The sequence below is a fragment of the Nocardia sputi genome (assembly GCF_023501985.1).
The window spans coordinates 1-44,994 of record NZ_JAMFLC010000039.1; the positions used below are offsets into that span (position 1 = coordinate 1).

Sequence of the window (44,994 nt, forward strand, 5' to 3'; positions counted from 1 at the left end):
CAACGCACCGACGCACTCGGAATCTGGAACATCCACTACAACTACCATCGACCCCACACTGCCGCCGGAAACCGGCCCCCAGCCAGCCGCCTCCACACCGGCGTCACCAACGTCACGGCCTCATACAACTAGGTATCGAATGCGACGGTGCTATGTACCACTCGTCGCGAGCAGCGCGCGATCGTGACCGGTTGCGCGAGTCGGTACTGCGTGATCTGGGCTGGCGACTGCACCGCATTTGGGGTACGGATTGGTACCGCAACCGCAAGGATGCGATGGAACGTCTGCGGGTAGAAGTAGCAGCCGCGTGCGCGATAGATCCATACGCCGTAGGCCGGCCCGAACCGAAGGAAGCACGGTCGGAGCCCGCGCCCGCAGTGTCGAGCGAGGTCGAAGAAGATTCGATGTCGACAGCAGTGCAATTTGCACCGGTTGAGCATGAACCGACTAGGTGGACTCGCCCATACCAGCAAGTCGGAACCGACGAACTCATTGAGCTTCGCCGTACGTCCGCTGCCAGGCGCGGGTTGGATCTTGTCGCGCTGCAGGACCCGGAGGCTTTCGAAGTGGTGGCCGAAATTGTGCTCCGTGTAGTCGAGGTCGAAGGTCCGGTTGAGGAGGAGCTGTTATTCACACGTGTGCGAACGGCCTGGGGCGCAGGTAGGTCGGGTCCGGTCATCCAAGTGCGGATCCGGGAAGTTCTGCGTTGGCTCGATAGGAAAAAGGCAGTTGTCTGTCTCGGCGCTGCATACGATTTGCCTGCTCGTGAGCTGCAGTTTGTGCGGACAGCGGCTTCCCGCGGCGGCCGCTTGGTCCGGCAGATACCGATAATTGAGCGACAGCTTGCCATACGCAACGTCATCGCCGACTGTCTGGGAGTTCGGCGCGAAGAACTCCTGTCCGAGGTGGCCGCTGTTTTCGGCTGGACACGTGTTCGATCAGATATTCGGGCGACGTTGACCGCAGATCTCGACAATTTGATCGAGCGAGGGGTCGTCGAGGAGACCGAACTCGGTATGACGCTCGCAGGCGAGATGTAATTGGACGAAGATACGCTGGAAGAGGTCGGTTCCACCTCGGACTCGACCTCCCACGCAGTCAGCTGCCGAAGCGGGCCAGCACGGAGCTGGCTTCCTGGGACGCCGTGCCTTCCTCGGCGAGATGTGCCATCTCCGGCGCGATTTCGCGACCGTGGTGCGCCATCGCCTGGGCATACAGCCGACCCGCCCGGTAGGAGGAGCGGACCAGGGGACCGGCCATCACGCCTGCGAAGCCCATTTCCTCGGCCGCCTTCGAGTGCTCCACGAATTCCTCCGGCTTCACCCAGCGGTCGACGGGGTGGTGACGCGGGGACGGGCGCAGGTACTGGGTGATGGTGAGGATGTCGCAGCCTGCCTCGTGCAGGTCGCGCATGGCCTGGGTGACTTCCTCCGGCGTTTCGCCCATGCCGAGGATGAGGTTGGATTTGGTGACCAGACCGGCTTCGCGGGCGGCGGTCAGGACCGCGAGGGAGCGCTCGTAGCGGAAGGCCGGGCGGATGCGTTTGAAGATGCGGGGGACCGTTTCGAGGTTGTGCGCCAGCACCTCCGGGCGCGAGGAGAAGACCTCGGCGAGCTGGTCGGGGTCGGCGTTGAAGTCGGGAATCAACAACTCCACGCCGGTGTGCGGGTTCGAACGCTTGATGGCGCGGACGGTTTCGGCGTAGAGCCAGGCGCCGCCGTCGTCAAGGTCGTCGCGGGCTACGCCGGTGATGGTGGAGTAGCGCAGGCCCATGGCCTGGACGCTTTCGGCGACGCGGCGGGGCTCGTCGCGGTCCAGGGCGGCGGGCTTGCCGGTGTCGATCTGGCAGAAGTCGCAGCGGCGGGTGCACTGTTCGCCGCCGATCAGGAACGTGGCCTCGCGGTCTTCCCAGCATTCGAAGATGTTGGGGCAGCCCGCTTCCTCGCAGACGGTGTGCAGGCCCTCGCGCTTGACCAAGCCTTTGAGCTCGGAGTACTCCGGGCCCATGGTGGCGCGGGTACGGATCCACTTGGGCTTGCGCTCGATGGGGGTTTCCGCGTTGCGGGCTTCGATGCGCAGGAGCTTGCGGCCGTTCGCGGCGCGAGCGTCGGGCCCGGAGGAGGTGGCCTGCGTAGCCACGGCGGGACCCGGGAGTGCCGCAGCAGGTTCGGCTGCCGTGGCCGCGTTGTGTGGTGTCGGGGTGTCGACTGAGGTCACTCGATCGACCTTACGCCGTCGCGGCTCGAGACTGCGGAGGGGTGTCGCCAGGGGTGACGCGCGCGATATCGTGCGCGCTGACCGGCAGCTCGCCGTCGAGTGCGCGGATGATGGCGTCGGCCACCAGCGGCTTGATCTCGGCCACGGTCACCTCGCGACCGAGTTCACGGGTCAGAGTGGTGACGCCCGCATCGCGAATGCCGCACGGGACGATGGCCTGGAACCCGTCCATGGCGGCGTTGCAGTTGAACGAGACGCCGTGCAAGGCGACGCCCCGCTGCACGCGCACGCCGACCGCGGCGATCTTGCGTTCGGCGTGGAACTCGGTGGCGGGCAGCCAGACGCCGGACCGGCCCTCGACCCGCCCGCAGACGAGGCCGAGGCCGGTGCAGACGGTGATCAACGCCTCCTCGAGGCGGCGCACATAGTCGACGACGTCGATCGGCTCGGCCAGCCGCACTATCGGGTAGCCGACGAGTTGACCGGGGCCATGCCAGGTGATCTTGCCGCCGCGGTCGACCTGCACCACCGGGCTGCCGTCGATCGGCAGGTCCTCGTCCTCGGTGCGGCGGCCCGCGGTGTAGACCGAGGGGTGTTCGAGCAGCAGCAGATGATCGGATCCGCTGCCCTCGGCCCGCTGCTCGGCGATGCTGCGTTGCAGGTCCCAGGCGGCGTGGTAGTCGATGAGTCCGAGATCCTCGACGACGATCGGAGTCGTGTCGGACCGGGCGGACAGGGTGGTGCGCGTGTGGGTCACAGCATGACGGTACGCCCAGGGGTCAGCCGGTTCCAGCACCTCGATGTGGGAACAGCCACAGCGGGAGTGGGTTGCCAGGGCAGCGCTGAGAGATTGCTGCTGCGCCTGCCACGCCGTGGTCCAGCGGCCGAGGGATCCGACCGGGTGATCTCGCGTCCCGAACGTGAGTATGGCGCGAGCGTGGAGTGTCCGGCTTCCTTGCTCGAAGCGAGCTCATACCGATCGGGTAGCGCCGATTCCCGGCAGTTCTATCGGAAAGCTGCGGGCGGGTGGGGTCGAACTGCGCGTCCCGATCCGAATCCAGGCGCTCGCACAGCGCGTCGATCCGCTCGGTTCAGGGTTGGTCGAGAAGTGTCCGCGCTTCGGCCAAGTCGTGGAACAGGCCTGAACGTCACGTGTCGAATCGGGTTACACCACTTGGGGTGGACCTATGCTGAGCACGGCCGTGCCCCGCGCGATCTCGGATCGGGCGCATAGCGCCGCACGCCGCCTGATGCATCTGCGAAGTGTGAACGCGGTATGCGAGGGTCCTGCGGCTGCCGATTCAGGGCACGTCGACGGGCAGAGTCAACTGCATGAGGGTCAGGTCCATCCAGCGGCCGAACTTGTGGCCTACTTCGGGCAGGACCCCGACGGTCCGGAAGCCGAAGCGCTCGTGCAGGAGGATCGAACCGGTGTTGCCGGATTCGATGGCCGCGATCATGGCGTGCACGGCGCCCGCCCGGCGCGCACGTTCGATCAGCTCGGTGAGCAGCGCCGTGGCGATGCCGCGACGGTGGAAGCGCTCGTCGACGTAGACGGAGTTCTCGACCGTGTAGCGGTATCCCGACTTGGTGCGCCACGGCCCGTAGCTCGCGTAACCCGCCAACTCGCGGTCGAACTCGGCGACCAGCACGGGCAACCCCGCGCCGGTGCGGGCGCGGAACCAGCCGAGGCGCTCGTCCAGGCCGACCCGCTCGGTGTCCCAGATCGCGGTGGACGCGGCGATATTCGCGTTGTGGATGTCGAGAATCGCCGGAAGGTCATCGGTGGTCGCGTCGCGGATGACGGTGGCGAGCCCGGTGTCGAGTCGATCGGTCATCGAGCGTCTCCGGATCGTCCCACCGCGTCGGCCAGCGCTGCGCCGATGGTGGGGTGGTCGAACCGGTAGCCCGCCTCCTCGAGGGCAGTCGGAATCGCCCTTGGCCCGCGCAGGATCGCCTCCTGCGCCATCTCGCCGACCACCGCACGCAGCGCGAACGCGGGCACCACCAGCGGAGTGGGACGCCGCAGCGCACGACCCAGCGCGCGGCTGAACTCGGCGTTGGTGACCGGAGCGGGGCCGACCACGTTGATCGGACCGGACACCGTGTCGTGGGTGAGCGCGAAGAGCACGGCGCCGATCTCGTCGGCCATCGAGATCCACGGCACGTACTGACGGCCACTGCCCAGCCGCCCGCCCAACCCGAGCGCGTACAGCGGTTGCAGCATCCCGAGCATGCCTCCGGCACTCGACAGCACCACGGCGCTGCGCAGCAGCACCGTGCGCACACCGGCGGCGGTGGCGGGCTCGGTAGCTTTCTCCCAGTCCCGGCACAGCGTCGCCAGGAAGCCGGAACCGGCGGGGGAGGTTTCGTCCACCACTCGATCGCCGGTGTCGCCACCGTAATAGTGCACGCCGCTGGCGTTGAGCAGCACCGGCACTCCCGCGGCGGCGACCGCGCCGGCCAGCACGTCGGTCGGTGTGATCCGGCTGTCGCGCAACTCCTGTTTGAAGCTGCCGGTCCAGCGCCGCCTGCCGACGCCCGCGCCGCACAGGTTGACCACGGCGTCCGCGCCGCGCAGCGCCCGCTCGTCCAGCTGGGCGCGGGCCGGGTTCCAGGCGAATTCGTCCGGGCCCGCCGCTGTTCTGCGCACCAGCCGGGCGACGTCGTGCCCGTCGCGGCGCAGAGCCGCGACGAGCGCTGTCCCGATCAACCCCGACGAGCCGGCGATCACGACCTTCATACGTGCCGCGGAACCTTCCTCACAGCCCGAGATCGGCCTCGAACGCCGCTTCCTCGAGCCGGTGGCGGATCGTGGTCAGGAAGCGGCCCGCGTCGGCGCCGTCGATCAGGCGGTGGTCGTAGGTGAGCGGCAGGTAGCACATCGAGCGGACGCCGATGGACTCGTTACCGGTCTCGTCGGTCACCACGACCGGGCGCTTGACGATCGCACCCGTGCCGAGCATGCCCGCCTGCGGCGGAACCAGGATCGGCGTGTCGAACAGCGCGCCCTGGCTGCCGATGTTGGTGATGGTGAAGGTGCCGCCGGCCAGCTCGTCGGGCTTGAGTCCGCCGTTGCGGGCCCGGTTGGCGATGTCGGCGATGGCGCGCGCCAGTCCGGCCAGCGACAGGTCGCTGGCGTTGTGGATCACGGGGGACAGCAGACCCTGCTCGGTGTCGACGGCGATGCCGAGGTGCACCGAGGCGTGGTAGGTGATCTCCTTGCTGGACTCGTCGTAGCTGGCGTTGACGTTCGGGTGCACGCCCAGCGCCTCGACCACGGCCTTGGCGAAGAAGGGCAGGAACGTCAGGTTGACGCCCTCCCGCTCCTTGAACGCCGCCTTGGCCAGCTTGCGCAGCGCCGCGATCTTGGTGACGTCGGCCTCGTGCACCTGGGTCAGCTGCGCGGTGGTTTGCAACGACTCGCGGGTCTTGGTCGCGGTGATCTGGCGGATACGGTTGGCCTTCTGCACGGTGCCGCGCAGGTGGGCCAGCTCCGGGCTCGCCGCGACGGGCGCGGAGGGCGCTTTCGCCGGGGCGGGTGCGGTCGCGGTCGCCGTGGCAGCCGGAGCCTTCTTCGCCTCGGCGGCGGCGAGCACGTCCTGCTTGCGGATACGCCCGCCGACACCGGAACCGGTGAGCGAGGACAGGTCGACGTTGTTCTCTTCGGCCAGCTTGCGGACCAGCGGCGTGACGTAGGGGGTTGCGCCGTTGGAGGATTCGGCACCCGCGGCGGCGGGCGCGGGGGCCGGTTCGGGCTTGGGAGCTGGAGCCGGAGCCGGAGCGGGGGCCGGAGCCGGAGCCGGAGCCGGAGCGGGGGCCGGAGCGGGCGCGGCGGCAGCCGGGGCCGGTTCGGGCTTCGGGGCAGGTTCGGGAGCCGGGGCCGGTGCGGGAGCCGGGGCGGCGGCCGCCGGGGAACCGCTGCCGATCACGCCGAGCTGTCCACCGACGGCCACGACGTCGTCTTCCTGCGCGGTGATCTCCAGCAGGGTGCCCGCCACGGGCGAGGGGATCTCGGTGTCGACCTTGTCGGTGGAGACCTCGAGCAGCGGCTCGTCGACGGCGACCTCGTCACCGACCGACTTCAGCCAGCGGGTGACGGTGCCCTCGGTGACCGACTCGCCGAGCTCTGGCATCTTCACCGCGGTGCCGTCACCGGACGACGCGGGCGCGGCCTGGGCGGCGGGCGCGGACTCCTGGGCGGGAGTGGCCTGGGGTTGCGGCGCGGGCTCCTCCTGAGCAGGGGCGGGAGCCTCCTGGGCGGGCGCCGCGGCTTCCGGGGCAGGTGCGGGGGCCGACGATGCCGCCTCGCCGGGCTCGCTGATGACACCCAGTTCGCCGCCGACCTCGACCACGTCGTCTTCGTTCGCGACGATCTTCGACAGCACACCCGCCGCGGGGGACGGGATTTCGGTATCGACCTTGTCGGTGGAGACTTCGAGCAGCGGCTCGTCGACCTCGACCGTGTCTCCTTCCTGCTTCAGCCACCTGGTCACCGTTCCCTCGGTGACGCTCTCACCAAGAGCGGGCATCTGGACGGAGAAGGCCATGTCCGTTGACTCCTCTGACTGCTCGACGGGGTTCTACAACAGTTGATCTCGCTGCGGACGCCCGCCGCGGGTCGCGACGGTAGTCCGGAAGCCACCGATCATTGTGCGTGGCACCGGAGATCCGTGTGTGGTTCTTGTACCGCGGTCCATCCTTGCACTCGCTCGCCAGCCATGTAGCACAGGGCGGCCAACTGCACAGAGCTGGCAGTATGGGAAGACCGGCGGTGAACATTCTCCGGTGCAGGAAAGGAGGTCGGCGTCGGTGGGTTTGCTAGATCGTTTCCGCCGCGGCGCTACTCGGGGTGGCCGCGCTCTACGTGGGGGTTCGGTGGCCGGGGAGGATGCCCGGTATCTGGCCGACTGGGTGCGCACGCATGTGGGCGTCGAGGGCTATATCGAACCCAAGACCACGGTGACAGATGTCACAGTCGTCCTTGTTGCCGCTGATGGTGAATGGACGCGCCGGATCGTCGGCGAGCGCGGGGCGCGACGACTTGCCAAGGATTTGCACATCCCCGTCTACGACGTCCACAAGACCGGCTATCCGCAGCGGATGCGCGACTACGACGCCCGCAAGCGGGTGGAGCGGCAGCGCGAACTGGAGCGAGATCTGTACGACCTCTGAGGCGTCGGATCGTCCGTTCCGCCCGGTTTCCGCGGGCGTGTCCGAAGGCTCCCGGGTGCGCTCGAGTGCGTCGCCCGGGACGCCCCGGACGACGCACTCCGACTTCACTCCGCGGCGATGTCCTGGAGCACGGCGATCAGCGTGCGGACCGGGACGCCGGTGCCGCCTTTGCCGATGTAGCCGAACGGGCCGCCGGTGTTGTAGGCCGGACCGGCGACATCGAGGTGGGCCCACTGCACGTTCTCCGGGACGAACTCCTTGAGAAACAGTCCGGCCGAGAGCATGCCGCCCCAGCGGTGCGGTGCGACATTGGCCAGGTCGGCGATCTTGGAGTTCAGGTCGGCGCGCAGTTCGGCGGGAAGCGGCATCGACCAGCCGTTCTCGCCGACCGCGCGGGAGATGCGAGCCACCCGGTCGCGGAAGTCGTCGGTGCCCATCACGCCGGGCGTGCGGGTGCCGAGCGCGACCATCTGCGCTCCGGTCAGGGTGGCCACGTCGATCAGGTACTCCGGCTCGTCCTCGCTCGCGCGCACGATCGCGTCGGCGAGGATCAGACGGCCCTCGGCATCGGTGTTGAGCACCTCGACGGTGGTGCCGCCGTACTGGGTGAGCACGTCGCCGGGGCGCTGGGCGGTGGCCGACGGCATGTTCTCCGCCATCGGCACCGTGGCCGTGACGGTGATCGGCAGGCTCAGCCGCGCGGCGAGCAGCGTCGTGGCGATCACGGCCGCCGCGCCCGCCATATCGGAGGTCATGTTCTCCATGTTCTGCGCGGGCTTGATGGAGATGCCGCCGGTGTCGAAGGTGATGCCCTTGCCGACCAGCGCCACCTTCTTCGGGCCACCCGCGTATGTGATCCGGATCAGGCGCGGCGGTCGCGAGGAACCCTTGCCCACGCCGAGCACGCCGCCGTAACCGCCTGCTTCCAGCGCCTTCTCGTCGAGCACCTCCACGGTGAGGCCCGCGGCCTCGGCGAGTTCACGCGCACGGGAGGCGAACTCGGCGGGGAACAGGTGGCTGGGCGGGGTGTTCACGAAATCCCGTGCGGTGGCGACCGCCTCGGCGGTGAGCTGCGCCCGGAACAGCGCCTCTTCGCCGAATCCCGGCTCGGGGACCAGCAGCTCGACCCGGGCGACGGGCCGCTCGTCCGGCTTGGGCGCGGACTTGTCCGATCGGAACGGCGTGAACGAGTAGGCGCCCAGGTAGAAGCCTTCCGCCGCGGCGGCGATGTCGAGCCCGGACAGCGTGGTCACCACCAGTTCGGTGCCGGAGAGCGCGCGGGCGGCGACACCGGCCGAGCGGCGGATCTGCTCGGCGTCGAGTTTGTCGGCGGACCCGAGGCCGACGGCGAGGACGCTGGACACACCGTCCAGCCCGGCCGGCGCCGGGATGCGGGTCAGCTCCTCGGCCTTGCCCTTCGCTCCCACCACACCGAGCTGATCGAGTAACTCGCCGCGCACCTCGGCGGTGAGCACGTCGCCGAACAGGTCCTCGGGCACGATGACGGGGCCGTCCTCCGAGGAGGTCAACCCGATGACGAGCACATCGGTGTCCGCGCCGATGGTCTCGGTGCGTGCCAGTTCCGGTCCGAGCGAGCGATCTGCAACAGCGGTCATTGGCACAGGTTATTCGGTGCGTTCCCGATGTCGCACCGCGACGCCGTCGAGCAGGAGTTCCACCGCGGTGGCGAGCAGGTCGTCGAAGTCCATCTCGAAATCGGCGTCCAGCTCGGTGAGCACGCGGTGCAGCACGGGGCGGATCGCCGGGTCGAGCAACTCGGCGAGATCGTGGTGCGGCGCGGTCGCCTCGGCGGCGCGGCGCGGATCGCCGAGCCGATCGGCGCGATCGGAACTCCACAACAGCGCCAGGCCCTGGACCAGGCCCGACAGCGCGAGATAGATCGTGAGTCCGGTTCGCCCGGTCAGGCCGGGGTGGTCGAGGGCGGCCAAGTTTCGTTCCAGGACGTCCAGCAGCGCGGGACCCAGCGGCGGGTGGGTGCGCGCGAGCAGCGGCAACATCCACGGATGCCTGCGGTAGAGGCGCCACTCCTCGTGCGCCTCGTACCGTAGCCGAGGGCGCCAGCCGGTGCATTCGGCGGCCGGCGGCGGGATCTCGTCGAGCACCAGCTCCGCCATGCTCGCCAGCAGCGCTTCGCGGTCGGGGAAGTGACGGTAGAGGGTGGCCGTCGCGACGCCGAGTGCGCCGGCCAGGCGGCGCATGGTGAGGCCGTCGATCCCGTCGCGGTCGGCCAGCTCCACCGCCATGCGGGCGATGCCGACGGCGGTGAGCCGCGCCGGGCGGGTGGCGCGGCGCATCGGGATCGCGGCGCGACGGGCGCGGTAGGCGCGTGCCTGGCAGGAGCGGGAGCAGTACTTGCGCCGTCGGCCCCGGGCGGGCTGCGCGAGGTCGTTGCGGCAGAGCGCGCACGTCATGCGGGGTTCCATTTCGACACACGAACGAGTGTGACGAAATAATACCGAGGTCGCGCTGACCTGCCTAGATTGGTAGTCGAAATACGATGTTCACTGGAAGGGGATGGCGGATGGAAATCGCCGCTCGCCGGGCAGAAGCCCGGGACCGGGACGCGCTGATCGAGGCATTCGGCGCGGCCAGCGCCGACGAGGTGGTGACGGCTTGGGTACTCGAAGGTCAATCCGACCCGGGCATCCGCACGGCCTTCGTGCCGGGCGTCATCGATTGGGCGTTACGCGATGACGAGATCTGGGTCGCGGGAGCGGGCGAGGAAATCTGGTCGATCTCGATCTGGCAGCACGTCACCTCGGTCGAGCGATTCGCCGAGGAAGCCGCCGAGATGCGGACCATGGCCGAACAGGCTCCCGACATGGGCGAGCTGCGGAGGGTGGCGATCCTGACCGACCTGCTCGCCCGCGAGCATCCCCGAGAATTCCCGCACCAGTACTTGCAAGTGATCGTCACCAGGCCGGAGCACCGCGGCAAAGGGGCCGGTGCGGTGATCCTCGCCGACCGCTTGAAGGCCGCCTCCGAAGCGGCTGTTCCCGCGTTTCTCGAGGCGAGCACCGAACGGTCCGCTCGGCTCTACAGCCGCTGCGGGTTCGCGCCGACCGGGACGACCCACACTCTGCCGGAGAACGGTCCGACCCTCATCCCCATGTGGTTCCGGCCCTAGCGCGGCGAGCCGGAACTTCGCGGATCGGTCCCCGATAAGCTCGGCTGGTGACCGAGACGAGCCTCCTGCAGGGACCCATTCACGCCGTGCACGTCGAGCTGGACGCCACCTTCGCGCCGTTCGGCGGGTGGGAGATGCCGGTGTCCTACGCGGGCACCGTGACCGAGCACCAAGCGGTTCGCGCCACGGTGGGACTGTTCGACGTCAGCCATCTCGGCAAGGCGACGGTACGCGGCCCGGGCGCCGCGGCGTTGGTGAACTCGGCGTTCACCAACGACCTCGGCCGAATCGGGGCGGGCAAGGCGCAATACACCCTGTGCTGCGCCCCGAACGGCGGAGTGATCGACGACTTGATCGCCTACTACGTCGGCGACGAGGAGATCTTCCTGGTGCCGAACGCCGCCAACACCGCGGCGGTCGTCGCCCGACTGCGCGAGGCCGCCCCCGAGGGCGTCACGGTCACCGACGAGCACCGCGATTACGCCGTGTTCGCCGTGCAGGGTCCGCGTTCGGCCGAGGTGCTGACCGCGCTCGGGCTGCCCGCCGACCTCGAGTACATGGCCTATGCCGACGCCGCATGGGACGGCCGCCCCGTGCGCGTCTGCCGCACCGGCTACACCGGCGAGCACGGTTACGAGTTGCTGCCGCGCTGGGACGACGCCGAGGCGCTGTTCCGCGCTCTGGCCGAGCGGGTGCGCGCCGCCGAGGGGCAGGTGGCCGGGCTCGGCGCCCGCGACACCCTGCGCACCGAGATGGGCTACCCCTTGCACGGACACGAACTCTCGCTGGACATCTCCCCGGTGCAGGCGCGCTGCGGGTGGGCGGTTGGCTGGAAGAAGCCGGAGTTCTGGGGCAAGGCCGCTCTGGAACAGGAGAAGTCGGACGGTCCGCGCCGAATCCTCCTGGGGCTCAAAGCGCTCGACCGCGGTGTGCTCCGGCAAGGGCAAACCGTGCTGCGTGACGGCGAGCCGGTCGGCTCGACCACGTCCGGCACCTTCTCGCCCACCCTGAAGGTCGGCATCGCGCTGGCTCTGCTGGACACCGCGGCCGCCATCGAACCCGGCGCCGAGGTCGAGGTCGACGTCCGCGGACGCCGCCTGCGTTGCGAAATCGTCCGCCCCCCGTTCGTCCCCTCCAGCACCAAGTGATTCCCGCCCGCTTTCTCCCGCCCGGTAACGGGTTGCGAAGACCGGCTGTCCTTCGCGACGTGCGGCGGGAGAAAGGGGCGTGGACCATGGCGGTATGGCAGGAATCGGGCCGGATAGGATCGTCGGCATGACCGCTGCCGCACAGTTCACCCGTGTTCCGCATCCCGCGCCCCTCGCGGCGCAGCGGCGCCAAGAGGTACTGACGGAGCCAGGGTTCGGGCGATACTTCACCGATCACATGGTCTCGATCGATTACCTCGACGGCACGTGGACGAACGCGCGGGTGGAGCCGTACGCCCCTTTGGCGTTGGATCCCGCGACCATGGTGTTCCACTACGGCCAGGCCATCTTCGAGGGACTCAAGGCCTACCGCCAGAGCGACGGCAGCGTCTCCTGTTTCCGCATCGACGCCAACGCCGCACGTTTCCGCAGGTCCGCTCGTCGTATGGCGATGGCCGAGCTGCCGGACGAGCTGTTCATCGAGTCGGTGCGGCAACTGCTCGAGGTGGACCGGGACTGGGTCCCCGCGGCGGGCGGCGAGGAATCGCTGTACCTGCGGCCGTTCATGTTCGCCACCGAGGCCGGGCTCGGTGTGAAGCCCGCCGCGGCGTACAAGTACCTGCTGCTGGGCTCCCCGGCGGGAGCGTATTTCCCGCGTGGCGTGAAGCCGGTGCGGGTCTGGCTGTCCACGGAGTACGTGCGCGCCGCGCCGGGCGGCACCGGCGAGGCGAAGGTCGCGGGCAACTACGCCGCGTCGCTGCTCGCGCAGGCCGAAGCGTCGGCCAAGGGATGCGACCAGGTGGTGTGGCTGGACGCGTGCGATCGCCGCTATGTCGAGGAAATGGGCACCAACAACCTGTTCTTCGTCTACGGTTCCGGCTCCGAGGCGCGGCTGGTCACACCGGAACTGTCCGGCTCGTTGCTGCCTGGCATCACCCGTGACTCGCTGCTGACCCTCGCCGCCGACTCCGGCTTCCCGGTCGAGGAGCGCAAGATCTCGGTCGAGGAATGGCGCAAGGGCGCCGAATCCGGTGAGATCACCGAGGTTTTCGCCTGCGGCACCGCCGCGGTGATCACCCCGGTCGGCTGGGTGCGTTCCGAGGCGGGCGAATTCACCATCGGAGGCGGAGAGCCCGGCACGGTCACCATGGCTCTGCGCGACACCCTCACCGGCATCCAGCGCGGCACCTTCGCCGACACCCACGGGTGGATGCGTCGGATGTGACGTCGGATGTCACTCAGCCCGGCATCAGCATGTGCCACTGCTCGAGCGTCTGCGGACGCATGACGTAGTTCTTGTCCCGGACAGTCGACAGCGCGGCGCTGGGTTCCTGCGAATACCAGTGGCCCGGGTAGACGACCGGGTCGCCGGAAAGACCGGCCAGGTAGCGCAGGCTGCGGAACATTTCGTCGGAATCGCCACCCGGGAAATCGGTGCGGCCGCAGCCGTCGACGAACAAGGTGTCACCGGCGATCAGGCGGCTGTCGAACAGGAAGCATTGGCTGCCCGGGGTGTGGCCGGGCGTGTGGAGTAATTCGATGTCGAAGGCTCCGACAGTGACCTTGTCGCCGTGCTCGTGGCCGGTCAGTTCGCTCTCGGCGATCCCGGTGACGTTGGCCACCCATGGCAGCTCTTTGGCGTTGACATGTACTGGGACACTTGTCTTTTCGAGCAGCTCGCGCACTCCGCGCAGGGTGAAGCCGAGCATCGTTCCGCCCACGTGATCGGGGTGGTGGTGCGTGGCCAGCACGCCGCTGAGCCGTAGACCGTCTCCCTCTGCGATGTCCACCAGATCACCTGCCGCGTAGGCCGGATCGATCACCACGCACTCGCCCGTTTCCCGGTCGCCGATCAGATATGCGAAGTTGCGCATCTGCGTCGCGATCGGATCGCCCACGGCGTAGTCGCGTCCCGACAAGAGCTGGCGAAAATACAGTCGCTCAGAAGACATACCGCCCACCTTATTGCCCGACCCAGACGATCCGCGCGCCACGGCCGGAAAAATTCCAGTGACCCAGACTCTGAGCTCGATTTGAACTGGACCGACGTTCAATTCGGGCATGGAACGGCAACGCCGGTGGCGGGTCAGCCCGGCTGGACGGCGAGGGACAGCACGGCCGCCGTGAGCGCCACGGTGGTCTCGACCGCGGCGCCGAGGACGTCACCGGAGAGTCCGCCGAAGCGCCTTGCGCAGTGGCGGACCAGAACCGTCGAGGCGGCCAGGCCGAGCGCCACGGCCAGCGGGCCGAGCCACGGGCGGCTCGGGACGGCGAAGACGGCGAGGGCGAGCGCGGCCACCGACCAGGACGCCGCCGCGAAGGCCGACTGCGTACCCGCGACCAGGATGCCGAACCCGGTGCCGGGTGCGGCCGGGACGCCGCGGCAGGCGAGGATCACCGCGACGCGGCCGGTCGCCACGGCGAGGGCCACCGCGACCCATCTGCCGGAATCGGCCAAGGCCGCGAACGAGAAGGCCTGCACGCCGATGGCGAACGCGAGTCCCGCCACCCCGAAGGGTCCGGCCCCGCCGCTCTTCATGATCTGCCTGGCCCGCTCCGGCGGCCCGTAACTGCCGAGCCCGTCCAAGGTGTCGGCCAGACCGTCGAGATGCATGCCCCTTGTGATCAACGCCAGCGCGCCGACCACCAACAGCCCGGCCAGCGGAGCGCTCGCCCCGACCCAGCTCAGAGCCCAGAGCAGTCCTGCGGCGCCCGCACCCAGCAGCGCACCGACCAGCGGCGCCAGCAGGATCGCGCGTGCGGCCGCCGACCGATCGACGTCATCCGGCCCGCGGACGGGCAGCACCGTCAGCCAGGAGATCGCCAAGCGAACCCCGTTCATCTCGAGCCCCGTGCGGCGGGCCGTGCTTCGACCGCGTTGCCGGGCGCCTGGTCGATGACCGGCTGCGGTGCCGGGCAGGGATCTGACCAGGCGCGTTGGTTCGCGCACGAAGCTGTCGGCCGGTGCGTCGCGAGGCCGGAGTTCCCGTCGAGCGCCTGCGCCCCGCCCGGCGGGTGGGGGAAGGTGTCGCGGGAACGGGAAGACTTCACTTGCGCAGGTTCGGCGCGGGGCTTGCCGGTTCGGGGTCGGCGGTGCTGACGCCCGCTTCGGCGAAGGTGGACATCTCGGCGAGGGTCGCCACCGCCGAGCGGAGGATCGGGAGGGCGGTGAGGGCGCCGGAGCCTTCGCCGAGGCGCATGCTCAGGTCGACCAGCGGCTCGAGGCGCAACTGTTTCAGTGCGAGGTCGTGCGCCGGTTCGGTGGAGCGGTGCCCGGCCAGCCACCAGGCGCTCGCGCCCGCGGCGAGGTCTTCGGCGACCAGCGCGGCGGCCGTGACGACGACACCGTCGAGGATGACGGGTGTGCGCCGGGTGGCGGCCTGGGCGAGGAACGCGGCCAGCGCGGCGAAATCGGCGCCTCCGGCGACTCGAAGGAGTTCCACCGGGTCCTTGAGCACCGGGCGGGCGCGGCGCATGGCATCGCGGATGGCGGCGACCTTGCGGATCCATCCGGCGTCGTCGACGCCGGTGCCGCGGCCGACCGCCGCGACCGGTTCGGTATCGGTGAGGCTCGCGACGAGCACGGTGGCCGGGGTCGTGTTGCCGATGCCCATGTCCCCCGCGATCAGCAGGTCGGCGCCCCCGTCGATCTCCTCGTCGGCGATGGCGCGGCCCGCGCTGATCGCGGACTCGACCTCCTCGGCGGTGAGCGCGTCCTCGCGATCGATCGCCCCGCTCGAGCGGCGCACCTTGTGCTTGGACACCTGCGGGTCGGTGTCGGCGTCGACGGAGATGTCCACGACCCGGACCGTCGCGCCTGCCACCGCCGCGAGCGCGTTCACCGCGGCTCCGCCGCCGAGGAAGTTCGCGACCATTTGCGCGGTGACTTCGCTCGGATACGCCGAGACCCCGTGCCGCGCGATTCCGTGATCCCCGGCGAAGACCACGACCCGCGCGCGCTCGAACTGTTTCGGCGGGCAGGTGCCCTGACAGGAGGCAACCCAGTTGCCTAGTTCCTCCAATCGTCCCAGTGCCCCACCAGGTTTGGTCAGTTGCGCCTGCCGCTGCTCGGCCGTCACACGAAACTGTGCGTCCGGAGGCGCTACCGGTCCGAATCCGTGCGTCACTGTCGAGCCTTTCGGTCATGGCGGATCCCGCCGACTACGCCGCCCAATCTTGCCATTGCCCTCTCGTGCCGTCGGCCCCGTGACCTGAACTCGCCACCCTGGTCGCCGGACGGGCGAAATCTCGCCCGGTCCTGGCATGTGCCGCACCACGGGAGCGGAAGCCGGTCCGTGAACGCGCCGTTCGACGCATGAGGAGGCGGGTCCGTGAACGAGCTATTTGAGACGGAGCGGGAGGCCTGCTACGACGAAGAATGCCTCGTCGCAGACTTGCGCCAGGCGCTGGTTGAGGGTGCCGATCTCGTCGCGGAAGAGGCGGCCGGAGCGTGTGGCGGGAATGACGCCCATGCCCACCTCGGGGCTGACGACGACGAGGTCGCCGGTGTAGGCGGCAACGGCCGCGACCAGTGCGTCGGTATCGGGCGAGATCGTGCCCCGTGGGGCGTTCCAGGCGTCGCGCGCGTCGATCCGGGCGGTCAGCCAAGTACCGATGTCATCGATCAGGGTGAAGGGTGGCCGGGGCGGCGTGGGTTCGGTGAGGATTTCCGCCGGATCGGCGTTTTCGACGGTCGCCCAGCCCGCAGGCCTTCGGCCGCGGTGCTTGGCGATGCGCTCGGCGAAATCACGGTCGGCGGGGTCGGGCACCGCGGTGGCGAGATAGCGCACGGGGCCGCGCGCCTGGACCGCGAGGTCCTCGGCGAACGCCGACTTCCCGGACCGCGCGCCCCCGAGGACGAAGGTGCTGCGCGGCGCCGCGGACGACGGGGGACTGTCTGACACGGGTGCACGGTATCAATCGAACGGCGGCCTGCCGCGCGTCTCCGGAACCACGCCGCGCTCCCGGTGCCCTATTCGGACACACATCTCGCGGCAGCAGCGCGGCGTGCCGACCATCGACGAAGCCAGGCGCGCGGACCGATGTCTCGTTCCGCGATCAGGCGGACGTCTCCGGGCTTCGGCCGAAGCGTCGCCGGTATTCGGTGGGGGCGATGCCGACCAGACGTTGGAAGTGGTGGCGCAGGAGGGCGCCGGAGCCGAAGCCGGAGCGGGCGGCGATGCGTTCCAGCCCGAGATCGGTTTCCTCGAGGAGTTGCTTGGCCAGCAGTACGCGCTGGTTGGTAAGCCATTTCACCGGGGTGGTCCCGGTCTCGGCGGCGAAGCGGCGCGCGAAGGTGCGGGTGGACATGTTGGCGCGCATGGCCAGGTTCTCGACCGTGTGGGGTAGGTCGAGATGCTCGTTCATCCACTCCAGGGTCGGGATGAGACTGTCGGAGGTACAGGCGGCGACGGGACGTTCGATGAACTGGCGCTGCCCCCCGTCGCGCTGCGGCGGGACCACCATGCGCCGCGCGATCGCGTTGGCCACGCCGCTGCCGAGCTCACGCCGCACCAGGTGCAGGCAGGCGTCGATTCCGGCGGCGGTGCCCGCGCTGGTGATCAGATCCCCTTCGTCGACGAACAGCACGTCCGGGTCGACGGTCGCCGCGGGGTACTCGGCGGCGAGCTTTTCGACATAACGCCAGTGTGTGGTGCATTTGCGGCCGTCGAGCAGCCCGGCCGCCCCGGCCAGGAAGACGCCGGAACACACGGTGAGCACCGTCGCTCCGGCTGCCGCCGCGTCGCGGACGGCGGTGACGACCCGCGGATCGAATCCGCTGTCGCTGGCGGCGGCCGGAATGGCCACCAGATCGGCCGCCGCCAACTCCGCGAGCCCGTACTCGGGTGTGACCGTGAGTCCGGGGGTTGTCGAGCGCAGCGGGACGCCCGGCTCGGCCCCGCATACCCGGAAATCGAAGGCGGGCAATCCGTCGGCCGTGCGGTCGAGGCCGAAAACCTCACAGACGACGCCGAACTCGAACATGGCCATCCGGTCGGACAGCACCACGGCGACCTTCGACAGCATGTGGTCAGTCTACTGGCCGTATCTTTACGAACAATGTCAGTGCCGCCACTTTCGGCACTAAAGCAGCGTCCGCAAAATTACTGCCATGGTTACTTTTCTCATCTCCCTGGCAGTCATCGTGGCTTTCGCCACTCTCGTCGCCTACGGCACCGGCCGCGCGGGCTCGTCGGATGTCATCGATCGCGACGCCGACCGCGTACGGTCCGAGCTGACGGCGATGCTGGGGCGAAGCGCCCACCATCGCTGACCAGTCCCCACGCGCGCATATGCGCGCGCAGGCGCTGGAAAAACTACACAGCGTCGCCCGGGTTGACGCGCGGCTTGGGAGCGCGCATCTTGCGGATCTGGGAGGCGCGGACGAAGGCGTACCAGCCGAGCCGGTACCCGATGTCGGTGGTCTCCGGGAAACGCTCCCTGACCCGGTTGTTCACGACCCGCCCGAGCAAGAAGCCTTCGATGGCCATGAACAGCATCATGACCAGCATGGCGAGCGTGACGATGGTCTGCAGCGCGGGCGCGACGAACATCGACAGGATCAGCACCAGCGCCATCGGCATGAACAGGCCGACCAGGTTGCGCCTGGCGTCGACGATGTCCCGGACGAACGCCCGGACCGGGCCTTGGTCGCGATGCGGCAGGTACTTGTCCTCGCCTGCGAGCATGCGCTCGCGGCGATCCGCGGCGGCTTCGCGCCGTTTGGCGGCCGCGGCCTTGCGGTCTTGCTTGGTGCCCCGCGCGGCCTTGCGCCGGGCGCGAGCTTCCTTCGCGGTGAGCGGAGCGGGTGCTACCGGGCCGCGGCGCTTGCCTTGCGCCTCACGGCGTTTCGGGGTGGGGCGGCCCTTGCCCGCGGTGGACGTGGTTGTCGTGCGGGTGGTGCCCGCGGCCGAGTCGCCGTCCGTGACCACCGTCGATTCGGCGGTCGCGTCGGTGGTGCTGGACTCGCCGCGACGGAACAATTTCACACCGACCAGGCTATTCGATGGGTGTCGCGGCGAGAAATGCGGTCCGATTCGCCGGGAGTGTGCGGGGTCACGGAGGTTGCGTGTCAGAGCGGATCAGGTGGTGGCAAGATGGAGGAATAGCAGCCGGCCGAGTGGTGTTGACCGACACGACCCGTGCGCTGTTCACGGGTTCACCAAAGGTTCCTCGAGGAGAGTTCATGACTGTGCAGAACGAGACCGCCACCCACGGTGTGACTCTGACCGACGCCGCCGCCGCGAAGGCGAAGGCGCTGCTGGACCAGGAGGGTCGCGACGACCTGGCGCTGCGGATCGCGGTGCAGCCGGGTGGTTGTGCCGGCCTGCGCTACCAGCTGTTCTTCGACGACCGCTCGCTCGACGGCGACCTGACCGTCGACTTCGGTGGCGTCACGCTGGCCGTCGACCGGATGAGCGCGCCGTACGTGCAGGGCGCCTCGATCGACTTCGTCGACACCATCGAGAAGCAGGGCTTCACCATCGACAACCCGAACGCCACCGGCTCCTGCGCCTGCGGCGACTCCTTCAACTGAGCGCCCGCGGCCGCGCGTGAGTGTGGCCGAACGCGACGACTGATGCCGCGAGGACATGGGTAACTCGCCGAGTACACCCAACCCGAGGGGCGCCGAAAGCGGGACCTGAGCGCGCATTTCGCGTCACGGGACCCGTACGGCCTGCAGACCCGGCGAGGCGGATCAGCTACGGTGAGACCGGGACTCGCGTCCCGGTCTGCACCGCTTGCCGCCTACCGTTGAAGGGGCCCAGCCACGTGTCCATCGCCGTTTCCGCGTCCATCGCGACCGACCATCTCATGCGTTTTCCCGGACGGTTCGCCGACGTACTGCTGGCCGATCAGCTCGACCATGTGTCGCTGAGCTTCCTCGTCGATGATCTGCAGATCCGTCGGGGCGGTGTCGGCGGCAACATCGTTTACGCCATGGGCCTGCTCAACCGCGCGCCCCTGCTCGTCGGCGCCGTGGGGGCCGATTTCGGCGAGTACCGCGCCTGGTTGGAGAAGCACGGCGTCGACTGCTCCACCGTGCTGGTGTCCGATCGCGCCCACACCGCCCGTTTCGTCTGCACCACCGACGACGACATGGCCCAGATCGCGTCGTTCTACCCCGGCGCGATGATTGAGGCCCGCGACATCTCTATCGCCGAGCTCGCCGAGACCCGGGAACTGGATCTGGTCCTGGTCGGGGCCAACGACCCGGAGGCGATGCTTCGCCACACCGCCGAGTGCCGTGAGCTCGGCATCCCATTCGCCGCCGATCCCTCCCAGCAGCTGGCTCGCTTGGACGGTGACCAGTCCGTGCAGCTGATCGACGGCGCCACCTACCTGTTCACCAACAAGTACGAGTGGGCGCTGCTGTTGCAGAAGACGGGCCTGAGCGAGGAAGAGGTCGCGTCGAAGGTCGGCATCCGCGTCACCACCCTCGGCCCGGAAGGTGTGCGGATCGTCGACCGCGACGGCACCGAGGTGACCGTCGGCGTGGTGCCCGAGATCGAGAAGGTCGAGCCGACCGGCGTCGGCGACGCCTTCCGCGCCGGCTTCCTCACCGCCCACACCGCCGGGCTCAGCCTGGAGCGTTCCGCTCAACTGGGTTCGCTGATCGCCGTGCTCGTGCTGGAGACCATGGGCACGCAGGAGTGGACGCTGAACAAGGAGTCGGCTCTGGAGCGTCTCACCCTGGCCTACGGTCCGGAGGCCGCTGCCGACCTCAAGCCCCTGCTGTGACCTGGTAGAGACGCCGAAGGCGCGCACCCCAGCCGGGTGCGCGCCTTCGTCTGTTCCCGGGTCAGAGCGAGACGGGGTAGACCGGCTCCTGGATGTCCGGCTTGATCCGGTTCTCGACGAAGATGCCGTGCCACACCATGAACACCAGCAGCGTCCACAGCCTGCGGCTGTGGTCGGCGGTCCCGGCCCGGTGCGCGACCAGCATCTCGCTGATCGCGGCCTTGTTCAGCAGGTGGTCGGTCTGCGACTCGGCGATCTGCTGCTGCGCCCAGTCGTAGAGTTCGGTGCCGCGCAGCCAGTGCCGCAGCGGAACCGGGAAGCCGAGCTTGGCGCGGTGCAGCACGTGCGGCGGCACGATGCCCTCCAGCGCCTGACGCAGCGCGTACTTCGTGGTCTCCTTGGTGATCTTCTGGTCGAACGGCAGACCCTCGGCGACCTTCAGCACCTCGGCGTCCAGGAACGGCACGCGCAGTTCCAGCGAGTTGGCCATGGTCATCTTGTCGGCCTTGACCAGGATGTCGCCGCGCAGCCAGGTAAACAGGTCCAGGTGCTGCATCCGGGCCACCGGGTCCCAGCCACGCGACTGGGCATACAGCGGCGCGGTGACGTCCTGGTGCGTCCACTCCGGCCGGAACTCGCGCAGCACGGCCCGCAGTTGGGCGTCGTTGAAGCTGCGCGCGTTGCCGTAGTAACGCTCCTCCAAGGTGAGTGAACCGCGATGCAGCAGGCTCTTGCCCCTGGTGCCCTCCGGAATACGGTCCGACAGCTTGCCCGCCAGCCTGCGCAAGCCACGGGGCAGCTTCTCGAAGGGTTTCAGCGACAACGGCTCGCGGTAGATGGTGTATCCGCCGAACAGTTCGTCGGCGCCCTCACCGGAGAGGACCACCTTGACGTGCTTGCGCGCCTCCTTGGCGACGAAGTACAGCGGGACCAGCGCCGGATCGGCCACCGGGTCGTCGAGGTACCAGACGATCTCCGGGATCGCCTCGGCGAACTCGGCGGGGGAGACCACCTTCACGATGTGGCGCGCGCCGATCGCCTCGGCGCTCTCGGCGGCCACGTCCACCTCCGAGTAGCCCTCGCGCTCGAACCCGGTGGTGAAGGTGATCAGCTTCGGGTTGTGCCGCATTGCCAGCGCGGCGACCGCGGTGGAGTCGATGCCGCCGGAGAGGAACGAGCCCACCGTCACATCGGCGCGCATGTGCTTGGCGACGGAGTCCTCGAGCGCCGCGGCGATCTCCCGGTAGCGCGCCGCCGCCGAACTGGAGGTGAACGGCCGCACGGAGAACTTCGGCGTGAAGTAGCGGGTGACGGCCGGAGCCGCGCCAGGTCGCACGGTGGCGTAACTGCCCGATTCCAGCCTTCGCACGTCTTTGTGCAGCGTCTCCGGTTCCGGCACGTACTGCAGCACCGTGTAGTGCTCGAGCGCCCGCGGGTCCAGCGCGTCGCTCAACCCCAGCGCGGGCAGCAGTTCCAGCAGGCTCTTCTTCTCGCTGCCGAAGGCGGTGCCGCCCGGCCCGGTGGCCAGGAACAGCGGCTTGATGCCGAACGGGTCGCGGGCCAGGAACAACTCCTGGGTCACGGTGTCCCAGATCGCGAAGGCGAACATGCCGCGCAGCCGCCGCACCGCCTCCGGACCCCAGTAGTGGAACGCCGCGACGATGGCCTCGCTGTCGCCTTCGGTCCGGAAGATCTTGCCGTCGGGGAATTCGGCGGCGTGCGCGTCCGTGAGTTCCGCCCGCAGCTCCAGGTAGTTGTAGATCTCGCCGTTGAAGGTGAGCGCGTAGCGCTCGGGCTGCTCCGGCGGGCCCCAGCGCAGCGGCTGGTGCGAGTGCTCGATGTCGATGATCGACAGGCGGTTGAAACCGAAGATCACGCGGTCGTCGTGCCAGGTACCGCGCTCGTCCGGGCCGCGGTGACGCACGCAGTGCAAGGCCTCGTAGACCTGCTCCACCGTGCCAGGTGCCGCCTCGTCAGATGCCAGGAATCCGAGCAGTCCACACACGGCGTCGGCAACCTCATTTCTCGCAGTCGGGATACGCGTTCACCGGATGGAACGCAAGGGGACGAAATCTAGTGTCCGAGTATGCCGCACCCACGGGATCCGCGCGTCGTGCGCATCACGTCCCGGCCGGAATCACTGGTGACGGTGACCCGTGCGCGCCCGGTGGGATGTCGAAGCCGACCCGACGACAAAGGGGAGGCGCGTTTGGTCTACGCTGCGTAGTACTCAGGTCTCTCTCAGGCGACCCGCGCGAACGCGCTGGCCCTGGGAGTGCCCTGAAATGAGCTTTGAACGTATCGTCGGGGCCGATCGCAGCCCTGAGGATGCACTGTCGAAATGTGTGGCGACCAGGAAGGCGTGAGCGTGGCGCACAAGGCGAGCGAAGAGATCGGGGCACGACCCGCCCGGGGTCGGCGGTATTCACCCGCCCCGCCGGCTCCGCGGGCCTACCGTCCCCAGGGCCGCATCCTCCGGCGGGCCGGGCTGGCGGTGTCCTTGGGGATCACCGCGCTGCTCGTCTCGGGCTGCTCGATCGACAATGTCTGGCTGCGGTTCGGCTGGCCCTCGGGTGTCACGCCGCAGGCCACCCGGATGCGGGAACTGTGGACCTGGTCGGTCGTCGCCGCGCTGGCGATGGGCGTGCTGGTCTGGGGCCTGACCTTCTGGACCGTCGCCTTCCACCGCAAGAAGGCGGACTCCCCGGAGTTCCCGCGCCAGACCGGCTACAACGTGCCGCTGGAGCTGACCTACACGGCGATCCCGTTCGTCATCATCGCGGTGCTGTTCTACTTCACCGTGGTCGTGCAGAACTACGTGCACGAGAAGGTGGCCGACCCCGATGTCACGGTCGATGTCACCGCGTTCCAGTGGAACTGGAAGTTCGGCTACCGCAACGTCGACTTCAAGGACGGCTACAAGTTCGACGGCATCGACACCACGCGTGAGGCGCTGAGCCAGGAACAGCTCGACGAGTACGAGGAGCGGACGAAGAACGGTCACCCGCAGCCGGGCCCGGTGCACGGCAAGCCGGAGAACGACATCCTCTCCTACCTGCACTACGACAAGGTCGAGACGATCGGCTCCAGCAGCGAGATCCCGGTGCTGGTGCTGCCGACCGGCAAGGTCATCGAGTTCCAGCTCGCCGCCGCCGACGTGATCCACGCCTTCTGGGTGCCGGAGTTCCTGTTCAAGCGCGACGTGATGCCGAACCCGAAGGAAAACCAGTCCGACAACGTCTTCCAGATCACGAAGATCGAGAAGGAGGGGGCGTTCGTCGGCCGCTGCGCCGAGATGTGCGGCACCTACCACTCGATGATGAACTTCGAGGTCCGCGCGGTTACGCCGGAGAAGTTCACCAAGTACCTGGACGCGCGCCAGGCGGGCAAGACCAACGCCGAGGCGCTCGAGTCCATCGGCGAGTCCCCCGTCGCCACCTCCACCACGCCGTTCAACACCAGGCGCGACGTCAAGAGCGCGGCCTCGGCCGAGAGCAAGTGAGGATTTGATCTGACATGAAGATCGAAGCGCGGATTTTCGAACTGCTCACGGTGTTCTTCGTCATCGTGGCGGTGGTCTACGGCTTCTTCACCGGCCAGTCGCGCACCGGCGTCGAGTGGGCGGGCACCACGGCCACCGTGCTGACCGCGGGCCTGTCGCTGATCATCGGCACCTACTTCCGGTTCGTCGCACGTCGTGTCGACCTGCGCCCGGAGGACTACGAGGACGCCGAGATCGTGGACGGCGCCGGTGACCTGGGCTTCTTCTCGCCCGGCAGCTTCTGGCCGATCACCTTGGCCGCCGCCGGTTCGGTGACGGCTCTCGGCCTGGCGTTCTTCCAGTTCTGGCTGATCGGCATCGGCGTCGTCTGCGTCCTGGCCGCCGCCGCCGGTCTGGTGTTCGAGTACTACCTCGGGCCGGAAAAGCACTGAGCTGAAGACTCGCAGAGCGCCCCATCGGAATTCCGGTGGGGCGCTCTGCTCGTATTTCACGGGTCAGCAGCGTGCGTGCGCAACCCCAACCAGGGTGCGCGGCGACTCATCCGTGCCGAAGAAGCACAGAGCCGAGATCCGCCGCTCGAGCCGAGCAGGTCGGCCGCTCACCTCGAGAACGGTCGCGGTGCGGCCTGGCTCGCGGTCGCGGGTCGGCGGGCCGGTCTGGATCGAATCCGCAGGCTGCCACCCGTTCACACGTCTGCGCGCTCAGGTAGCGAGCTCACCGCTGGTCGCAACCACACCAGCTCAACCACAGGTTCCGAGCGAAGCGAGACCGAGCATTGTCCGTTCGCGGCCCGGCTCGCGTCCGAGTGGCCGCCGCGTCCGCGACGAAGTCGCCAGCGGCGGTCGCTCGGACGCGAGCCCCAAGGGGGCCGCGAACACGCAGCGCCGAAGGCGCTGCAAAATCACTCGGCCTCGTACCGCAGCGCGTTCTCCGAGCGGCAGATCTCCTCGATTCCGGACATGATGTCGCGCAGCAGTTCGGAGGGCAGTGCGGCGGGGCGCAGGCGGCAGGTGAAGGTGATCAGGCCGTGGTCTTCGGGGGGCAGGCCGCGGGCGGCGGATTCCGCGCGCAGGTAGCGCGAGCGCACGCCGTAGGTCATCGCCGATATGACGGTGAAGCAGCCCGTGCGTTCCCGGTGCCCGGCGAACAGATCGTGGAGGCGGTAGAACACCGACGTATAGCTCGACAGGGGCGCGAAAACGCCTACCCGGTAGGCGGGACCACGCTCGGACGAGCTGAGGGCTGTGTCGGCCAGATATTCGGCATCGCGCAGGGTCTGGACCTTCGGCGCGAACAACACCGCGCCGGCGGCCGCGTTGCGCACCGGCATGCCCGCCTTTCCGGGTGCGGCGGAGGCGATGGCACCGAGGGATTTCCGCGCCCGCGACCCGACCTCGCGCCGAGCGCGCAGTCCTCGGGTCGGCGCGGTGGGGTACAGGCTCGACCACTGTCCGAAGCGCACGGTGCCCAGCTGCACGTGGCCGGTGCCGACCGGACGCGCCACCTTCAGCGGCGCGGTGTCGACCCAGCGGCCGACTTGCAGCTCGGCGTTGCCGGGCCGGGCGATCTCCGCGTAGGCGTGTTCGACGAAGGAGTCGAAGTCGAGGAACCGGTCGGCGTCGGTGGTCAGCCAGGTGCGGTCCTTGTCGATCTCGATCGCGTCCAGCGTGAGCGCGGTGATGATGCCGGCGCGCCCGCCCGCGCCGAGGATGCGCCCGAAGCGCTCGGTGTGGTGGGTGCGCCCGCAGGTGCCGATGCGCCCGTCGGTGTCCACGTACTCCAGATCGACGATCTGGTCGATGAACAGGCCGTGCTTGTGCGAGGCCGCGCTGACGCCGCCGACCGAGGCGAAGCCGCCCGCGGTGATGTCTCGGTGGTCGCCGACGACGGGCAGACCCAGACCGTGCGCACCGAGCCTGCGGTCGATGTCGGACAGTTTGGCGCCCGCCTGCACCCGGACGGTGCGCCGGCCCAGGTTGATGTCCAGCACCTGATTCATCCGGCGCAGCGACACCACGGTCGGCTGGGCGGGCAGCGTGAGCCCCTCGTCGAGCAGCTCTCCACCGCGCACCATCAGCCGTTCCGATCGGCCGCGTGAATCCCGTACCGTGCGAACGACATCGGCGGTGTCCCGGGGGAGGTATTCCTCGGCGTTGGAGACAGTTTGCGGCGTGCTCATGGCCCAAAAGCTAACCACAGCGCGGCCCGCGCCGCTTCCCCGAACTCGGGGGCTATCGCGAGGCGGGCGCAAGGCTCTTGCTGAACAGGACGGATCCGGCGGCATCGCACAGGTCGACGGTCAGTTCCCTCGACCTTCCGTCGATGCGCACCTCGCCGAAATGCTGAAAGCCGTCCAGCGGCGAACTGTTCTGCGCCGGCGGCGCGTGGACGTAGACCGCTTCCGGGCCGAATGTCCCGTCCAGCTGGTTCGGGCCGAACGCGCCCGCGTTCAGCGGACCGGAGACGAACTCCCAGAACTCGTCGAAGTCGGTGAAGGCCGCGCGCTCGGGCGAATAGCGGTGCGCCGCCGTGTAGTGCACGTCGGCGGTGAGCCACACGACGCCGGTCACTTCGTTCGCCTTGATCGACGACAGCACCTGCGCGATCTCGCGTTCCCGGCCCGACGGCGCACCGGGGTCGCCGTTGGCGGAGCCTTCGTATGCGGTGGTGTTCTTCTGTTCGCCGTCCGGGACGATTACGCCGAGGGGCAAGTCGTTGGCGATGATCTTCCAGGTGGCGGTGGACACGCGCAGGCCGTCGATCAGCCATTGCGTCTGCGCCGGGCCGAGAATGCGGCCGTTGGGTCCGTTGTTGGCGTCGTTGGCGTCCTTGTTCGTGCGCATGTCCAGCACGAAGACGTCGAGCAGCGGACCGTAGGCGATCTTGCGATACAGGCGACCGTCCACCGCTTCTCTCGGCTCCAGCGGCATCCACTCGTGAAAGGCTTGCCACGAGCGGGCGGCGAGGGTGTCCATGCCGCGTTCGGTGTAGCCCTTGGATTCGGCGACGAGTCCGCCGGGGTACCAGTTGTTCACCGTCTCGTGGTCGTCCCACTGCACCACTTGGGCGACCGAGTTGTTGAAGCGGCGGTAGTTCTCGTCGGTCAGGTTGTAGGCGTAGTTACCGCGGAATTGGTCCAATGTCTGCGCGACAGCGCTTTTCGCCTCGCTTACGATATTGCGCCAGATCCGTCCGTCGGGCAGGGCCACCGATTCCTTCAGCGGTCCGTCGGCGTAGATGGAGTCGCCGGAGTGCAGGAACAGGTGCGGGTCGCGGGCGGCCATGGTGGCGAAGATCGTCATACCGCCCAGGTCGGGGTTGATGCCGTAGCCCTGGCCCGCGACGTCGCCGGACCACTGGAGCCTGATGTCCGCCGCGGCGGTGGGCGCGGTGCGGAAGACGCCGGTGACCGGTTCGGAGGTGGCGCCGTCCTCGCCTCGCAGGGTCACCCGGTAGTGCACCAGCTGTCCCGCGGGCAGCCCGTCGACCCGCACCCGGCCGGTGCCGTCGGAATCCGGTGTGAGCAACGGACCGGTGAAACGCTTGGCGTCGGTGAACGATTCCGTGGCGGCGGTTTCCACGATCAACGTGGCGGGACGATCGGCGCGGGCCCAGATCAGTGCGCCGTCCGCGCGTGGGTCGCCCACCGCTACGCCGTGCGTGAGCACCGGTCGCGGCCGGACCAGCCCGGGGCCGCTGTCCGGAGCGCATGCCGCCAGCGCCGGGGCTGCGACGAGTCCGAGCGCGGAGGCCCGTAAGACGGTGCGCCGGGATGGTCCTGAGCCAGTCATGTGGGACACCTTGGCGCAACTACGTCAACGCCACGTGAACGGGCTGGGTCCGTGCGGCCAATAGGCGCTCGGCCTCAGTGCTTCTCGCTGTCGCGTTATCGCTCGCTCAGCGTATCGCCCGGGGCCGGACACGAAACGGCCCCGAGACCGTGCGGTCTCGGGGCCGGAGACGAACTGGATCAGCCCGCGGCGGTGTCGGGAATGCGGACGGACACGGCCGCGGGGCGGCTGCCGCTGGGTACGCCCTCCTTCAGGCTGTGCGCGTAGACGTCGACGTACTCCTGACCGGTGAGCCGCATGAGTTCGTACATGACCTCGTCGGTGACGGCGCGTTCGACGAAGCGGTTGCCGCCCATGCCCTCGTAGCGGGAGAAATCGATGGGCTCGCCGAACTTGACGGTGACCTTCCTGCGGCGCCAGCGGAACGGCCCGGGGGGGCTGACCTGGTCGGTGCCGATGACGGCGACCGGGATGACGGGAACGCCGGTCTCCAGCGCCAGGCGGGCCAGGCCCGTCTTGCCCTTGTACAGGCGGCCGTCGGGGGAGCGGGTGCCCTCCGGGTAGAGGCCGACCAAGCGGCCCTGGTCGAGCAGCTTGCGGGCGGCGTTCAGCGCGTCCTCGGCGGCGTCGGCGCCGCTGCGGTCGATCGGGTACTGGCCCGAGGCGCTGAAGAAGAACTTCTGGAACCGGCCCTTGATGCCGGGGGTGTTGAAGTACTCGGCCTTGGCGAGGTAGTTGATCCGCCGCGGACTCAGCAACGGAGCGAACAACCAATCGGCGAAGGAGAGGTGGTTACCCGCCATAATGGCCGGCCCGTCCGCCGGAATGTTCTCCACACCCTCGACCGTAGGCCGATTGTAGAGATGAATGAACGGTCCCAGCAGCACGAACTTCAGCAGCCAGTAGAACATGACGTCCTTCCCCCGGGACCGGGATAGTAGCGGGCACCTGCGTCAAATCCCGACTTTACCGTTGGTGCAAGATCACATCCAACCGCAGCGGCGAATCTCACCACACTTCGGCCCCCACGCCGACCGATGGTGGACACCGGCGTGTCGCGCCACGCCGCGAGGTCGTGCGCTCCGGCGTCAACGGTGGGTCCGCGCGATCCGCGCGGGCTTGTGCGCTCCAGTGGGCAGGGCCGCCCTGGCGAGATCGGCGGCGCCGATCATGCCCGCGGCCTCCCCGAGCTGGGTGGTCCGGATGCGGGCCAGCGGCCGGTGCCCGGCGCCGGTGATCGCGCGCGCGTACTCCTCGCGTGCCTCGTCGAGGAAAAGCGGCGCCGAACTGCTGACGCCGCCCGCGATGACCACCAGATCCGGATCGAAGATGTCGCTGACGAACGCCAGTCCGAGCCCGAGCCAGCGCGCGAAGTCGGCCATCACCCGTGCCGCGAGCGGGTCACCGTCCTGCGCCGCGCCCGCGACCCGCCGTCCGGTCAGCGAGCCGGGATCGCGTGCTACATCCCTGGCCAGCACCGACCGCACCGGGTCGCTGGCCAGCATCTCGATCGCGGTTTCGGCCAGTGCGGTTCCGCTGCAATACCGCTCCCAGCACCCACGCTTGCCGCACGGGCAGGCCCGACCCTGCGGAACCACTTGCAGGTGACCGAGTTCCGGCGCGACGCCGTGCGAGCCGCGATACAGCTGGCCGTCGATCAGCAGGGCGGCGCCGATGCCGGTGCCGATCGCGATGAGGACCACGTTGTGTCCGCCCGCGGCGGCGCCGAACCGGTATTCGGCCCACATCGCCGCGTTGGCGTCGTGCTCCAGGATCACCGGCAGTTCCAGTCGTTCGGTGAGGCGCTGGGCGACCGGCGCGTCCTGCCAGGGCAGATGCGGGGCGAAGCGCACCGTGGAGCGATCACCGCTGATGAACCCGGCGACCGCGAGGCCGACCGCCCCGATGGGGTGCCTGCCGGACAGGTCGCGCACGGCATGGTCCAGCGCGTCCTCCAGCGCCCGCGCGGAATGCGGCGTCGGAGCCTGGACGGTGTCGAGCACCTCGCCACTGTCGTCGATCACCGACGCCCGGATGTTGGTGCCGCCGACATCGATTCCGACGGTCAGCGGTCGCGTATCGGCCATCTGCTGCGTCATACCTTGATCGTCACGGGAATGTCGACGTAACCGGGGCCTTCGCCGTCCTCGGCGTCCTCGCGTCGACCGTGGCGATGCGGCGCACCGGTTTCCGGGTCGGCGTCGGTGGGCATCACCGGTTCGACCGGCACCCCCGCCAGCGCCTCGCGCAGCACGGTGACGATCGCGGTGCCGTGATCGGCCAGCGCGGCCAGCACGTCGTGGTGCTCACCGCGCACGAGCGCCGCGGCGGCGCACACCGGACACCAGCTGCAGCTGGACCACTCGACCTGACCGTCGGCGGCGCGGCGCAGCACCGGCTCGACCCGTTCCAGCACCGCCTCGGCCAGCAGTTTCAATTCCTCGGCGAATTCGGCGACGCCGTCCGGCGCGGTGCGGCCGTCGGGCCCGTCGCCCTCGGGCGAATGCGGATCACCGGTCATGTCCGTCACTTTCGGACGCGTGCGCCCAGACCCGCGGATCGGGCCGGAAGCGGATCACCAGGAACTCGTCATCGAGTTCGGCGCTGTCGACCGTGCACCGCCGCAATACCGGCGCCAGGCGCACCCGGCGCCGGACACCGTCCGCTCCCACGATCAAATCGTCCTCCACTCGGCCAAGGCGCAACGTGGCGGCGTCGACCACCGGCAGGTGCATGCGCAGCGCGTACACCGACTGCAATCCGGTGCCGGATTCCCGGAGAACCAGCGGTTCGCCGGAACTCGCGTCGACCTCCGTCTGATTGTCGCTCAGCATAAGCGCAGCGTCGCCGGTATCGCCCGCCGACTCCATCGCCCGTGACAGCGCGGCCAGCGAATTCAGCCCGATCGGCTCGGGACCGGTGTGCTGCGCGATCACCACCGGAATACCCGGCATCTTGCTCCGCAAATCCGCGATGACCTCCGATTGCTCGGCCCGCCGGTGCGAATACCACTGCACGGCCGGATGTTCGGCTCCGGCCGGATCGGTGGGCGGGGGGAGGTCGGGCAGCACCTTGTTGACCAGTACGGCGTCCAGCCGCAGGCCAAGCAGCGTCGCGGCGGAACGAACCCGCTCCGATTCGGCCACCGCGACCCGCTCGGGCACCGTGACCAGCCGCGCTCCGGTGCGCCGGTGGTCGGCGAGCAGATCGCGAACCTCCGTGACGGCCATGACGATCCGCTCGACCGTGGCCGCGAGCACGGCGCGGCGCAGGTCGGTGCCGGTGGCGCTCATCGCCCTGGCATGCGGTGGCCACATCCGCTCGACGTAGCCGAGCAGGGTGCCGGGCGCGGTGACGATGCGCAGCATGTCCGCCGACGGCGGGCAGTCGAGGACGATCAGATCCCAGTCGTCCTCGGCGGCGAACTGGGCGATCTCCACCAGCATCAGCAGTTCCTGCACGCCGGGCAATCCGGTCAGCTCCGCCGGGTTCAGCGCGGCGAGATCGATACCGTGCTCGTGCCCGCGGCCGGTCGAGATCATCCGCACTACGTCGCGGAACCGGTCCTCGAGCAGCGCGAGGGAGTCCACCTCGATCACGTCCAGTCCGGGCAGCACGGTGGCGACACCGGTCACGGTGCCCGGGTCGTGCGGGAAACGGAAGCCGAGCGCGTCGCCCAGTGAGTGCGCCTGGTCGAGCGAGGCGACCAGCACGCGACGGCCCGCTCCGGCCTCGGCCATGGCGGTGGCGCACGCGAGCGTGGTCTTGCCTACCCCACCCTTGCCGATGAACAGTTCGACCCGGGTCTGGTGCGCGGTCAGCCTTCGACCCGTTTCTTCAGTTCCTTCAGCGCGGTGTCGGTGATCACTTTCTCGGCCTTGCGCTTGAACATGCCGATCATCGGGATGTTCAGGTCGACGGTCAGCGTGTACACGACCTCGGTGCCGCCGCCCGGCCGATCGATCAGCTCGTAGGTGCCGTTCTGCGCCTTCTGCAGCTCACCGCTGAGCAGCCGCCAACTGACCGCCTTGCGATCGGCGCGCCAGTCGTAGGACAGGACATAGGTGTCCTTGACCACCCCGGCGTCCAGCACGAATCGCGCGGTCCTGGCCAGACCGTCCGGCCCCGCTTCCAGCACCTCGACCGATTTCGCCGCCGAGACCCATTCCGGGTAGGACTCCAGATCGGCGATGACGGACATCACCTGCTGCGACGGGGCCTCGATAACGATCGATCTCTGGGTCCTGTCGGCCATGCGGACAGCGATTCCTTTCAGCGTCGGTGCTGGTGGATCAAGAAAGCGGCGCGGGAGCGACGCCCGCCGGACGACCCGCCTCCAGCCGGGACTTCAGTTCGAACGACATGTTCTTGCCGGCGACCCGGCGTGCCCGGTTGGCCGCGGCGAGCTTGCCAACGGGCAGCGCGGGCCGCGGTTCGGCGTGCAGGAAATAGTGCAGGATCACGCCGTCGAGCGCGGGCTGCAGCCACACCTCCATGGTCCCGGTCAGCGCCCCGGCCACCGACCAGCGGATGCCCTTCTCACCCCGGTCCTCCCGGACCTCCAAGTCCAGGTCCGGCCACCAGCGGCGCCACGTGTTCGGTCCCGCCAGCAGCTCGGCCACGGCGGCCCCCGATGCGGCGACGAAGGTCTGATCTGCGACCTGGATACTGCTCACTCCGCTGAGCGTAGTAGATGCGACGCGGATCACCGCAGCAGCTGTCGCAGGCGCGCGCCCAGGTTGTCCCAGCGCCACTGCTGCTCGACGAACGCGCGCCCCGCCGCGCCCATCCGTGCGGCGGCATCCCGATCCGACAGGATCTCCACCACCGCGTCGGCGATCTGCCGCACGGAGCGGCCGTCCACCACGCGCCCGGTCTCGCCCTCGATCACGGTTTCCGGCGCGCCGCCGGAATTGCCCGCCACCACCGGAACGCCCGACGCGGACGCTTCCAGGTAGACGATGCCGAGACCCTCCACGTCCAGGCCGGCGCCCCGGGTCCGGCAGGGCATCGCGAAGACGTCGGCCAGCGTGTGATGCGCGGCCAGTTCGCCGGACGGGACGCGGCCGGTGAACACCACGTCGTCGTCGACGCCCGCGGCGACCGCGAGGGCGCGCAGCTTGTCCGCGAAGGGGCCACCGCCCGCGATCACCAGCACCGCGCCCTCGACCCGCTCGCGGATCTCGCGCATCGCCAGGATCAGCGCGTCCTGGCCCTTCCTCGGCACCAGCCGGGACAGGCACAAGACGGTCGGACGGTCGCCCAGGCCGTAACGTTCGCGCAGCTCCGCCCGCGCCGCCGGATCCGGACGGAACACATCGGTGTCCACCCCGGGCGGCAGATACTCCATCGCCGCGTTCGCACCGAACGCGGAGGCGAATCGGCGACGGGTGTAGCGGCTGACGTAGGTGACCACGTCGGTGTGCTCGCCGATGGCTCGCAGCGCCTGCCTGGCTCCCGGCACCATCGACCAGCCGACTTCGTGACCGTGGGTACTGGCCAGGATGCGTTCGGCGCCCGCACGGCGCAGCGCCGGCGACATCAGCGCCAGCGGCGCCGCCGCCCCGAACCACACCGTGTCGCAGTTCTCGCTCCGCAGCAGACGCGTGGCCCGGCGCAGCACGAGCGGAGTCGGCAGCATCAGCGTCGTGGGATGGCGAACGACCTGGAATTTCTGTTCGGCATCGAACTTCAGATGACTGTCGCCACGCCAGCGCGGAGCGTAGACAACCAGGTCATCCGGCGGCAGCTCACCGGCCAACGCCTGCAGATACGACTGGATACCGCCCGGCCGCGGCGGGAAATCATTGGTAACCAGCAAAGTTCGGGCCATGCGCAACAAAATACTGTGTCGGATCTGCGCGACTGCGTCGCGGCGTGTTCGTGGCCCCTTGTGGCTCGCGTCCGAGCGATCGCCGCTCGCTCTGTCTCGGCCTACGCGACTGCTCGGAGCCAGGAACGCCAGTCGTCGAGGAAAGCGGTGCGGGTGGTGCCGAGTACTTCGCCGAGGACGAGCTCTTCGCCAGCCGGGTCCTGCTTGCCCGCCGCGATGCGGTGATAGAGCTGGACGAGGCGGGGTTGATCGTATTTCTCGGCGACGAAAGCGCAGATCGACCAGGCGATTTCATAGGTGAGCGCGGCGTCGGGGCCGGAGAAGTCGGCGTCGGCGGGCAGAACCTCGGGGATCCGGCCGGCGTGGGCATGGGCGGTGAGCGTGGGGGCGATATCGGTGAACCGCTCGCCCTGGCCGTGATGCGCGATGTAGTCGGCGAAACCCTCCAGCATCCACAGCGGGGCGCCGTCGACGGTGTCGGCGCGGGCCGCGATGTGGGTGAGTTCGTGCCGCAGCAGGGTGGCCATGCCCTCGGGATCGAGGCGGCGCCCCGCGTCGGGACCGAAGACGACGCGCTGGCCGGTGGGTCGAGTACCCGGCGTGAACGGGTCGGCGACCGAGGCGGCGGCGACTTCGGCGGGCAGGAGGCCGGCCGAGCGCACCAGGGCGGCGAACTCGGACGGGGAGGAGGCGACGACGACGAGCGCGGACTGCGCCCAGCTCGGACCCCACACGTCGGTCACCGCGGCGATGGCGTCGGCGAGCGCACTCTCCAGGACCTCGATGTCGCTCCGCTGGTCGGGGTGCCCGACGACCACCGACTGCCGTCCGTCGCCGGTCGCCACCTCGCGGGCGATGATCGGTCCGAACGGTTCGATGAGGCGCCGCACCTCGGCCAGTCGCGGATCGGCGGCCGCCGCTTGGCCGACGGCCTCGGCGGTGCCGGGTTCGGCGGCCCGCGGTTTCGGAAGCACCGTGTTGGGCAACATGATCAACGCGACACATACGCCGGTGAGCGCCATCACCATCGCGACGGTGAGGCAGAACTCGAAGCGCCGTCGCGCCGACCACCATGCGCGCAAGCTGCGCAAACCGGTCATCGGCACGTCACCGCCGCCGTCACGGTGCCGAGGCCCAGGGTGCCGTATCGACCGCGCGGGTCGGTCACGGTCGCCCGTCGCCGGTCGGTTGTGCCGCGGGTAGTGCAATGCCGCTGATTGGCTCGCTCACGGCGTCTAGTATCGCCGAGCCGAATGGAACGGCGTCGAGCCCATGGGCGCGACCGCGACGGGGACGCCGAAGGTGGAGGCGTGCAGCATGAGACCGTTGCCCGCGTAGATGCCGACGTGCGACATGTCCGAGTAGAAGAAGACGACGTCGCCGGGTTGCAAATCCTTCTGGGCGACGGGCGTGCCGTAACCGGCCTGCTGCGAGCTCGTCCGGGGCACGTTCTTGCCGACCTGCTTGAACGCCCACTGCACCAGGCCGGAGCAGTCGAACTTGTCCGGGCCGGTGGCGCCCCAGACGTAGGGGTCGCCGACGCGGGTGAGGCCCGCCGCCAGCGCGCTGGTGCCGCTGCCGGGAACGAGGCCCTGCAGGAGGGTGTCCCGGTCGAACCCGGGTGGGAACGGCGAGCCGGCCAGGGCCGACTTGTCCTTCGCCGACAGCGCGCCCCAAGCGTGCACCACCTCGGCGATGGCGCCGCCGAGATCGCTGCGCTTGTGTTCCAGATCGATGCGCACGGCCTCGGCCTTCTGCGCGGCGGAACGGGCGGCGTCGGCGGCGGCGCGGGCCGCCGATTCGGCCGCGGTCGCGGCGTCGGTGGCCTTGTCGTACCGGTCGAGCTGTTCGGAGGTCTGCGCCGAGACGACGTCCAGTGTGGACATCTGGTCGAGCAGTTGTTGCGGTGAGTCGCTGACCAGCACGGCGAACAGGCGGTTGGTGCGGGCGCCTTGATAGGCGGCGATCGCGGTGCGGTCGATGACCGGCTGATACCGCCGGATTTCGTCGCGGGCGCGATCGACCATGTCGGTGCTCGCGGCCAGCCGGGCATCGGCGTCACGCTGTACGGCGAGCTTGGCCTCGAGTTCGGCTTCCGCTCCCAGCGCTTGCTGGTTGAGCTGTTCGGACTGACGAGACAGATCGATCATCCGCTGCACGGCTTCGGAGGCCGTCGCTGGGAGGGCGACCGGATCCGCGCCGGCCGGAGCGCCGCTGTAGAGAGCGGCGGCGAGCATCCCGGCTGCCAGCCCTCCTCCCATGAGACGTTTGGTTCGCTGTCTCCGGTGATGTTCAGCCACAGCCCGCAGTGCCCCGTTCTCTCGTGAAGCGATCTCTCGTGAAACCGACGCATCGGCCTTCGTTCGAACCCGTGGTTTGCGAGCCGCGAACCGGGGTAATCAATCGAAGGTCTCGGTTAGGTTACGGAACGGTCCTCGTCGGTGTCCAGTAGAGCACGAAACGATCACAGGGCCGTGGTGCGGTCGGGCCGCGCGGGTGCGGCCCGACCAGCTGCTTCTCAGAAGCGGCGAGCGCCCGCGATCGGCATCGAGGAGATCGGCGCCACCTGCACGGGCGTACCGGAGGTGGCCGCGTGCACCACGTTGCCGTCACCGGCGTACAGGCCGGAGTGGCCGCCGCCGTAGAAGGAGACGAGGTCGCCGGGCTGTAGGTCGTCCACCGAGACGGGGCTGCCCGCGGCGAGCTGCGCGCCGCTGGTGCGCGGCAGTTCGACGCCCGCCTGCCGGTAGGACCACTGGACCAGGCCGGAGCAGTCGAACGAGTTGGGGCCCGCGGCGCCGTAGACGTACGGCGAGCCGACCTTGCTCAGAGCGGCGTCGAGGGCGACTTCGCCGGAGCTCTTGGGCGCGGCGAAGGGAAGCGGAGCGGGACCCGGCAGCTCGACGCCCGGGAGCGCCGGCGGAACCGGGAGTTCGTTCGGGACTTCGAAGGTTCCCACACCGGGGATGGTCACCGGCTGGGCAGACGCGGGCGCTGCCGGAAGCAGGAACGCCCCGAGGGTGGCAGCGCCGACGGCCCCGGCGGCAACAGCGCGCTGTGCGTGACGCTTGACGGCGTTGGTCGTCATGATGCGGTACTCCCAATCTGCCTCACGACGCCGCACCCGGTGGTGCCGCGGACTTCGTCGGCGCCGCACCGGTGGGTGCGGCGGACTCCGTGAGGTCTCGAAAAGGTTACGAACACATCACGGTGATTTGTAAAGGCAGAGGGAATGCGAAAAGGGGTCGCTCAACAATTGGCGGTCGATTCGGTGTGAGATGCGTCCCAGCGCATCACGAAAAGATAACGACTGCGAAATCGCGAGAAGTAAGCCCGCTCCGCGGCCGGATGCAGTGGGTGGAACCGGTTGGTCGCCGCGCGGTGGTCTGGCGAGCGTTTAGGCAGGTCGCAAGGGAAAATTGGCCGTAAATCGCACTACGGTCGCCGGTTTGTACGCTGTAGAGCCACCGGCGGCCGACACGCCCGGCCTAGATCGCTCTCATTTCGATGGACTCGCCGCAATGTTTGATACAGGTTTCTCTGATTTGTGATCTGGATCTCATTTGCGCATTTCTAGATCATTTCCCGGGTACCGCGCTCGAATCCCCCCGGTGTCATTCGGGCATATCAGGGCGCGCTGGGACGCCCCGTTCCTGTCGGACCGTGGCCCTACGCTGCACGCCGTGTCCGACCCCGCGCCGCGCCCCGCCGCTGCCCAGCAACTGGCCTTCGACGAGCTCGACACCCCGCTCTACGACACCACGTTCGTGGTCGTGGACCTGGAGACCACCGGCACCAGTCCCGGGGCGGACGGCATCACCGAGATCGGCGCGGTCAAGGTGCGCGGCGGGGAGGTGCTCGGCGAGTTCGCGACGTTGGTCAACCCGGGACGCTCGATACCGCCCGCCGTCGTGCACGTCACCGGTATCACCACCGCGATGGTGTACGCCGCCCCGCGGATCGAGGCGGTGCTGCCCGGCTTCCTGGAATTCGCGTCGGGCGCGGTGCTGGTCGCGCACAACGCCCGGTTCGACATGGCGTTCCTGCGCGCCGCCGCGGCGCAGTGCGACACCGCGTGGCCGGCCGCGCCGGTGCTGTGCACCGTGAAACTGGCCCGGCGGGTGCTCGGCCGAGACGAAGCGCCCTCGGTGCGATTGAGCTCGCTGGCCCGGTTGCTCGGCGCCGCCACACAGCCCACCCACCGCGCCCTCGAAGACGCCCGTGCGACCGTCGACGTCTTGCACGCGCTCATCGGACGAGTCGGGAACCAGGGCGTCCACAGTCTCACCGAGCTGCTCGACTATCTGCCCGACATCACCCCCCGGCAGCGATCCAAACGCGTCCTCGCGGCCGATCTCCCCGCCGGTCCGGGCGTGTATCTGTTCCGCGGTCCTTCCGATGAAGTCCTATATATAGGGACGGCCGTGAACTTGCGCCGACGCGTCCGTAACTACTTCACCGGTTCGGAGACCCGGGGCCGAATGAAGGAAATGGTGTCGCTGGCGACCCGGGTCGACCATGTGGTGTGCGCGCACGCGCTCGAGGCGGGGGTGCGCGAACTGCGGCTGCTGGTGGCGCACACCCCGCCCTACAATCGCCGGTCCAAGTTCCCGAAGCGGGCCTGGTGGCTCACCCTCACCGACGAGCCGTTCCCCCGGTTCTCGGTGGTGCGGGAACCCACGCGGGACGCCTTGGGACCGTTCAACTCTCGTAACGACGCGGCCGACCTCGGCCTGATCATCGCGGAGTTCACCGGGCTGCGCACCTGCACGACGCGATTGTCCCGGAGGGCGGTGCACGAATGTCCGCCCACGCTCGTCGGCGGGTGTCCGGCGGGATCGAGGGGAAGGGTGTCGGATATGGCGGAGTACGCCCCCGCGCCCGCGCTCGTGCGCGCGCTGTTCGCCGGGCGCAGCGACGCGCCGATCCGCTCCATGCTCGATCGCATCGAAACCCATTCGCGGGCACAGCACTTCGAAGCGGCCGCGCGCGTGCGCGACCGCGCGGCCCGGGTGGTGCGCGCGCTGCGCCGTACACAGCGACTGGCCGCGGTGGCACGCATAGCCGAACTGGTCGCCGCGCATCCCGACGACAACGGCGGATGGGAGTTCGCGGTCATCCGGTACGGCCGTCTGGCCGGCGCGGGCACCGCCCCGCGCGGCGTGCCGCCGATGCCAATCGTGGAACAGATCGTCGCGTCCGCCGAGACCGTGGTTCCGGCAGCGGTTTTCGTCGAGGCACATCCGGCCGGGGAGACGACGCTAGGACACGTCCATGCCGAGCCGACTACGGAACCCCTTGTGACAGCCGGGGCGGAGGCTTTGCACCGCACCACAGCGCCGCATCCGCCCACCGCCGACCCGACGCACGCACAGCGGCAAGAGAATTCGACACCGGCCGCATCGGCGCGCTCGACCCGAGAGATGGCGCCGCTGTCGGAGTCGTCGATGCTCGTCGGATCGCGCCCCGATGCTTCGGATCAGGCCGCCGCGCACCTGGACGACGCCCCACCGTTGCGCGGCGCCTCGCCGGAAGAGGTGGCGCTGGTCGCGCGCTGGCTGGCGCGGCCCGGGGTGCGGATCGTGCGGACCACCGAGGGATACCGCGAGCCGATATTCGGCGCGGCGCGGTGGCTCGGCTGGGCGGATCTCGCCGATGCGGCGGTACGCGCCCAACCGACCGAACAGGCCTACCTCGACCGCTTAGGCTGAGCACCATGATTACCGCGATCGTCTTGATTCACGCCGACAACGGCCGCATCCCCGAGACCGCGCAAGCGGTCGCGGACACCGAGGGCGTCGCCGAGGTCTACTCCTGCGCGGGTGACGTGGACTTGATCGCGATCGTGCGGGTGCGCGACCACGAGCAGATAGCCGAGGTGGTGACCGGCCGGATCGACAAGACGCCGGGCGTCGTGCGCACCACGACGCACATCGCGTTCAAGTCGTACTCGCGCGCCGAAGTCGAAGCCGGGTTCTCGCTGGGCGAGTAGCCCGGCGGGTGACGGCTCGCTCCGTGCGCCGGTTCAGGCGTCGCCGAGCGTCTGCGTCAGCTTCGCCCAGCGCTCCAGCAGCGCGGCGGCGCTGCCCGTGTCGATCGCTTCGGCGGCGCGGTCGATGCCGGCGGCGAGCGCGGTATGCAGGTCCGCCTCCGGATCGCCCGCGCCGCGCGACCAGTCGTAGGTCACGATCGCGGCGGCCGAATTCAGCAGTACCGCGTCCCGTACCGCGCCGGCGCGACCGGCGAACACATCGCGGGCCACACCCGCGTTGACCTCGGCATCACCGCCGCGCAGCGCGTCCAGATCCACGCGGGGGACGCCGATGCGAGTGGGATCGATGGTGGTCCGGCGCGTCCGGCCGCCCGAGACGATCCACGCCTCGGTGGTGTCCGAGGTGGTGATCTCGTCGAGCCCGTCGTTGCCGCGCACCACCAGCGCGCTCGCACCGCGTTCGGCGAACACGCCCGCCATCACCGGCAGCAGTTCGGGGAACGCGCAGCCGACCAGGCCGGCACGCGGCTGCGCGGGGTTGGTCAGCGGCCCGAGCACGTTGAAGACCGTTGGAATGCCGATCTGGCTGCGCGCCGCCCCGGCGTACCGGAGAGCGGGATGGAACACCGCCGCGAAGCAGAAGCCGATACCGACCTCCCGCACACACCGCGCCACCGCCTCGGGGCCGAGGGCGAGCTTCACGCCCAGCGCCTCCAGCACGTCCGCACCGCCGCTCTTCGACGACGCGGCCCGGTTGCCGTGCTTGACCACGGGAATGCCCGCCGCTGCCACGACGATCGAGGACATGGTGGAGATGTTCACCGAGCCGGACCGGTCACCGCCGGTGCCTACGATGTCGACCGCGTCGCCATCGATCCGGACCAGCCGGGCGTGGTCGAGCATGCCCGCGGCCAGACCGGTCAGCTCGGCGGGCGTAGGGCCCTTGATCTTCATCGCGACACCGAACGCGGCGATCTGCGCGGGGGTGGCGTTGTCGGACATGATCTCGTTCATCGCCCACGCCGTGTCGTCCGCGGCCAGGTCGCCACCGTCGGCGAGGATTCCGAGCACCTGGGGCCAGCTGCGCACGCTCATTCCACACATCTCCCGTCACACTGGTTCGCGCACCAGTTTCGTCCGCAAGCAGCCTAGCTGGGTTGTATTTGCCGCGACTGCGTCGCGGCGTGTTCGCGGCCAATGCTCGGTCTCGCTTCGCTCGAAACCTGGAGTCGAGCTGGTGTGGTCCCGTGAGGGGGTAAGCGCACGACGTGGGTTCGGCTGTTGGGTGGGTGGCGGCGGTGTCTGTGGCGTGTGCGGTCGCCACTCGGGCGGGTGCTGGACAGTGCTGGTTTGTCCGGAGGCTGGGTCGCTGGGTGTTCGCGGCTTTGGTGGCTCGCGCCGGAGTGGTCGCCACTTGCTTCTTCGTCGCCCACGCGACGGCCGATCGGACGCGAGCCGGGCCGCGAACGGCACATGCTCGGTTTCGCTTCGCTGGAAACGGGGGTCGGGGTGGGTGGTCGGGTCGGCAATCGCACGACCCAGGTTTCGCCGTCGGCGGTGACGGCGCCGCCGTCTGCTTACGGCTCCTGCTGATGTGGCCCCGGTTGCAAGGCGTCCCAACCGTCGGCGGTGCCGTCGTGGCGTTGGGCGAGGCCGGCCATGCGCGAGCGCTCCTGCGAGCAGTGCAGGGCGTCGAGGAGTTGGACCCGCTGCAGGATGACCGTCTCGAGTGCGTCGGTGCCCGGTCCGCCGACGTGCGGGGCGGGGGTGTATCCGTCCTGCGCGGCGATCGCGCAGACGGTCTCGATGTGCCGTGGTGGGATGCGCAGGTGGTGCCGCAACACCGCTGGTGCGTCCGGTGTCAGGTCGGTCGCGCGCGCCAGCGCGGTCGAACACGCCTCCGCGTCGTCGAAGCTCGACGCGACGACGACCAGATCAGCCTGGTGAAGCTCGAGGGCTGTGCTCCGGTCCCGCCGCCGCAGCCGTCGCCAGAATCGTGCTGCCACATTCGTCTCCATCTCAGGTTCTCCTTACCCGGGCCTGTCATGCTGACCGGGCGTTCGGTCGCGGGTGCGACCGGTTCCAGGGTCCGCCGCGCAGCTCAGCCTGCGCCCCGCCTGGTCGATCACCCGCCCTTCCCTGCGTTTTTCGACACGGAGGAACGAGTTTCGTACCCGGGTACTGGCGTCGTACTACGACGAGTCATACTTACCCCCGTGACGACCGCAGTAGGGACCCCAGGATCGGCCATTACCCAGCGTGTGCATTCGCTGAACCGGCCCAACATGGTCAGCGTCGGTACCATCATCTGGCTGTCGAGCGAGCTGATGTTCTTCGCAGGCCTGTTCGCGATGTATTTCGTCGCGCGCGCCCAGGCGAACGGTAACTGGCCGCCGGAGCCGACCGAGCTGAACCTCAAGCTCGCCGTGCCGGTCACGGCCGTGCTGGTCGCGTCGTCGTTCACCTGCCAGATGGGCGTCTTCGCCGCGGAGAAGGGTGACGTGTTCGGCCTGCGCCGTTGGTACGTCGTCACGCTGGCGATGGGCACGTTCTTCGTCCTCGGCCAGGGTTACGAGTACATGAACCTGGTGCACGAGGGGACGTCGATCTCCAGCAGTTCCTACGGCTCGGTGTTCTACATCACCACCGGCTTCCACGGTCTGCACGTCATCGGCGGTCTGATCGCGTTCGTGTTCCTGCTGGCCCGCACCAAGGTGAGCAAGTTCACCCCAGCGCAGGCCACCGCGGCGATCGTCGTCTCCTACTACTGGCACTTCGTCGACATCGTGTGGATCGGGTTGTTCGCCACGATCTACTTCGTCCGCTGATCGTGGACGCCGCGCCGCCGAGCGGGTGCGGCTGAACCCAAGATCTTTCGCACAAGTCGGTTCCGTCTACTCCAAAGGGACACAGATGAGTTCATCTCCCCCGTCAGCGCCAGAGCCCGCCACGCACGGGAACGGCCAGGCCAGCAAGACGCGCAGGCAGCGCCGCGTTCGCCGTCGCATCGCGGGCGGGCTTGCGCTGCTGGTGGGCCTCGTCGGAGCAGGCTTCCTGGCATCGGCCTTCACGCCGGACCCGCAGCGCGCCACAGCGAACGAGGACCAGTCCGCGCTGATCCGCGAGGGCAGGCAGCTCTACGACACGTCCTGCATCACCTGCCACGGCGCGAACCTGCAGGGTGTCGTCGACCGCGGTCCCAGCCTGATCGGCGTCGGCGAGGCCGCCGTCTACTTCCAGGTGTCCTCCGGCCGTATGCCGATGGCCGCCCAAGAGGCCCAGGCGGAGCGCAAGCCACCGAAGTTCGACGCCCACCAGACCGACGCGCTGAGCGCGTACGTGGCGGCCAACGGTGGCGGCCCGACCGTGATCCGCGACGCCAACGGCGAGATCGCCCAGGAGTCGCTGCGCGGTGAGGACATCGCCCGCGGCTCGGAGCTGTTCCGGATGAACTGCGCGTCCTGCCACAACTTCACCGGACGCGGCGGCGCGCTGTCCTCCGGCAAGTTCGCACCGCCGCTGGGACCCGCGAGCGAACAGCAGATCTACACCGCCATGCTCACCGGCCCGCAGAACATGCCGAAGTTCTCCGACCGTCAGCTGAGCCCGGAGGAAAAGCGCGACATCGTCGCCTACGTCAAGAACGCCACCGAGGAGCACAGCCCGGGGGGCTGGGATCTCGGTGGTTTCGGTCCCGCGACCGAAGGCCTGGCCATCTGGGTGGTCGGTATCACGCTCGTGGTCGGCGCCGCGATGTGGATCGGATCCCGGTCATGACCGGTCAGCGCCCGGAGCAGGCAGCTCGCGTGACCACGGAGGGCGCCCCGGTCATGCCGAAAGGACACAGGTCATGAGCAATAAGGAGCGAGACGACATGGGTCGCCCGGATGAGGGCCACGCGCAGCAGTCGAAGGAGCAGCCGGTGAACGCCACTCCGGCGGAGCCCACCGAGGCGGACCTCGACAAGATGACGCGCGAGGAGCTGGTCAAGCTCGGTACCGAGCGCGACGGCGTCGACGTCGCCTACCGCCGCGAGCGCTTCCCGATCCCGGGCACCCGGGCGGAGAAGCGCGCCGAGCGCGCGGTGAGCTTCTGGTTCGCCGTGTCGGGCATCGCGGCAGCGGCGCTGGTCGGCGTGTTCCTGTTCTGGCCGTGGGAGTTCAAGGGCAAGAACGAGGACGGCCACGTGGCCTACTCGCTGTTCACCCCGCTGGTCGGCCTGACCTTCGGCATCTCGGTACTGGTCATCGGCGTCGCGGTGGTGCTGATCCGCAAACTGTTCATCCCCGCCGAGCTGTCCATCCAGCAGCGGCACGACGGTCCGTCGCCGGAGGTCGAGCGCCGCACCCTGGTCGCCGAGCTGCAGGACGCGCTGGACACCTCCACCCTGGGACGTCGCAAGATGATCACCCGCACCGCGGGCGCGGGCGTCGGTGTGCTCGGCGTCGGTGCGCTGCTGGTGTTCGTCGGCGGCCTGATCAAGAATCCTTGGGCCAAGGGCGACAAGTCGCCGCTGTGGGTCTCGGGCTGGACTCCGGACTTCCCGGGCGAGACCATCTACATCCGGCGCGACACTGGTCGGCCCGACGACGTGGTGCTGGTGCGTCCGGAGGATCTGGACGCGGGCGCGATGGAGACGGTGTTCCCGTGGAAGGAGAAGTGGCGCGGCGACGAGCACGCCACGCTGGACTCCCTGCGCGGTATCCGCAACGCCGTCATGCTGATCCGCCTGCGCACCGAAGACGCGCAGAAGGCGATCAAGCGTAAGGGGCAGGAGAGCTTCAACTACGGCGACTACTTCGCCTACTCGAAGATCTGCACCCACCTCGGCTGCCCGACCTCGCTGTTCGAGCAGCAGACCAACCGGATCCTGTGCCCCTGCCACCAGTCGCAGTTCTCCGCGACCGAGTGGGGCAAGCCGATCTTCGGTCCCGCCGCTCGCGCGCTGCCGCAGCTGCCGATCACCGTCAACGCTGAGGGCTTCCTGGTCGCCAACGGCGACTTCATCGAGCCGCTCGGCCCGGCCTACTGGGAGCGCCGTTCATGAGTCCTTCTGTCGCAGCCCAAGCCAACGAGGCGGACGAGCGGTATCGCGCCGCGGCGTTCATGAAGCGATCGATCAACAAGGTCTTCCCCACGCATTGGTCGTTTCTGCTCGGCGAGATCGCGCTCTACAGCTTCATCATCCTGCTGCTGTCGGGCGTCTACCTGACGCTGTTCTTCGATCCTTCGATGAGTCATGTCGTGTACGACGGCGCGTATCAGCCGTTGCGCGGTGTGACCATGTCGCGGGCGTATGAGACGGCGCTGAACATCTCGTTCGAGGTGCGTGGCGGCCTGTTCGTGCGGCAGGTGCATCACTGGGCGGCGCTGCTGTTCGCGGCGTCGATCATCGTGCATCTGTTCCGGATCTTCTTCACCGGCGCGTTCCGCAAGCCGCGGGAGG

The 44,994-nt window shown here is 69.1% G+C and carries 44 protein-coding genes and 1 pseudogene; 17 read left to right on the top strand and 28 right to left on the bottom strand.

Annotation, left to right across the window (positions count from 1 at the left end; all coding sequences use genetic code 11):
* A pseudogene (locus M8859_RS34295) lies at nt 1–132 on the top strand (IS481 family transposase); the annotation flags it as partial.
* 20 nt (nt 133–152) lie between these two features.
* A complete protein-coding gene (locus tag M8859_RS34300; protein ID WP_249645503.1) occupies nt 153–1,040 on the top strand; it encodes a DUF3320 domain-containing protein in 888 nt (295 codons plus the stop codon).
* A gap of 58 nt (nt 1,041–1,098) precedes the next feature.
* On the opposite strand, the gene lipA is transcribed toward M8859_RS34300, so the two are convergent.
* From lipA to sucB, 5 genes are all read right to left on the bottom strand, one after another.
* On the bottom strand, nt 1,099–2,139 hold the full coding sequence (gene lipA, locus M8859_RS34305; protein WP_159927384.1) for a lipoyl synthase: 1,041 nt from the start codon (nt 2,137–2,139) through the stop codon (nt 1,099–1,101).
* An 88-nt stretch (nt 2,140–2,227) separates the two neighbouring features.
* Entirely contained in the window at nt 2,228–2,974 is a 747-nt protein-coding gene (gene lipB, locus M8859_RS34310) for a lipoyl(octanoyl) transferase LipB (protein ID WP_159927179.1), read from the bottom strand.
* Between the two features lie 544 nt (nt 2,975–3,518).
* Nucleotides 3,519–4,055: a GNAT family N-acetyltransferase gene (locus tag M8859_RS34315; RefSeq protein ID WP_159927177.1), complete on the bottom strand. Its 537-nt coding sequence runs from the start codon at nt 4,053–4,055 to the stop codon at nt 3,519–3,521.
* Nucleotides 4,052–4,960, bottom strand: a complete 909-nt coding sequence (locus M8859_RS34320) for a TIGR01777 family oxidoreductase (RefSeq protein ID WP_249645504.1) — start codon at nt 4,958–4,960, stop codon at nt 4,052–4,054. Before M8859_RS34320 ends, M8859_RS34315 begins: the two co-directional genes overlap by 4 nt.
* Before the next feature lie 19 nt (nt 4,961–4,979).
* Entirely contained in the window at nt 4,980–6,767 is a 1,788-nt protein-coding gene (gene sucB / locus M8859_RS34325; protein WP_195140125.1) for a 2-oxoglutarate dehydrogenase, E2 component, dihydrolipoamide succinyltransferase, read from the bottom strand.
* Between the two features lie 262 nt (nt 6,768–7,029).
* On the opposite strand from sucB, the gene M8859_RS34330 reads away from it, so the two are divergent.
* Nucleotides 7,030–7,392: an oxidoreductase gene (locus tag M8859_RS34330; protein ID WP_195070182.1), complete on the top strand. Its 363-nt coding sequence runs from the start codon at nt 7,030–7,032 to the stop codon at nt 7,390–7,392.
* A gap of 104 nt (nt 7,393–7,496) precedes the next feature.
* On the opposite strand, the gene M8859_RS34335 is transcribed toward M8859_RS34330, so the two are convergent.
* On the bottom strand, nt 7,497–9,008 hold the full coding sequence (locus tag M8859_RS34335; RefSeq protein WP_159927169.1) for a leucyl aminopeptidase: 1,512 nt from the start codon (nt 9,006–9,008) through the stop codon (nt 7,497–7,499).
* Nucleotides 9,009–9,017: 9 nt separating this feature from the next.
* Entirely contained in the window at nt 9,018–9,824 is an 807-nt protein-coding gene (locus M8859_RS34340; protein ID WP_159927167.1) for a TetR/AcrR family transcriptional regulator, read from the bottom strand.
* A gap of 110 nt (nt 9,825–9,934) precedes the next feature.
* On the opposite strand from M8859_RS34340, the gene M8859_RS34345 reads away from it, so the two are divergent.
* The 3 genes from M8859_RS34345 (at nt 9,935) to M8859_RS34355 (ending at nt 12,913) form a co-directional block, all read left to right on the top strand.
* Entirely contained in the window at nt 9,935–10,540 is a 606-nt protein-coding gene (locus M8859_RS34345; protein ID WP_159927165.1) for a GNAT family N-acetyltransferase, read from the top strand.
* 47 nt (nt 10,541–10,587) lie between these two features.
* Entirely contained in the window at nt 10,588–11,688 is a 1,101-nt protein-coding gene (gcvT, locus tag M8859_RS34350; RefSeq protein WP_159927163.1) for a glycine cleavage system aminomethyltransferase GcvT, read from the top strand.
* Between the two features lie 127 nt (nt 11,689–11,815).
* Nucleotides 11,816–12,913, top strand: a complete 1,098-nt coding sequence (locus M8859_RS34355; protein WP_249645505.1) for a branched-chain amino acid aminotransferase — start codon at nt 11,816–11,818, stop codon at nt 12,911–12,913.
* Nucleotides 12,914–12,926: 13 nt separating this feature from the next.
* Here the strand turns inward: M8859_RS34355 and M8859_RS34360 are convergent, their stop codons facing one another.
* From M8859_RS34360 to M8859_RS34380, 5 genes are all read right to left on the bottom strand, one after another.
* Nucleotides 12,927–13,640 (bottom strand): MBL fold metallo-hydrolase, encoded by a 714-nt coding sequence (locus M8859_RS34360; protein ID WP_249645506.1) that lies wholly within the window; start codon nt 13,638–13,640, stop codon nt 12,927–12,929.
* A gap of 134 nt (nt 13,641–13,774) precedes the next feature.
* Nucleotides 13,775–14,530, bottom strand: a complete 756-nt coding sequence (locus M8859_RS34365; protein ID WP_249645507.1) for an adenosylcobinamide-GDP ribazoletransferase — start codon at nt 14,528–14,530, stop codon at nt 13,775–13,777.
* Nucleotides 14,531–14,735: 205 nt separating this feature from the next.
* Entirely contained in the window at nt 14,736–15,815 is a 1,080-nt protein-coding gene (cobT, locus tag M8859_RS34370; protein WP_249645508.1) for a nicotinate-nucleotide--dimethylbenzimidazole phosphoribosyltransferase, read from the bottom strand.
* 213 nt (nt 15,816–16,028) lie between these two features.
* On the bottom strand, nt 16,029–16,592 hold the full coding sequence (gene cobU, locus M8859_RS34375) for a bifunctional adenosylcobinamide kinase/adenosylcobinamide-phosphate guanylyltransferase (RefSeq protein ID WP_249645509.1): 564 nt from the start codon (nt 16,590–16,592) through the stop codon (nt 16,029–16,031).
* Nucleotides 16,593–16,746: 154 nt separating this feature from the next.
* The gene (locus M8859_RS34380; RefSeq protein WP_159927153.1) at nt 16,747–17,715 is read right to left on the bottom strand and encodes a helix-turn-helix domain-containing protein; all 969 of its coding nucleotides are present in this window, start codon (nt 17,713–17,715) and stop codon (nt 16,747–16,749) included.
* Nucleotides 17,716–17,800: 85 nt separating this feature from the next.
* Here M8859_RS34380 and M8859_RS34385 point away from each other — a divergent pair, with 85 nt between their 5' ends.
* A complete protein-coding gene (locus tag M8859_RS34385; RefSeq protein ID WP_159927151.1) occupies nt 17,801–17,962 on the top strand; it encodes a hypothetical protein in 162 nt (53 codons plus the stop codon).
* Nucleotides 17,963–18,005: 43 nt separating this feature from the next.
* Here M8859_RS34385 and M8859_RS34390 read toward each other — a convergent pair whose 3' ends face one another.
* On the bottom strand, nt 18,006–18,677 hold the full coding sequence (locus tag M8859_RS34390; RefSeq protein WP_159927149.1) for a DUF3043 domain-containing protein: 672 nt from the start codon (nt 18,675–18,677) through the stop codon (nt 18,006–18,008).
* Nucleotides 18,678–18,874: 197 nt separating this feature from the next.
* On the opposite strand from M8859_RS34390, the gene M8859_RS34395 reads away from it, so the two are divergent.
* A complete protein-coding gene (locus M8859_RS34395; RefSeq protein WP_039797033.1) occupies nt 18,875–19,225 on the top strand; it encodes a HesB/IscA family protein in 351 nt (116 codons plus the stop codon).
* Between the two features lie 236 nt (nt 19,226–19,461).
* Complete coding sequence (locus tag M8859_RS34400; protein WP_195070189.1) at nt 19,462–20,430, top strand: carbohydrate kinase family protein; 969 nt, start codon at nt 19,462–19,464, stop codon at nt 20,428–20,430.
* Between the two features lie 61 nt (nt 20,431–20,491).
* Here the strand turns inward: M8859_RS34400 and asnB are convergent, their stop codons facing one another.
* A complete protein-coding gene (gene asnB, locus M8859_RS34405; protein WP_249645510.1) occupies nt 20,492–22,435 on the bottom strand; it encodes an asparagine synthase (glutamine-hydrolyzing) in 1,944 nt (647 codons plus the stop codon).
* A 465-nt stretch (nt 22,436–22,900) separates the two neighbouring features.
* On the opposite strand from asnB, the gene ctaC reads away from it, so the two are divergent.
* Nucleotides 22,901–23,932 carry an aa3-type cytochrome oxidase subunit II gene (ctaC, locus tag M8859_RS34410; protein WP_159927380.1) on the top strand — a complete coding sequence of 344 codons (1,032 nt, stop codon included), beginning with the start codon at nt 22,901–22,903 and terminating at the stop codon, nt 23,930–23,932.
* Nucleotides 23,933–23,946: 14 nt separating this feature from the next.
* Nucleotides 23,947–24,363, top strand: coding sequence for a cytochrome c oxidase subunit 4 (locus M8859_RS34415; RefSeq protein WP_159927143.1), 417 nt, complete (start codon nt 23,947–23,949; stop codon nt 24,361–24,363).
* A gap of 470 nt (nt 24,364–24,833) precedes the next feature.
* Here the strand turns inward: M8859_RS34415 and M8859_RS34420 are convergent, their stop codons facing one another.
* The 12 genes from M8859_RS34420 to M8859_RS34475 form a co-directional block, all read right to left on the bottom strand.
* Complete coding sequence (locus tag M8859_RS34420; protein WP_159927141.1) at nt 24,834–26,111, bottom strand: FAD-binding oxidoreductase; 1,278 nt, start codon at nt 26,109–26,111, stop codon at nt 24,834–24,836.
* A 52-nt stretch (nt 26,112–26,163) separates the two neighbouring features.
* A complete protein-coding gene (locus M8859_RS34425) occupies nt 26,164–27,723 on the bottom strand; it encodes an alkaline phosphatase D family protein (RefSeq protein ID WP_249645511.1) in 1,560 nt (519 codons plus the stop codon).
* Nucleotides 27,724–27,902: 179 nt separating this feature from the next.
* The gene (locus M8859_RS34430; RefSeq protein ID WP_159927137.1) at nt 27,903–28,634 is read right to left on the bottom strand and encodes a lysophospholipid acyltransferase family protein; all 732 of its coding nucleotides are present in this window, start codon (nt 28,632–28,634) and stop codon (nt 27,903–27,905) included.
* Between the two features lie 177 nt (nt 28,635–28,811).
* Nucleotides 28,812–29,822, bottom strand: a complete 1,011-nt coding sequence (locus tag M8859_RS34435) for an ROK family protein (protein ID WP_159927135.1) — start codon at nt 29,820–29,822, stop codon at nt 28,812–28,814.
* Entirely contained in the window at nt 29,819–30,244 is a 426-nt protein-coding gene (locus M8859_RS34440; RefSeq protein ID WP_195070192.1) for a hypothetical protein, read from the bottom strand. The genes M8859_RS34435 and M8859_RS34440 overlap by 4 nt, the downstream gene beginning before the upstream one ends.
* Nucleotides 30,234–31,544 carry an ArsA family ATPase gene (locus M8859_RS34445; protein ID WP_283780352.1) on the bottom strand — a complete coding sequence of 437 codons (1,311 nt, stop codon included), beginning with the start codon at nt 31,542–31,544 and terminating at the stop codon, nt 30,234–30,236. The genes M8859_RS34440 and M8859_RS34445 overlap by 11 nt, the downstream gene beginning before the upstream one ends.
* A complete protein-coding gene (locus tag M8859_RS34450; protein ID WP_159927131.1) occupies nt 31,541–31,978 on the bottom strand; it encodes an SRPBCC family protein in 438 nt (145 codons plus the stop codon). The genes M8859_RS34445 and M8859_RS34450 overlap by 4 nt, the downstream gene beginning before the upstream one ends.
* Before the next feature lie 37 nt (nt 31,979–32,015).
* Nucleotides 32,016–32,399 (bottom strand): polyketide cyclase / dehydrase and lipid transport, encoded by a 384-nt coding sequence (locus tag M8859_RS34455; protein ID WP_159927129.1) that lies wholly within the window; start codon nt 32,397–32,399, stop codon nt 32,016–32,018.
* 29 nt (nt 32,400–32,428) lie between these two features.
* Nucleotides 32,429–33,556, bottom strand: a complete 1,128-nt coding sequence (locus M8859_RS34460; protein ID WP_159927127.1) for a glycosyltransferase family 4 protein — start codon at nt 33,554–33,556, stop codon at nt 32,429–32,431.
* Between the two features lie 101 nt (nt 33,557–33,657).
* Nucleotides 33,658–34,656, bottom strand: coding sequence for a hypothetical protein (locus M8859_RS34465; RefSeq protein WP_159927125.1), 999 nt, complete (start codon nt 34,654–34,656; stop codon nt 33,658–33,660).
* A gap of 135 nt (nt 34,657–34,791) precedes the next feature.
* Complete coding sequence (locus M8859_RS34470) at nt 34,792–35,817, bottom strand: NlpC/P60 family protein (protein WP_195070193.1); 1,026 nt, start codon at nt 35,815–35,817, stop codon at nt 34,792–34,794.
* Nucleotides 35,818–36,074: 257 nt separating this feature from the next.
* On the bottom strand, nt 36,075–36,644 hold the full coding sequence (locus M8859_RS34475; RefSeq protein ID WP_159927121.1) for a C40 family peptidase: 570 nt from the start codon (nt 36,642–36,644) through the stop codon (nt 36,075–36,077).
* 595 nt (nt 36,645–37,239) lie between these two features.
* Between M8859_RS34475 and M8859_RS34480 the strand changes: the two genes are divergently transcribed.
* Both M8859_RS34480 and M8859_RS34485 read left to right on the top strand, forming a co-directional pair.
* The gene (locus M8859_RS34480) at nt 37,240–39,267 is read left to right on the top strand and encodes a DEDD exonuclease domain-containing protein (RefSeq protein WP_195070194.1); all 2,028 of its coding nucleotides are present in this window, start codon (nt 37,240–37,242) and stop codon (nt 39,265–39,267) included.
* A 5-nt stretch (nt 39,268–39,272) separates the two neighbouring features.
* Complete coding sequence (locus tag M8859_RS34485; RefSeq protein ID WP_159927117.1) at nt 39,273–39,548, top strand: Lrp/AsnC family transcriptional regulator; 276 nt, start codon at nt 39,273–39,275, stop codon at nt 39,546–39,548.
* Nucleotides 39,549–39,581: 33 nt separating this feature from the next.
* Here the strand turns inward: M8859_RS34485 and trpD are convergent, their stop codons facing one another.
* On the bottom strand, nt 39,582–40,643 hold the full coding sequence (gene trpD, locus M8859_RS34490) for an anthranilate phosphoribosyltransferase (protein ID WP_159927115.1): 1,062 nt from the start codon (nt 40,641–40,643) through the stop codon (nt 39,582–39,584).
* A gap of 482 nt (nt 40,644–41,125) precedes the next feature.
* A complete protein-coding gene (locus M8859_RS34495; RefSeq protein WP_249645512.1) occupies nt 41,126–41,566 on the bottom strand; it encodes a hypothetical protein in 441 nt (146 codons plus the stop codon).
* A gap of 198 nt (nt 41,567–41,764) precedes the next feature.
* Here M8859_RS34495 and ctaE point away from each other — a divergent pair, with 198 nt between their 5' ends.
* From ctaE to M8859_RS34515, 4 genes are all read left to right on the top strand, one after another.
* Entirely contained in the window at nt 41,765–42,376 is a 612-nt protein-coding gene (gene ctaE, locus M8859_RS34500; RefSeq protein WP_159927113.1) for an aa3-type cytochrome oxidase subunit III, read from the top strand.
* Between the two features lie 85 nt (nt 42,377–42,461).
* Nucleotides 42,462–43,325, top strand: a complete 864-nt coding sequence (gene qcrC / locus M8859_RS34505; RefSeq protein ID WP_159927111.1) for a cytochrome bc1 complex diheme cytochrome c subunit — start codon at nt 42,462–42,464, stop codon at nt 43,323–43,325.
* A 97-nt stretch (nt 43,326–43,422) separates the two neighbouring features.
* On the top strand, nt 43,423–44,595 hold the full coding sequence (qcrA, locus tag M8859_RS34510) for a cytochrome bc1 complex Rieske iron-sulfur subunit (protein WP_159927374.1): 1,173 nt from the start codon (nt 43,423–43,425) through the stop codon (nt 44,593–44,595).
* A partial coding sequence (locus tag M8859_RS34515; protein WP_249645513.1) for a cytochrome b N-terminal domain-containing protein occupies nt 44,592–44,994 on the top strand: 403 nt, incomplete at its 3' end. The genes qcrA and M8859_RS34515, both read left to right, overlap by 4 nt.

Excerpts from the sequence above, each read along its gene's own strand:
- M8859_RS34475 (WP_159927121.1), bottom strand. The coding sequence starts at position 36,644 with ATGACGACCAACGCCGTCAAGCGTCACGCACAGCGCGCTGTTGCCGCC.
- M8859_RS34300 (WP_249645503.1), top strand. The coding sequence starts at position 153 with ATGTACCACTCGTCGCGAGCAGCGCGCGATCGTGACCGGTTGCGCGAG.
- M8859_RS34465 (WP_159927125.1), bottom strand. The coding sequence starts at position 34,656 with ATGACCGGTTTGCGCAGCTTGCGCGCATGGTGGTCGGCGCGACGGCGC.
- M8859_RS34420 (WP_159927141.1), bottom strand. The coding sequence starts at position 26,111 with ATGAGCACGCCGCAAACTGTCTCCAACGCCGAGGAATACCTCCCCCGG.
- M8859_RS34415 (WP_159927143.1), top strand. The coding sequence starts at position 23,947 with ATGAAGATCGAAGCGCGGATTTTCGAACTGCTCACGGTGTTCTTCGTC.
- M8859_RS34425 (WP_249645511.1), bottom strand. The coding sequence starts at position 27,723 with ATGACTGGCTCAGGACCATCCCGGCGCACCGTCTTACGGGCCTCCGCG.
- qcrA (WP_159927374.1), top strand. The coding sequence starts at position 43,423 with ATGGGTCGCCCGGATGAGGGCCACGCGCAGCAGTCGAAGGAGCAGCCG.
- M8859_RS34440 (WP_195070192.1), bottom strand. The coding sequence starts at position 30,244 with ATGACCGGTGATCCGCATTCGCCCGAGGGCGACGGGCCCGACGGCCGC.
- M8859_RS34495 (WP_249645512.1), bottom strand. The coding sequence starts at position 41,566 with ATGGAGACGAATGTGGCAGCACGATTCTGGCGACGGCTGCGGCGGCGG.
- M8859_RS34450 (WP_159927131.1), bottom strand. The coding sequence starts at position 31,978 with ATGGCCGACAGGACCCAGAGATCGATCGTTATCGAGGCCCCGTCGCAG.
- M8859_RS34355 (WP_249645505.1), top strand. The coding sequence starts at position 11,816 with ATGACCGCTGCCGCACAGTTCACCCGTGTTCCGCATCCCGCGCCCCTC.
- M8859_RS34365 (WP_249645507.1), bottom strand. The coding sequence starts at position 14,530 with ATGAACGGGGTTCGCTTGGCGATCTCCTGGCTGACGGTGCTGCCCGTC.
- M8859_RS34470 (WP_195070193.1), bottom strand. The coding sequence starts at position 35,817 with ATGGGAGGAGGGCTGGCAGCCGGGATGCTCGCCGCCGCTCTCTACAGC.
- M8859_RS34380 (WP_159927153.1), bottom strand. The coding sequence starts at position 17,715 with ATGCTGTCGAAGGTCGCCGTGGTGCTGTCCGACCGGATGGCCATGTTC.
- M8859_RS34430 (WP_159927137.1), bottom strand. The coding sequence starts at position 28,634 with ATGTTCTACTGGCTGCTGAAGTTCGTGCTGCTGGGACCGTTCATTCAT.
- M8859_RS34315 (WP_159927177.1), bottom strand. The coding sequence starts at position 4,055 with ATGACCGATCGACTCGACACCGGGCTCGCCACCGTCATCCGCGACGCG.
- sucB (WP_195140125.1), bottom strand. The coding sequence starts at position 6,767 with ATGGCCTTCTCCGTCCAGATGCCCGCTCTTGGTGAGAGCGTCACCGAG.
- M8859_RS34320 (WP_249645504.1), bottom strand. The coding sequence starts at position 4,960 with ATGAAGGTCGTGATCGCCGGCTCGTCGGGGTTGATCGGGACAGCGCTC.
- M8859_RS34340 (WP_159927167.1), bottom strand. The coding sequence starts at position 9,824 with ATGACGTGCGCGCTCTGCCGCAACGACCTCGCGCAGCCCGCCCGGGGC.
- M8859_RS34435 (WP_159927135.1), bottom strand. The coding sequence starts at position 29,822 with ATGACGCAGCAGATGGCCGATACGCGACCGCTGACCGTCGGAATCGAT.
- M8859_RS34395 (WP_039797033.1), top strand. The coding sequence starts at position 18,875 with ATGACTGTGCAGAACGAGACCGCCACCCACGGTGTGACTCTGACCGAC.
- trpD (WP_159927115.1), bottom strand. The coding sequence starts at position 40,643 with ATGAGCGTGCGCAGCTGGCCCCAGGTGCTCGGAATCCTCGCCGACGGT.
- M8859_RS34335 (WP_159927169.1), bottom strand. The coding sequence starts at position 9,008 with ATGACCGCTGTTGCAGATCGCTCGCTCGGACCGGAACTGGCACGCACC.
- qcrC (WP_159927111.1), top strand. The coding sequence starts at position 42,462 with ATGAGTTCATCTCCCCCGTCAGCGCCAGAGCCCGCCACGCACGGGAAC.
- M8859_RS34385 (WP_159927151.1), top strand. The coding sequence starts at position 17,801 with ATGGTTACTTTTCTCATCTCCCTGGCAGTCATCGTGGCTTTCGCCACT.
- M8859_RS34345 (WP_159927165.1), top strand. The coding sequence starts at position 9,935 with ATGGAAATCGCCGCTCGCCGGGCAGAAGCCCGGGACCGGGACGCGCTG.
- M8859_RS34485 (WP_159927117.1), top strand. The coding sequence starts at position 39,273 with ATGATTACCGCGATCGTCTTGATTCACGCCGACAACGGCCGCATCCCC.
- M8859_RS34460 (WP_159927127.1), bottom strand. The coding sequence starts at position 33,556 with ATGGCCCGAACTTTGCTGGTTACCAATGATTTCCCGCCGCGGCCGGGC.
- M8859_RS34360 (WP_249645506.1), bottom strand. The coding sequence starts at position 13,640 with ATGTCTTCTGAGCGACTGTATTTTCGCCAGCTCTTGTCGGGACGCGAC.